54 protein-coding genes, 1 tRNA gene and 4 pseudogenes (1 of these 59 running past the window's edge) are annotated in these 57,671 nt (G+C 45.4%); 22 read left to right on the plus strand and 37 right to left on the minus strand.

The genetic code is table 11. The annotated features are described in order from the left end of the window. Positions 1-196, minus strand: a 196-nt coding sequence (locus tag E8Q33_RS07770) for a YgjP-like metallopeptidase domain-containing protein (protein ID WP_136554148.1), incomplete at its 3' end; no start/stop codon positions are given. A gap of 76 nt (positions 197-272) precedes the next feature. Between E8Q33_RS07770 and dusA the strand changes: the two genes are divergently transcribed. Then, positions 273-1,256 carry a tRNA dihydrouridine(20/20a) synthase DusA gene (gene dusA, locus E8Q33_RS07775; RefSeq protein WP_136553982.1) on the plus strand — a complete coding sequence of 328 codons (984 nt, stop codon included), beginning with the start codon at positions 273-275 and terminating at the stop codon, positions 1,254-1,256. Positions 1,257-1,268: 12 nt separating this feature from the next. On the opposite strand, the pseudogene E8Q33_RS07780 reads toward dusA, so the two are convergent. Then, positions 1,269-2,050, minus strand: a pseudogene (locus E8Q33_RS07780) (ABC transporter permease). After that, positions 2,043-2,966, minus strand: a complete 924-nt coding sequence (locus tag E8Q33_RS07785; protein WP_069296304.1) for an ABC transporter ATP-binding protein — start codon at positions 2,964-2,966, stop codon at positions 2,043-2,045. Before E8Q33_RS07785 ends, E8Q33_RS07780 begins: the two are co-directional and overlap by 8 nt. A 48-nt stretch (positions 2,967-3,014) precedes the next feature. Between E8Q33_RS07785 and mutH the strand changes: the two genes are divergently transcribed. Continuing rightward, positions 3,015-3,707 (plus strand): DNA mismatch repair endonuclease MutH, encoded by a 693-nt coding sequence (gene mutH, locus E8Q33_RS07790; protein ID WP_136553984.1) that lies wholly within the window; start codon positions 3,015-3,017, stop codon positions 3,705-3,707. Between the two features lie 46 nt (positions 3,708-3,753). Beyond that, positions 3,754-5,073 carry a diguanylate cyclase gene (locus tag E8Q33_RS07795; protein WP_069296302.1) on the plus strand — a complete coding sequence of 440 codons (1,320 nt, stop codon included), beginning with the start codon at positions 3,754-3,756 and terminating at the stop codon, positions 5,071-5,073. On the opposite strand, the gene prmB is transcribed toward E8Q33_RS07795, so the two are convergent. The 7 genes from prmB to hxlA (E8Q33_RS07830) all read right to left on the minus strand — a co-directional run bounded on the left by prmB (position 5,064) and on the right by hxlA (E8Q33_RS07830) (position 11,223). Further along, positions 5,064-5,993, minus strand: a complete 930-nt coding sequence (gene prmB / locus E8Q33_RS07800) for a 50S ribosomal protein L3 N(5)-glutamine methyltransferase (RefSeq protein WP_136553986.1) — start codon at positions 5,991-5,993, stop codon at positions 5,064-5,066. The genes E8Q33_RS07795 and prmB overlap by 10 nt on opposite strands. Then, entirely contained in the window at positions 5,993-7,396 is a 1,404-nt protein-coding gene (gene leuC / locus E8Q33_RS07805) for a 3-isopropylmalate dehydratase large subunit (protein WP_069296300.1), read from the minus strand. Before leuC ends, prmB begins: the two co-directional genes overlap by 1 nt. A gap of 126 nt (positions 7,397-7,522) precedes the next feature. Next, complete coding sequence (gene hxlB / locus E8Q33_RS07810; protein ID WP_084003021.1) at positions 7,523-8,062, minus strand: 6-phospho-3-hexuloisomerase; 540 nt, start codon at positions 8,060-8,062, stop codon at positions 7,523-7,525. Between the two features lie 11 nt (positions 8,063-8,073). Continuing rightward, on the minus strand, positions 8,074-8,709 hold the full coding sequence (hxlA, locus tag E8Q33_RS07815; RefSeq protein ID WP_069296299.1) for a 3-hexulose-6-phosphate synthase: 636 nt from the start codon (positions 8,707-8,709) through the stop codon (positions 8,074-8,076). A gap of 158 nt (positions 8,710-8,867) precedes the next feature. Further along, complete coding sequence (locus E8Q33_RS07820) at positions 8,868-9,851, minus strand: transaldolase (RefSeq protein ID WP_069296298.1); 984 nt, start codon at positions 9,849-9,851, stop codon at positions 8,868-8,870. Positions 9,852-9,986: 135 nt separating this feature from the next. Next, entirely contained in the window at positions 9,987-10,307 is a 321-nt protein-coding gene (locus E8Q33_RS07825; protein ID WP_069296297.1) for a hypothetical protein, read from the minus strand. A gap of 274 nt (positions 10,308-10,581) precedes the next feature. After that, entirely contained in the window at positions 10,582-11,223 is a 642-nt protein-coding gene (gene hxlA / locus E8Q33_RS07830) for a 3-hexulose-6-phosphate synthase (RefSeq protein ID WP_069296296.1), read from the minus strand. A 206-nt stretch (positions 11,224-11,429) separates the two neighbouring features. On the opposite strand from hxlA (E8Q33_RS07830), the gene E8Q33_RS07835 reads away from it, so the two are divergent. Both E8Q33_RS07835 and dhaK read left to right on the plus strand, forming a co-directional pair. Beyond that, positions 11,430-12,263, plus strand: coding sequence for an HAD-IIA family hydrolase (locus E8Q33_RS07835; RefSeq protein WP_069296295.1), 834 nt, complete (start codon positions 11,430-11,432; stop codon positions 12,261-12,263). 17 nt (positions 12,264-12,280) lie between these two features. After that, positions 12,281-13,270, plus strand: a complete 990-nt coding sequence (dhaK, locus tag E8Q33_RS07840; RefSeq protein WP_136553988.1) for a dihydroxyacetone kinase subunit DhaK — start codon at positions 12,281-12,283, stop codon at positions 13,268-13,270. On the opposite strand, the gene dhaL is transcribed toward dhaK, so the two are convergent. From dhaL to E8Q33_RS07885, 10 genes are all read right to left on the minus strand, one after another. After that, positions 13,267-13,896 carry a dihydroxyacetone kinase subunit DhaL gene (gene dhaL, locus E8Q33_RS07845; protein WP_136553990.1) on the minus strand — a complete coding sequence of 210 codons (630 nt, stop codon included), beginning with the start codon at positions 13,894-13,896 and terminating at the stop codon, positions 13,267-13,269. The genes dhaK and dhaL overlap by 4 nt on opposite strands. A gap of 126 nt (positions 13,897-14,022) precedes the next feature. After that, positions 14,023-14,472 carry a nickel-responsive transcriptional regulator NikR gene (nikR, locus tag E8Q33_RS07850; protein ID WP_136553992.1) on the minus strand — a complete coding sequence of 150 codons (450 nt, stop codon included), beginning with the start codon at positions 14,470-14,472 and terminating at the stop codon, positions 14,023-14,025. A gap of 111 nt (positions 14,473-14,583) precedes the next feature. Next, complete coding sequence (gene glnT, locus E8Q33_RS07855) at positions 14,584-15,954, minus strand: type III glutamate--ammonia ligase (RefSeq protein WP_136553994.1); 1,371 nt, start codon at positions 15,952-15,954, stop codon at positions 14,584-14,586. A 17-nt stretch (positions 15,955-15,971) separates the two neighbouring features. Next, positions 15,972-16,745 (minus strand): creatininase family protein, encoded by a 774-nt coding sequence (locus E8Q33_RS07860; RefSeq protein WP_136553996.1) that lies wholly within the window; start codon positions 16,743-16,745, stop codon positions 15,972-15,974. After that, complete coding sequence (locus E8Q33_RS07865) at positions 16,746-17,654, minus strand: ABC transporter ATP-binding protein (protein WP_136553997.1); 909 nt, start codon at positions 17,652-17,654, stop codon at positions 16,746-16,748. It abuts the gene before it with no gap. A 9-nt stretch (positions 17,655-17,663) separates the two neighbouring features. Further along, complete coding sequence (locus tag E8Q33_RS07870; protein WP_136553999.1) at positions 17,664-18,611, minus strand: ABC transporter permease; 948 nt, start codon at positions 18,609-18,611, stop codon at positions 17,664-17,666. Positions 18,612-18,729: 118 nt separating this feature from the next. Then, on the minus strand, positions 18,730-19,563 hold the full coding sequence (locus E8Q33_RS07875; RefSeq protein WP_247869974.1) for an ABC transporter substrate-binding protein: 834 nt from the start codon (positions 19,561-19,563) through the stop codon (positions 18,730-18,732). Then, complete coding sequence (locus E8Q33_RS15975; protein ID WP_247869975.1) at positions 19,542-19,694, minus strand: hypothetical protein; 153 nt, start codon at positions 19,692-19,694, stop codon at positions 19,542-19,544. The genes E8Q33_RS07875 and E8Q33_RS15975 overlap by 22 nt, the downstream gene beginning before the upstream one ends. 541 nt (positions 19,695-20,235) lie before the next feature. Further along, the gene (locus E8Q33_RS07880; RefSeq protein ID WP_136554001.1) at positions 20,236-21,432 is read right to left on the minus strand and encodes a porin; all 1,197 of its coding nucleotides are present in this window, start codon (positions 21,430-21,432) and stop codon (positions 20,236-20,238) included. A 647-nt stretch (positions 21,433-22,079) separates the two neighbouring features. Then, positions 22,080-22,155, minus strand: a tRNA-Phe gene (locus E8Q33_RS07885). A gap of 136 nt (positions 22,156-22,291) precedes the next feature. Between E8Q33_RS07885 and E8Q33_RS07890 the strand changes: the two genes are divergently transcribed. Further along, the gene (locus E8Q33_RS07890) at positions 22,292-23,365 is read left to right on the plus strand and encodes a hypothetical protein (protein ID WP_136554003.1); all 1,074 of its coding nucleotides are present in this window, start codon (positions 22,292-22,294) and stop codon (positions 23,363-23,365) included. Positions 23,366-23,477: 112 nt separating this feature from the next. Further along, a pseudogene (locus tag E8Q33_RS07895) lies at positions 23,478-26,536 on the plus strand (efflux RND transporter permease subunit). Between the two features lie 39 nt (positions 26,537-26,575). Here E8Q33_RS07895 and E8Q33_RS07900 read toward each other — a convergent pair. The 5 genes from E8Q33_RS07900 to E8Q33_RS07920 all read right to left on the minus strand — a co-directional run bounded on the left by E8Q33_RS07900 (position 26,576) and on the right by E8Q33_RS07920 (position 32,901). Continuing rightward, entirely contained in the window at positions 26,576-27,694 is a 1,119-nt protein-coding gene (locus E8Q33_RS07900) for a hypothetical protein (protein ID WP_136554005.1), read from the minus strand. A gap of 27 nt (positions 27,695-27,721) precedes the next feature. Further along, positions 27,722-29,395 (minus strand): DNA mismatch repair endonuclease MutL, encoded by a 1,674-nt coding sequence (gene mutL / locus E8Q33_RS07905; RefSeq protein ID WP_136554007.1) that lies wholly within the window; start codon positions 29,393-29,395, stop codon positions 27,722-27,724. A 47-nt stretch (positions 29,396-29,442) separates the two neighbouring features. Further along, positions 29,443-30,855 carry an N-acetylmuramoyl-L-alanine amidase gene (locus tag E8Q33_RS07910; RefSeq protein WP_069296279.1) on the minus strand — a complete coding sequence of 471 codons (1,413 nt, stop codon included), beginning with the start codon at positions 30,853-30,855 and terminating at the stop codon, positions 29,443-29,445. Positions 30,856-30,956: 101 nt separating this feature from the next. After that, a complete protein-coding gene (tsaE, locus tag E8Q33_RS07915; RefSeq protein ID WP_136554009.1) occupies positions 30,957-31,409 on the minus strand; it encodes a tRNA (adenosine(37)-N6)-threonylcarbamoyltransferase complex ATPase subunit type 1 TsaE in 453 nt (150 codons plus the stop codon). A 1-nt stretch (position 31,410) separates the two neighbouring features. Beyond that, positions 31,411-32,901 carry an NAD(P)H-hydrate dehydratase gene (locus tag E8Q33_RS07920; protein WP_136554011.1) on the minus strand — a complete coding sequence of 497 codons (1,491 nt, stop codon included), beginning with the start codon at positions 32,899-32,901 and terminating at the stop codon, positions 31,411-31,413. A 47-nt stretch (positions 32,902-32,948) separates the two neighbouring features. Here E8Q33_RS07920 and queG point away from each other — a divergent pair, with 47 nt between their 5' ends. Continuing rightward, positions 32,949-34,013, plus strand: coding sequence for a tRNA epoxyqueuosine(34) reductase QueG (gene queG / locus E8Q33_RS07925; RefSeq protein WP_136554013.1), 1,065 nt, complete (start codon positions 32,949-32,951; stop codon positions 34,011-34,013). 72 nt (positions 34,014-34,085) lie between these two features. Beyond that, on the plus strand, positions 34,086-35,969 hold the full coding sequence (locus E8Q33_RS07930; RefSeq protein WP_136554015.1) for a PhoX family phosphatase: 1,884 nt from the start codon (positions 34,086-34,088) through the stop codon (positions 35,967-35,969). Positions 35,970-36,272: 303 nt separating this feature from the next. Here the strand turns inward: E8Q33_RS07930 and E8Q33_RS07935 are convergent, their stop codons facing one another. The 6 genes from E8Q33_RS07935 to orn all read right to left on the minus strand — a co-directional run bounded on the left by E8Q33_RS07935 (position 36,273) and on the right by orn (position 41,849). Next, positions 36,273-37,670, minus strand: coding sequence for a deoxyribodipyrimidine photo-lyase (locus E8Q33_RS07935; protein ID WP_136554017.1), 1,398 nt, complete (start codon positions 37,668-37,670; stop codon positions 36,273-36,275). Between the two features lie 9 nt (positions 37,671-37,679). Beyond that, positions 37,680-39,212, minus strand: a complete 1,533-nt coding sequence (locus tag E8Q33_RS07940; RefSeq protein ID WP_136554019.1) for a cryptochrome/photolyase family protein — start codon at positions 39,210-39,212, stop codon at positions 37,680-37,682. Beyond that, complete coding sequence (locus E8Q33_RS07945; RefSeq protein WP_136554021.1) at positions 39,205-39,618, minus strand: DUF3429 domain-containing protein; 414 nt, start codon at positions 39,616-39,618, stop codon at positions 39,205-39,207. The genes E8Q33_RS07940 and E8Q33_RS07945 overlap by 8 nt, the downstream gene beginning before the upstream one ends. Next, a complete protein-coding gene (locus E8Q33_RS07950) occupies positions 39,615-41,063 on the minus strand; it encodes an exonuclease domain-containing protein (RefSeq protein WP_136554023.1) in 1,449 nt (482 codons plus the stop codon). The genes E8Q33_RS07945 and E8Q33_RS07950 overlap by 4 nt, the downstream gene beginning before the upstream one ends. Further along, positions 41,060-41,212, minus strand: a complete 153-nt coding sequence (locus E8Q33_RS07955) for a DUF2256 domain-containing protein (RefSeq protein WP_084003018.1) — start codon at positions 41,210-41,212, stop codon at positions 41,060-41,062. The genes E8Q33_RS07950 and E8Q33_RS07955 overlap by 4 nt, the downstream gene beginning before the upstream one ends. A gap of 85 nt (positions 41,213-41,297) precedes the next feature. Continuing rightward, complete coding sequence (gene orn / locus E8Q33_RS07960; protein ID WP_069296272.1) at positions 41,298-41,849, minus strand: oligoribonuclease; 552 nt, start codon at positions 41,847-41,849, stop codon at positions 41,298-41,300. Between the two features lie 109 nt (positions 41,850-41,958). On the opposite strand from orn, the gene E8Q33_RS07965 reads away from it, so the two are divergent. Together E8Q33_RS07965 and E8Q33_RS07970 are read left to right on the plus strand one after the other, a co-directional pair. Then, a complete protein-coding gene (locus tag E8Q33_RS07965; protein ID WP_136554025.1) occupies positions 41,959-43,206 on the plus strand; it encodes a M48 family metallopeptidase in 1,248 nt (415 codons plus the stop codon). 3 nt (positions 43,207-43,209) lie between these two features. Then, positions 43,210-43,485, plus strand: a complete 276-nt coding sequence (locus E8Q33_RS07970) for a cytochrome c (RefSeq protein ID WP_136554027.1) — start codon at positions 43,210-43,212, stop codon at positions 43,483-43,485. On the opposite strand, the gene E8Q33_RS07975 is transcribed toward E8Q33_RS07970, so the two are convergent. From E8Q33_RS07975 to trxB, 3 genes are all read right to left on the minus strand, one after another. Beyond that, complete coding sequence (locus E8Q33_RS07975; protein WP_136554029.1) at positions 43,486-44,523, minus strand: GGDEF domain-containing protein; 1,038 nt, start codon at positions 44,521-44,523, stop codon at positions 43,486-43,488. It lies immediately after the preceding gene. 107 nt (positions 44,524-44,630) lie between these two features. Next, positions 44,631-45,080, minus strand: coding sequence for a universal stress protein (locus E8Q33_RS07980; RefSeq protein WP_136554030.1), 450 nt, complete (start codon positions 45,078-45,080; stop codon positions 44,631-44,633). 53 nt (positions 45,081-45,133) lie between these two features. Continuing rightward, the gene (gene trxB / locus E8Q33_RS07985; protein ID WP_069296267.1) at positions 45,134-46,072 is read right to left on the minus strand and encodes a thioredoxin-disulfide reductase; all 939 of its coding nucleotides are present in this window, start codon (positions 46,070-46,072) and stop codon (positions 45,134-45,136) included. Between the two features lie 134 nt (positions 46,073-46,206). Here trxB and E8Q33_RS07990 point away from each other — a divergent pair, with 134 nt between their 5' ends. From E8Q33_RS07990 to E8Q33_RS08000, 3 genes and pseudogenes are all read left to right on the plus strand, one after another. After that, positions 46,207-48,507 (plus strand): DNA translocase FtsK, encoded by a 2,301-nt coding sequence (locus E8Q33_RS07990; RefSeq protein WP_136554032.1) that lies wholly within the window; start codon positions 46,207-46,209, stop codon positions 48,505-48,507. A 60-nt stretch (positions 48,508-48,567) separates the two neighbouring features. Continuing rightward, the gene (gene lolA, locus E8Q33_RS07995; protein WP_136554034.1) at positions 48,568-49,200 is read left to right on the plus strand and encodes an outer membrane lipoprotein chaperone LolA; all 633 of its coding nucleotides are present in this window, start codon (positions 48,568-48,570) and stop codon (positions 49,198-49,200) included. Next, positions 49,200-50,523 (plus strand): annotated as a pseudogene (locus E8Q33_RS08000) (replication-associated recombination protein A). Before lolA ends, E8Q33_RS08000 begins: the two are co-directional and overlap by 1 nt. A 5-nt stretch (positions 50,524-50,528) precedes the next feature. Here E8Q33_RS08000 and E8Q33_RS08005 read toward each other — a convergent pair. The 3 genes from E8Q33_RS08005 to E8Q33_RS08015 are packed head-to-tail and all read right to left on the minus strand — an operon-like array spanning position 50,529 to position 52,846. Next, on the minus strand, positions 50,529-51,284 hold the full coding sequence (locus tag E8Q33_RS08005) for a class I SAM-dependent methyltransferase (RefSeq protein WP_136554036.1): 756 nt from the start codon (positions 51,282-51,284) through the stop codon (positions 50,529-50,531). A gap of 6 nt (positions 51,285-51,290) precedes the next feature. Next, the gene (locus E8Q33_RS08010) at positions 51,291-52,283 is read right to left on the minus strand and encodes a cytochrome D1 domain-containing protein (protein ID WP_136554038.1); all 993 of its coding nucleotides are present in this window, start codon (positions 52,281-52,283) and stop codon (positions 51,291-51,293) included. Further along, positions 52,283-52,846, minus strand: coding sequence for an SRPBCC family protein (locus tag E8Q33_RS08015; protein WP_069296263.1), 564 nt, complete (start codon positions 52,844-52,846; stop codon positions 52,283-52,285). Before E8Q33_RS08015 ends, E8Q33_RS08010 begins: the two co-directional genes overlap by 1 nt. A 200-nt stretch (positions 52,847-53,046) precedes the next feature. On the opposite strand from E8Q33_RS08015, the gene E8Q33_RS08020 reads away from it, so the two are divergent. The 8 genes and pseudogenes from E8Q33_RS08020 to hisG form a co-directional block, all read left to right on the plus strand. Then, entirely contained in the window at positions 53,047-53,853 is an 807-nt protein-coding gene (locus E8Q33_RS08020; protein ID WP_136554040.1) for an ABC transporter ATP-binding protein, read from the plus strand. Next, positions 53,850-54,632, plus strand: a complete 783-nt coding sequence (gene mlaE / locus E8Q33_RS08025) for a lipid asymmetry maintenance ABC transporter permease subunit MlaE (RefSeq protein WP_069296261.1) — start codon at positions 53,850-53,852, stop codon at positions 54,630-54,632. The genes E8Q33_RS08020 and mlaE overlap by 4 nt, the downstream gene beginning before the upstream one ends. Next, entirely contained in the window at positions 54,633-55,097 is a 465-nt protein-coding gene (gene mlaD, locus E8Q33_RS08030; protein ID WP_069296260.1) for an outer membrane lipid asymmetry maintenance protein MlaD, read from the plus strand. It begins immediately after the preceding gene. Between the two features lies 1 nt (position 55,098). Next, positions 55,099-55,725 carry a phospholipid-binding protein MlaC gene (locus E8Q33_RS08035; protein ID WP_069296259.1) on the plus strand — a complete coding sequence of 209 codons (627 nt, stop codon included), beginning with the start codon at positions 55,099-55,101 and terminating at the stop codon, positions 55,723-55,725. Beyond that, positions 55,725-56,018: a lipid asymmetry maintenance protein MlaB gene (locus E8Q33_RS08040; RefSeq protein ID WP_247869976.1), complete on the plus strand. Its 294-nt coding sequence runs from the start codon at positions 55,725-55,727 to the stop codon at positions 56,016-56,018. The genes E8Q33_RS08035 and E8Q33_RS08040 overlap by 1 nt, the downstream gene beginning before the upstream one ends. Positions 56,019-56,039: 21 nt before the next feature. Continuing rightward, positions 56,040-56,264 carry a BolA family protein gene (locus E8Q33_RS08045; RefSeq protein WP_069296257.1) on the plus strand — a complete coding sequence of 75 codons (225 nt, stop codon included), beginning with the start codon at positions 56,040-56,042 and terminating at the stop codon, positions 56,262-56,264. A 29-nt stretch (positions 56,265-56,293) separates the two neighbouring features. Beyond that, a pseudogene (gene murA, locus E8Q33_RS08050) lies at positions 56,294-57,579 on the plus strand (UDP-N-acetylglucosamine 1-carboxyvinyltransferase). A gap of 1 nt (position 57,580) precedes the next feature. Continuing rightward, positions 57,581-57,671, plus strand: the start of a protein-coding gene (gene hisG, locus E8Q33_RS08055; protein WP_211116129.1) for an ATP phosphoribosyltransferase. The gene runs 542 nt beyond the window's last position; the window shows 91 of its 633 coding nt (coding positions 1-91); its start codon is at positions 57,581-57,583; its stop codon lies beyond the right edge, outside the window.

Genomic DNA, 57,671 nt, shown 5'->3' on the forward strand with positions numbered 1-57,671 from the left:
GCCGTTTTTGATAGTGCAGTAATTTGTCAGCGATCCATTGCTGTTTGCGCATCACAAATTGTTTTGCCAGCCACAACGGCATCAATTTAGGCAAATGCAAACTGACCTTACCATCTTGGATTTTGATGGCAATCGACTTTCTGCGCGCACTGCGAACAACCTGCAGCGCAATATCGTTGATGTAAATAATGCTCATTGAAGGACTTAAAAACGTATTAGCTGGGCATTTTAGCGACTGATTTGCGAAAATGTCGGATTAAACAGGCTTTATTATGACTTTGACCACAAATATTAAATTCGCCCATCGCCTATCTCTGGCGCCCATGCTGGATTGGACCGATCGGGATTTCCGTTATTTATGCCGACTTATTTCCAAACATACCTTGTTGTATACCGAAATGATCACCACAGGCGCATTGTTGCATGGCGATCATCAACGTTTTCTGGCACATGATGTAATCGAATATCCGATGGCATTACAGTTGGGTGGCAGTGATCCGGCAGAATTAGCAAAATGTGCCAAATTAGGCGCCGAGGCTGGTTATCAGGAAATTAACCTGAATGTCGGTTGCCCCAGTGATCGTGTTCAAAATGGCCGCTTTGGAGCTTGTCTGATGGCCGAGCCCCGGCTGGTTGCAGAATGCGTCACAGCGATGAAACAGGCCGTTGATATCCCAATTACGGTGAAAACCCGTTTAGGTATTGATGAACATGATAACTATGAATTTCTAAGAGAATTTGTCGATGCTGTTTATAAGGCCGAGGTTGATGCAGTGATTCTGCACGCCCGCAAAGCCTGGTTAAAAGGCTTAAGTCCAAAGGAAAACCGTGATATCCCGCCACTTGAATATGAAAAGGTATATCAGATTAGAAGGGCATTTCCAGATTTGCATCTGGATATTAATGGCGGCATTCATACGCTGGATGAAGCCGAAAAACATCTACAACAGGTCGATGGAGTGATGATGGGGCGAGCACTTTATCATCAACCTTATATTCTGGCAGAAGCGGACAAACGAATTTTTAATGATGATCGTGTGATACCGAGCCAGCACGAAATAGTGGAATTAATGTTGCCGTATATCGAGATGCGAATGAAAGAGGGCAGACCCTTGAAATCCATTACCCGGCATATGCTGGGCTTGTTTCAGGGCTTGCCCGGTGCTCGTCGCTGGCGGCGGCACTTAAGTGAAAATGCCCATTTGCCTGGAGTTGGGATTGAAGTCGTTCGTGATGCGCTCAAGTTAATTGGCTAAATTTAATAAAAATCAATTCCTCAAGCCAGTACCTTTATGTAGCAGATACAACGCATAGGCGGTCAGAGCGGTGATAAACAGCAGAATGATGGCAAAGGCAGCAGCCACCGGAATATCCGACACACCTAACAAGCCATAACGAAACGCGTTGACCATATATAAAACCGGATTCAATAACGAAACGTTTTGCAGAATTCCGGCAACAGCGAGATCGAATAAAACACCCCACCCAGATAAGTAAGCGGCGTCAGCACAAAGGTCGGGATAATCGAAATTTCATCAAAGCTACGGGCATACAGCGCATTAATAAAGCCACCAAGCGCAAACATGATGGCACTGAGAATTACCATGCTGATGGTGATGCCAATATGTTGAATTGAGATTTTGGTAAAAATCAACGATACCAGTGTCACAATCAAACCCACACATAAGCCACGGGCGACACCACCAACGACATAACCGGCGAGAATAATATAGTTGGGCACCGGAGAGACCATCAATTCTTCAATATGATTTTGAAACTTGGCACTGAAAAATGACGAGGCAACGTTGGAGTAGGCGTTATTAATAATCGCCATCATAATGATGCCGGGCGCGATATATTCCATATAACTAAAGCCGTCCATCTCACCAATACGGCTGCCAATCAGATTGCCGAAAATAATGAAATAGAGCGTCATAGTGATAGCTGGCGGTAATAGGGTTTGCGCCCAGATTCTCAGGAAACGACGGACCTCCCGCGTAACAATCGTTGAAAAGGCTATCCAACGAAGTTGCGACGATGATTCATTCAACTGTCTCCGGACGTTCAACCAGTGTTAAGAATAATTCTTCTAGACGATTCACCTTGTTTTTCATACTACCCACTTTGATGCCGCGTTTAGTTAACTCACTGAACAAGTCATTCAAACCTTCCTGGCGCTGCAACTCGACTTCGATGGTATGGGCATCAACCTGATGAAAGGCAATCCCGTTTAACAGGCTGCTATCGTTCAATGGCTCCAGTAAATCCAACACAAATGTTTCTTTATCCAGACGGTTTAATAACGATTTCATATCGGTATTTTCCACAATTCGACCTTTGTCGATGATGGCGATATTGCGACACAGGTTTTCTGCTTCTTCTAGATAATGTGTCGTCAGAATAATGGTGGTGCCGCTTTGATTGATTTCGCGTAAAAACACCCACATAGAACGGCGTAACTCGATATCAACGCCAGCGGTAGGTTCATCTAAAATTAGCAGTCGCGGATTGTGCACCAGCGCTCGGGCAATCATCAGTCGTCGTTTCATACCACCGGATAATGAACGAGATGCTGTATGGCGTTTTTCCCATAAGCCCAGTTGTTTCAGCAAAGCATCTGCACGAGGCTCAGCTTGCTTGGCAGGCACACCGTAATAACCAGCTTGGGTCACCAGAATATGTTTGACCTGTTCAAAGCCATTAAAATTGAATTCCTGCGGCACCAGACCGATATAACTTTTTGCCAGTTCGGTTTGGCTATCCAGATCGGCATCGAAGATTTTCACCGAGCCGCTGGATTTTGTCACCAGCGAGGTCAATATGCTGATGGTCGTCGATTTACCGGCACCGTTTGGCCCTAACAAAGCAAAGAAGTCGCCTTCTTCAACTGTCAGATTAATATCTTTCAGTGCTTCAAAACCATTACGATAGGTTTTATTCAGATGTTCGATGGTCAGCGCTTTCACCGATACCGCCTCAAGCAGATTTAAACGTACTAGATTATCATGCCACCCATGTCTGATGATATTTACCCCAACTTAAACCCTGTTTCGCCACCGGCCTCTGAAGCTGAGTTGATGCTGCGTTGTCAGCAAATAGCGGGCAAAACGGTAGGACAATTGGCTCAACAATGCCAGCTCACTGTTCCTGCAGATTTGCGCCGACACAAAGGCTGGCTGGGAAATTTGTTAGAACGCGTATTGGGTGCCGATGCGGGTAATCAGGCTGAACCAGATTTTATTGCGTTAGGGATTGAGCTCAAAACCATTCCTTTGAACAATCGAGGCGAGCCTAAAGAATCAACCTATGTTTGTACCGTTTCACCTCGAGGCGCAGCAGAAACCCATTGGCAGAACTGTTGGTTGCGTCGTAAACTGAGCAAGGTTTTATGGTTGCCCATTGAGGCTGACAACTCTATTCCACTTGAGGAGCGCTATGTTGGACAGGCAATATTGTGGCAACCTTCAGAGCAACAGGAAACGGTTCTGCGGCAGGATTGGGAAGAATTGATGGAAATTATGATTGCAGAAGGCGCGGTTACCGCCAAATTAGGACGCTATCTGCAAATTCGTCCCAAGGCCGCACATAGCCGCATCACCAATCGTCAAATTGGTCATGATGGGGAGGTAGAATTGCATCATCCATGCGGTTTTTACCTTCGTACCAGCTTTACACAACAAATTCTGTCAGGGAAAGCTTGCTGTTAATGTTCAGCAACAGGCAGAATGCACATTAGTAAAAAGGATTGGTTTAGTGCAAAAACTCAATGCATTAGTTGTAGACGCTTCTTCAGAATTCAGAAATAAAGCCCGCGCACTACTATCAGCCGCAGGGTTTGAAGCAGACATCGCCGAAACCGGCTACCAAGGGCTGGAATATGCTCAACAAACTCGCTATCGCTTAGTCTGTTGCAGTGATGATCTGCCAGATATCGCTGGCAGTGAATTTTGTGGCCAATTACGCGCTATCAATGGTTATGATTATGCTGCGGTGCTAGTCATGACCGAAAGCGATAATGCGCGAGTTCTTAAACAGGCATTACTGGCTGGCGCCACCGATATTTTTAGTAAGCATGATGAGTCTGAGTTGGGTATTTATGTACAACGTCTTGCCCAACGTGAAACCCGCCAATTATCCGGTAGGGTGTTATTCATCGAAGACTCCCGCGTATTACAAACCATTATTATCGATTTACTGACTGATATGGGGCTCGATGTTGACGCCTACACCTTTGCAGAAGAGGCATGGGAAGCTTTCAGTGGTGGGGATTATGATTTGGTGATTACCGATATCATGCTGGAAGGCAGCATGAGTGGTATCACTTTAGTCAGGAAGATCCGTCGTTTGCGAGAAGACTATGGCAATGTGCCAATTATCGCGACTTCCGGGTTTGATAATGTGTCGCGTAAGATTGAGTTGTTCCATCTTGGCGTTAATGATTTTGTTTCTAAACCAATTGTCCGTGAAGAGCTTCGCCAACGAGTTTTTAACCACATTACCAGCTACCAGAATTTCCGTGAATTGAGAGCACAGCAAAATTCCTTGTGCAGTCTGGCGATGCTTGATGAATTGACACAGCTCTTCAACCGCCATGCATTGCGAGAGTTCGCTGGTAAATATCTAAGCGAAGCCTATCGTTTTAAACGTGATTTAGCGATGGCGGTTATCGATCTGGATCATTTCCGGGCTATTAATGAACAGTATGGCTTTGTTCGTGGTGATAATTTGCTGGCGGAATTGGGTAACTGGTTGAAACGTCATGTGCGTGATGTCGACATGATCGCGCGTTGGTCGGGCGAGGAATTTGTTTTGTTATTACCGGGATGTGATGAGCAGATGGCATCACTACTAATGCAACGCATGCAGAAGCGCCTGACACGATTCAATCCGGCAAGCATCAGCATCACTATAAGTGTTGGTGTTGCAACATTGCGCCATGACAAGCAGGACACACTCAATAGCTTATTTGAGATGGCGGATCGTGCTATGTATCAAGCGAAAATGGCCGGGCGAAACTGTGTCAGGATCTATCAGGCTGAATCGGAACTGCCTATCCGTGAAACTCAGGAATAATTGTTAGCAAATTCAGCGCATTGTGGCTGAGTTAACATAAAGATCCCATGACCGCCTTGTTCCATATCAAGCCATAAAAAATGGGTTTCCGGCCATCTCTCATCAACTGCCAGATCGCTATTGCCCACTTCAACAAACAGTAATCCCTGCGGTGTCAGAAACTGGGCTGCGCCGATAATTATCTGTTCAACTAACGCTAACCCATTATCATCGGCCTGCAACGCATGCACCGGCTCATGATGATATTCAGCAGGCAGGCTGGCCATTTCCAAGTCACCTACATACGGCGGATTACTGATAATCAGATCATATTGCCGTGAGCTGTTCAATTCCGTCCATAAATCCGATTTGATAAGCTTAAGTTCATCGCCTAGCAGATGTTTGTTTTTATTGATCTGGGCAACTTTCAGTGCTTCCTCGCTGATATCGACGGCATCGACTTCTGCATGTTCAAATGTCATTGCCAGGGCTATGGCAATGCACGCACTGCCGGTGCACATATCCAGAATGCGCTTAACCGAATCGGCATTTTGCAACCATGGGGCAAATTGACTATCAATCAATTCGGCAAAAGGCGAGCGGGGGATCAGTACTCGCTCATCCACATAAAACGGTAGACCAGCAAACCAGGCTTCATGTGTCAGGTAGGGGACTGGAACACGTTGCTCGATCCGACGTTTGACCAATTGTAATAAAGCGTGTTTTTCAGCACTACACAAACGGGCATCAAGAAATATTTCCGGTAACTCGGTTACCGGAAGTTTCAGGCTATGCAGGATAAGCTGGGTCGCTTCATTAAACGCATCATTATTGCCATGACCAAAGAAGAGCCGGGCTTCTTCAAAGCGGGATGTCGTCCAACGTAAAAAATCACGCAAGGTGCTGAGTTCAGCCTCAGCGGCCTGATAATCTGTTGCCATTAATGTGCAGTGATATCAACGAAATGACCAGCAATTGCCGCGGCAGCAGCCATTGCAGGGCTGACTAGGTGCGTACGACCACCTTGCCCTTGTCTGCCTTCAAAATTACGGTTTGATGTTGAGGCACAATGCTCACCAGCTTCCAGACGATCAGCATTCATTGCCAAGCACATGGAACAGCCTGGATCGCGCCATTCAAAGCCAGCTTCAACAAAGATTTTATCCAGACCTTCTTGTTCTGCCTGTTGTTTGACTAAACCAGAACCAGGAACGACCATCGCTTGTTTGACCGTTGCAGCGACTTTGCCACCCTTAATTGCAGCTGCAGCTTCTCGCAAATCTTCAATTCGTGAGTTGGTGCAAGATCCGATAAATACTCTGTCCAAGCGGATATCTTGAACTGGCTGGTTTGCATTTAAACCCATGTATTTCAAGGCTTTTAACATACCGTTACGTTTTACAGCATCATTCTCTGCATCGGGATCTGGAATATTGGAATCTACCGAAACCACCATTTCAGGTGATGTTCCCCAGGTAACCTGAGGTTTGATTTGGCTGGCATCCAAAGTAACCACATTATCAAAATGCGCGTCGACATCACTGTGCAACTCGCGCCATAGTTCGACAGCTTTGTCCCAATTTTCACCTTTCGGTGCAAATGGACGACCTTTCAAGTAATTGATAGTGGTGTCATCGACAGCGATCATGCCGGCACGGGCACCCGCTTCAATGGTCATATTACAAACCGTCATGCGGCCTTCCATTGATAGCGCCTGAATAGCTTCCCCGGCAAATTCGATTGCGTAGCCTGTGCCACCGGCGGTGCCGATTTTTCCAATGATTGCCAGCACGATATCTTTAGCTGTAATGCCTGGATTAACATGGCCTTCAACTTTGACCAGCATGTTTTTGGATTTACGTTGAATCAGACATTGCGTTGCCATGACGTGCTCAACTTCGGATGTACCGATACCAAATGCCAAAGCACCAAAAGCACCATGCGTTGAAGTATGAGAATCGCCACAGACTACAGTCATTCCGGGAAGAGTTGCCCCTTGTTCAGGACCGACGACATGCACAATGCCTTGACGTAAATCATTAAGGCCAAATTCAGTAATGCCGAATTGTGCGCAATTTTGATCCAGCGTTTCGACCTGCAATCGTGAAATAGGATCAGCAATACCCTGTTCGCGATGAGAAGTTGGCACGTTATGATCGGGGGTCGCCAGAATAGAATTTAAACGATAGGGTATACGACCCGCCAGACGTAAGCCTTCAAAGGCCTGTGGAGAGGTGACTTCATGGACCAGGTGGCGATCGATATAAATCAGCGCTGTGCCATCTTGTTCACTGCGAACAACATGTTGATCCCATAATTTATCGTAAAGCGTTTTGGCAGACATATCATCTCAAACCGGATTAATTTTAATAGCAGAGTATTATACCGTTTTGAGACACGAGAACGACAGACATAAAAAAACGGGCAACCCGAAGATTGCCCGTTCTTATTTTATTGCTAAGGAAAGTGGTTATTCCATATTAGCGTGTCTATATCTCATCTCTTCTTCCGGAATACCTTTCTCATGAATTAAATGAGAAACGATAGCTTCCAGGAAAATCAATGTAGACAATTCAAACATGGTTCCCATCGGCATGCCCTTTGTAGGAGCAAAGCTGTCATCGGTACCAATTTGAATTGTTTTATCTGCAAGATCACCAATCGTTGAACTGGATTTTGAACAAATCAAAACCACTTTTGCTTTCTCAGATTTAGCTTTATTTGCAAATGAAACCAGCTGTGTTGTTTCACCAGAACCAGAGATAACGATTAACAAATCGCCTTCGCGGATGCTTGGTGTACTGATTTCACCTTGAACATAGACAGTGTAACCACTATGCATCAGCCTCATACCCAGGAAGTTTCCTACCAGTCTTGAACGACCTGCACCAGTGATGAAGATACGCTTGGCATCATCACACATAGCAACAAATTCAGCTTCAAGCGAACTGTCAGTGGCTTTCAGGATATCAGTGATTTTGTTTACAACTAGATCACGATGCATTGTCATTTTACTAATCCTTATGCTGCGTCAACCAATGCACGCAGTTCTTTAGCAGATTCAGCTGGAGAAGGAGCACCGTAGATAGCTGCACCAACAACAACGATATCAGCGCCAGCACGAACAGTGCTTTGGATAGTATCTTTGTTGATACCACCAGCAACAGAAACTTTAACATTCAGACCCAAACCAGCGATGGTTTTCAGATCTTCGAATGGAGTTTGACCAGCAGCTTGTGCGTCCAGACCAGTGTGAACACCGATGATGTGCGCGCCGTTAGCAGCAGCTTCTTTAGCAACAGCAGCTTTATCTTCAACACCGATCAAATCGATTTGAGCTTCAGCATTGTTAGCGTTTGCAGCTTTGATAACGCCTTTCATGGTAGCCATATCAGAAGCGCCTAAAACAGTAGTGATATCACCACCAGCTTCAAAGAAAGGAGTTGCTTCGTATTCACCAGCATCCATAGTTTTCAGGTCAACCAGAATTTTTTTGTCTGGGTGAGCAGCTTTCAGAGCTTTAACTAATTTCAGACCGTTGTATTTGATGCAAGGTGTACCGATTTCCAGAATATCGACGTAAGGAGCGACTTGTTCAGCCAGCGCCATAGTTGCGTCAAAATCCAATGAATCCAGAGCCATTTGAATTTCAGCCATGTTATTTTACTCCTAAGATTTAAAAAAATTATTGTCACGCTGCAATAGTGCGAGCGGGACTATAGTTCAGAATTTGGCGGCAAGTCAATTGAGCCAAAAACTGTTGAGTCAGGTTGCAGGGTTAGCCGCAACCTGACTGCAGATTGCTAATCAAGAAATTAGCTTTCCAGATTTGCCAGACGTGTAGCCAGCAGTTCTTCCAATGTTTCCAATGCTTTGGCAAAACCATCAATACCTTCAGACAGTTTTTCTGCCGCCATGCGGTTTTCAGCATGCATCGCATCAAAAGTAGCTTTGTCCAAATTCAGTTTTGCAACATCTGCTTTTGCAGCAACTTCAGGCGACAATTTACGTTCCAGAGTACCTTCAGTTTTTTGCAATTCATCTAACAGGCCTGGAGAAATAGTTAATAAATCAACGCCTGCCAATTCAGTGATTTCACCAACGTTACGGAAGCTTGCACCCATAACTTCAGTGTTGTAACCAAATTTTTTGTAGTAGCTGTAGATTTCAGTGACAGACAATACACCTGGATCTTCATGTGCTTCGTATGAATCACGACCACTGTCTTTTTTGTACCAATCCAGAATACGGCCAACAAATGGTGAAATCAGGGTAATGCCGTTCTCAGCACAAGCAACAGCTTGGTGCAGACCGAACAATAATGTCAGGTTAGTGTGGATACCTTCTTTTTCAAGCACAGCAGCTGCTTGAATACCTTCCCAAGTCGCCGCAATTTTGATCAGAATACGATCGCGTGAAACACCAGCTGCTTCATATTGAGCAATCAGGTCACGACCTTTGGCAATAGTTGCTTCAGTGTCATAAGAGAGACGTGCGTCTACTTCAGTTGAAACACGACCTGGAATGATTTCCAGAATTTTCAGACCAAAAGAAACGGCCAAACGGTCAAACGCTAAAGAGACTACTTCTGATGCAGGTGCATCGGCACCCAAAGATTGACGAGCTGCTTTCAAAGTATCGTCAACGATACCTTGATATTGTGGCATTTGTGCCGCTGCAGTAATCAATGATGGGTTAGTTGTTGCATCACGAGGAGTGTACTTTTCAATTGCTTGAATATCACCGGTATCAGCAACAACGACGGTCATTTGCTTTAATTGATCAAGTAAATTCGCCATTTTCTTACCTTTATGAGTTAGTTTGTGGAGCTATTGAGCTTAATTAAAATTCGTATGCGAAATACACGGCCAGATGTTAATCCGGTCGCTATCATCCCTGATTTTAAAACAGGGGCCCGCTAGTAGAGGGTTGTATTAAGCTTTACTGCGAATATAACGTTCAACGCCAGTCAACGGTGCTGCATTAGCTTTGCTGCGAATATATTTTTCAACACCTGTCATCGTTTTATTTGAAGACAACTGACTGCGAATATATTTTTCGACGCCCGTTAATTTTGAGCCACTGTTTGATTGGGCACGGATATAACGTTCTACACCAGTTAAACCATCATTCGCTTTTTTCGAAGCTGGTGCAGCTGCTGCTTTGGATTCTGGTTTGCAGCAACTATCACTGTCAGATGAAAACAAACCTTTAAAAAAGCTGCAGATTGAAGCAAAAAAACCTTTATCACTCATGAGTATACCCCTGTTACATTTTTTAACCCCATCTGCCCAACATGATGAGGTTGGTGCAACGGGTAAATTACTATTTTAGATTCTTTGTGGCAAGCCAGCAGGCTCAGACGTAGGATTATAATCACGCTCTGGTGTTTTTGACCAATTTATCTGCATGGTCAATAACTTACTGCTGGTACAACTAACACACTAAAAAATCGGATGAGTCAGTAAAGCTTAAAAAAAACGAGTGGCACTGGGCCACTCGTTTTATTTGCGCTACTGTTTATTCTGCTTATGCAGCATCAACTAATGCACGCAGTTCTTTAGCAGATTCTGCTGGAGAAGGTGCGCCGTAGATAGCGGCACCAACAACAACGATTGTTGCGCCAGCTTGAATTGTTTTTTGGATAGTGTCTTTGTTCAGACCACCAGCAACAGAAATGCGAACACCCAAATTCAAAGATGCAATTGCTTGTAAATCAGCAAAAGGTGTTTGACCAGCTGCTTGTGCGTCCAGACCAGTGTGAACACCGATGATTTGTGCGCCATTTTTTGCAGCTTCAGTTGCAACAGCTTTTTTATCTCTAACGCTGATCAAGTCAATTTGAGCTTCTGCATTGTTTGCGTTGGCTGCTTTAATAACGCCGCCCATTGTGGCTTTATCAGAAACACCCAAAACGGTACAAATATCAGCACCAGCTTCATAGAAAGGGGTTGCTTCGTATTCACCAGCATCCATAGTTTTCAGGTCAACCAGAATCAGGTTGTTAGGGAACTTGGTTTTCAGGGCAGTAACGATTTCCAAGCCATTGTATTTGATGCAAGGAGTACCGACTTCCAGAATGTCGACATAAGGGGCAACTTGTTCTGCCAATGCGAGAGTTTGATCGAAGTCCAGAGAATCCAGAGCCATTTGGATAAGTGCTTTTGCCATGCTGACATGCTCCTAATAATTGATTTAATTTGTAGTTTTACGTTGAAAATACGCTCGCAGACTATAAAGCACTATGTTCATTTCTGTCAATTTTTCCGGTTTTTTAACGATTTTCGCGTTCATTCATTACTGGACAGTCTATTTTGTTCTGTGCGAGGCTTCTGACACATTCTCATAATATAAATTTATTTAATAAGCAGGTAATCATGCTGACAATCAATAACCTGGGTGGCTTTATCATCGATATGGATGGAGTTTTGTGGCACGGTAATAAACCGCTGCCGGGGTTAACAGAATTTTTTTCGATTTTGCGCAAGGTCAATATTCCATTTGTTCTTGCGACAAATAACGCCAGTCTCACGCAACAACAATATATTGATAAATTAGCCAATATGGAGGTTGAGGTTCACCCGAATGAGATTCTAACTTCCAGTATGGCAACTGCACGATACCTCAAAGACACATTATCCCCAGCTAAACGACGTGTGTTTGTAATAGGAGAGTCGGGCCTGATTGAGCCATTACAGCAACAAGGTTTTGAGGTGACATCTACTTATTATCCGACTGAGCCACAAGCTACTACCGATAATATTTGGGCAGATCTTGTCGTTTCAGGTTTAGATAGAAAGTTGAGTTGGGATAAGTTAGCGACGGCAACCTTGAATATTCGTGCTGGTGCGGAGTTTTATGCGACCAATGCGGATACCACGCTACCCACAGAACTTGGTGAAGTAATGGGTAATGGTGGGGTATTAGCGGCACTTACTGCAGCAACCGGGGTAAAACCCATTGTAATTGGTAAACCGGAGCCTATTTTGTATCAACAGGCTTTTGAAATTCTTGGTACCGATAAACACAATACTATTGCCATTGGCGACAGACTGGATACCGATATTCTTGGGGCTGTTAATGCTGGTATGCGCAGTATGATGGTATTAACAGGTGTTTCTTCAGAAGTTGATCTGGCAGAAATTGATTATCGTCCTGACTGGATTTTCCAGGATATTCAGGAAATAACGACATTATTAAAACAGCTCTGAAAAAGGGAGTGAGAGTAATGAAAAAAATAATTAACCACGTCGATAATGTGCTTGATGAAAGCCTTAATGGCTTTGCCAAAGCACATCAGGATATTGTTGCGCTAAATCAACAACCAACCTTTGTTCGTCGTCTTACGGCTTCATCAACCCCCAAAGTCGCTTTAATTTCTGGCGGTGGCGCAGGACATGAGCCACTCCACACCGGTTTAGTTGGTAAAGGTATGTTGGACGCCGCTTGTCCCGGTCAAATCTTCACTTCACCGACTCCCGATCAAATGCTGGCTGCTGCAGAATCGGTTGAAAATGGTGCAGGGGTTTTATTTATTGTCAAAAACTATGCGGGCGATGTTATGAACTTCGAGATCGCGGCTGAAATGCTCGACTGTCAGCATGACACTGTATTGGTCAAAGATGATGTGTCACTACCCGAAAACCATAGTACTGGTCGTCGCGGTGTTGCAGGAACATTGATAGTTGAAAAAATTGTCGGTGCTGCAGCTGAGCAAGGTCAGGATCTGAGTCAATGCAAAGCCCTGGGTGATCACGTTGCCAAAAACACTGCTTCGATGGGATTTGCCTTAAGCAGTTGCACTGTGCCAGCTGCTGGTCGACCAACTTTTGATATCAGTGATAACGAGATCGAAATGGGCGTAGGTATCCATGGTGAAAGAGGCCGTGAACCGATGACTATGGCTTCTGCGGAGGAGCTGGTTCAGCATATTACTGCAGCGATTGATAAAGAACTAAATCCTCAATCAGGCCAACAGATTTTGCTGCATGTAAATGGTTTTGGTGCCACACCGTTAATGGAACTCTATCTGGTTTATGATCTGGCGGCTAAATTCTGGGAAGACAAGGGCGTTGAAATCAAACGCTCTTTAGTAGGTAACTTTACCACTTCACTGGATATGGCCGGCTGTTCAGTCACATTGACCCTGCTCGATGATGAAATGATTGCATTATGGGATGCTCCAGTGAATACCGCAGCGCTTCGTTGGGGGTGTTAATTTTTACCGAGCTCATCAGCGATAACACATAAGATTAATTGACTAGTTCGGGCACCAGCATCAATGTGCCCCCTGGCGCGTTCGCCTAAAAATGAGGCACGTCCCTTAGTCGCCAGCATTTCTTTGGTGGACAGCATTCCATCAATTGCCGCGGTTTTGATATTTTCCAATACGCTGGATTTATCTTGCGACTCTAAAACGGCGGTTTGTAAACTGCTCATTACTGGAATCAGAGTATCGAGCATAGTTTTTTCACCAATGTCAGATTTCCCTCTGGCCTTTATGGATTCGACACCAGCCGTATAAATAGCCGTTACACTGGCAAGATCCAGCTGATGATCTTTGGCTGTTTTACCCATACTGACAAACATGGAGCCAAGTAATGATCCAGAGGCGCCGCCCATAGTTGACATCAACGTCATGCCAATTTTCATAAGCGCTGCAGACCAATCAAGCTGAATCAATTCATTATTGAGCTTGGCTACTGCATCCAATCCTCGTAAAAGATTGGTGAGATGATCACCATCACCTATTGCTCGGTCCAGAGCAGAGATTTCTTCTTCGTTATTGAGCATTTCAGATTGAATTGCCTGAATCAAATGGGGCAAGATGTTGGTATCAGTCATTAGTATTGCCAGTAGTTTTGTTATTGAGAGCCAAATTACTGAATCAGTATCATCAGGTCAACTCGCTAGGCAACGCTTAGAATGCTTCAGCGGAATAAATTGTCTCAATAAATGCTAAAAAGATTACTATTTTTGTTTGGGAGGCAATGGATGAATAGGCGGAATAATTTCAGCGTTAAGTAATAAACGACCACAGACGACACCACGAAGCGTAATCATTTGATCGGCAATCATATTTAATCGATTGGCAGGGCCCTGCACCAGAATGACCGATAAAGTATTGGTATGTGTCAAATTGACATTCAGGCTACTAATGACCTCATCAATATATTCGAATTGAAGATCATGAAGCCGCTTTTGCAGGCCTGGAATGGAATGGTTATAAACCAGATTAACGGTACCAGTCATTACCGTGTCACCTTGCTGGGTCCGGTGTTCATTGATTTGTAAATTAATCATATCGCAGATTGCCTGAGATCGACTGTCAAAGCCCCGTTTGCTAACCATTTCGTCCAGTTCATCCAAGAGGGCTTCTGGCAGCGAAATGCTAATACGACAGACTTTTTCCTTACTCATCATTACTCCTAGAGCCTTGGTATCAATTTTGAAGGCTGATTTATTTTAGTTGATACGCTGCGAGGAGAAAACCATCACCCCAGTTTTCTGCTGAGGTGATGTGAATTGCGCCTAAAACAAGTGGCTATAGCGTTCTAATTCCCATGCACTAACCACGGTATGGTATTCATTCCACTCAGCTTGTTTGTAACGAATAAATTCGTTTCTTAACTCACTACCCAAGACTTTTTCGACAAATGGATCGGCAGCGAAGGCTTGAATGGCTTCATCCAACGTTCTGGGTAAAAACTGAATACCTAATTTTTCGCGTTCAACTTCGCTTAATTCGTATAAATTACCTTCTTGCGGTTTACCCGGATCCAGACCTTCTTTTATACCTTCCAACCCGGCGGCCAAAGCTAATGCTGCAGCCAGATATGGATTAACAGCACCATCGGCGTTTCGAGATTCACAACGACCACCGCCCATAGGCACTCGAACAGAGTTGGTGCGGTTGTTTGAACCAAATGAGTTAAAAACTGGCGCCCAGGTGAAATAAGGCATATCGCCCTGACGAACCAGACGTTTGTATGAGTTTACTGTTGGTGCAAACACGGCACATAAAGCGGGACCATGTTTGAGAATACCTGCAATGAACTGGTATCCCAATTTAGTAAGTCCTAAACCATGCTCATCTTCTTCCGGTTTACATTGAAATAAGTTTGCGCCTGTCTCCAAATCATATAACGACATATTAAAGTGAGCACCCGTCCCGGTTTTGTTGGAAAACGGTTTAGGCATAAAGGTCGCTAACAAGTCTTCTTGTTTGGCATATTCTTTTGCCATCATTTTCAAAAAGGTGAAACGGTCACAACTGGTCACGGCATCAGCATAATTAAAGTCAAATTCAAACTGGCCATTGGCATCTTCATGGTCAAATGAATAGAGTCCCCAGCCGAGATCATCAATACTGGTTGCCATTTTGTCCAACCAGGTGAAATTACTTAAAAATGCTCGAGTGTCATAACAGGGTTTTTTCAACTTATCATCTGGATCGGGAACCGATAGCGTGCCATCGGCATTTTTCTTAACCAGATATACCTCAGCTTCAATGCCCAGGTTCATGCCATAACCCAAGGTTTTTGCCTGCTCCAACACGGATTTGAGCAAAACCCGGGTATTGAGCATATAAGGTTGTTTATACAAGGTATTATCTGCCGGCATCCAAGCTATTTCTGGCTGCCAGGGCATTTGAATAATATGGTCCAGGTCTGGAACGGATGCTATCTCATCGTCATTGGGTTGTTGGCCCAAACCATCAACGGCATACCCTGTATAAAGCTCTGAACCGTGAGCCATATGATGCAAATGTGACAGTGGAACGACTTTGCCTTTGGGAATACCATGAATATCAACATAGGTGCCCATGCAATATTTCACCCCTTTGCTTTTCAGATCTTCTTGAATTTTTTTGATTTCGTCATCTGATTTGATGTTAATCATGTTTATACCTTTGTAGATTAATTATTTAATACGAGAGACTGGTGATAGCTGTGATCCAGCGGTGGATGTTCATTAATCGCTTTCATCACCAACTGCGTTAAGTCTTCACGCATCCAGTTGAACAATTTTTCACCGTCGGCTTTGGTTGCTGCAGAGGGTTTTCCGGTTACGCCATTCAGGCTTGTACGATTAACCGGATGGCTGAACACACAACCATCTGTTCGATCTGGATCATCAGCGTCAGCTAATTTATCTTCACGAACCAACCCGGGATGTAAGGCCATCATCAGGGCAGTCTCAGCCTGATTTGCGTGCCAGTCTTCAGCATCATCGTGATGCGCTTTTTTTACACGATCAGAGATTTGTGCAGTGTTGATGAGTCCGATCATCAAGTCGTCATGACGAGCTCGGAGCATTTCTAATGCACAACGAAGTGGCGCAGCATTGGTGACATGGCCATTAATCAATAGCAGTCGTTTGATTCCTGAAGACACGACCCAATCGCCGATATCAGAAATCACATCAATCAGTGTTTTAGGATTGAGCGCCATGGTTCCAGGCCAGCGTTTCGAATGGCCGATTGAACAACCATAAGGTAAGGTGGGTAATAAAAAAACAGGCGTATTTTTTGCCACTTCACGGCATAAGGTATCCGCGATAGCTGAATCCATACCGCAGCCCATATGCGGACCGTGTTGTTCTGTCGCCCCAACAGGAAGCAAAGCTGTGTCAACGCCATTTTTGACAGCATCTGCAACTTCTTCCCACGTCATTTGATTCAATTCATACATTTAAAAAATACTCCCAACTTCATCATTTACCGGCACCATTCGGATGAGGTTAAGGTGATCTTCGTCATCGTCCTGATTTGCCGGATGAATAAGTTCTTCCAAATGTTTTTTGGTGGCTAAAAACTCAGCGGTTAAAAACTGATCTGGATGACGCGGCTGTGGAATTGGGACTTCGATAATTTCTTGTACTTCGCCAGGGTTGGATTTCAGTACCAGAATACGGTCAGCCAGATAGATGGCTTCATCCAAATCATGGGTAATAAAGAACACGGTGACATCAATGTTTTTCCAGATTTCCATCAAATGCGATTGCATCTTGCTGCGAGTTTGAGCATCCAATGCACCAAAAGGCTCGTCCATCAACAAGACTTTGGGTTTATTCGCCAGAGCTCTGGCAATGGCGACCCGTTGTTTCATTCCACCAGATAATTGATGTGGATAACTGTTTTCAAACCGCGATAAACCAATCAATTCAATCCACTGTCGAGCTTCTGCTTCAGCGCTTCCTTTGTTATAACCCGACTCACGTAAACCAAACATGATGTTCTGTTTGACCGAAAGCCAGGGAAATAAGGTATAGCCCTGAAATACCATGCCGCGTTCTGGTCCTGGTTTATCAACGGATTTTCCATCCAGTCTGACTTCACCTTCGGAAGCTTGCTCCAGGCCGGCCATGATTCTAATCAAGGTTGATTTACCACAGCCTGATGGGCCAATCACACAAACAAATTCACGCTTATGTATTGTCAGGTTGATATCTTTTAATGCCGTTATCGTGCCGTGCTTGCTGCTGAAATATTTGCTTACTCCCTTTACTTCCATGGTGACAGGACGTTTTTTAATGCGAGCAAAACGATCTCGAACGGCATCTGTCTGCACACGATAGTCGGGTAATATTAAGTCGCTCATATCGTGCTCCTAATTTGTGTTTTGCCAAGGGAAAAAACGTCGACCCAGCCAGGCCAATAACAGATCAATGGTTAACCCTAAAATGCCGATAATGATGATCGCGGCAAACACATTGTCGAAATTTTTATAACGGGCTTGTTGAGTGATAAACCAGGTTATCCCCGAGCTGGTGCCAATTAGTTCCGCCACAATTAAGTATGTCCAAGCCCAGCCCAGCAGAATTCGGGTATCGCGATACAGATCAGGAAGAATGCCGGGTAAAACAATGCGAAACAGCATCGAACGATTGCCGGCACCTAAGGTTTGCCCTGCTTCCAGCAAAGCGGGATCAAGTTTTCTGGTGGTGTTTGCCACAATTAAAACTTGCTGAAAAAACGTCCCAATAAAGATAATGGCTATTTTGGGGGCTTGGTAAATACCTAATATGGCGACAGCCAATGCACCGAAAGCCGGTGCAGGTAAATACCGGAAAAACTCAATAAAGGGTTCAAATAAACGCGAAAAAAAGTCATAGGTTCCGGCGAGAATACCTAGCGGAATACCGATAATTGATGAAAGTAAAAAGCCATAAAAGATAACTTGGAGACTGCTCCACAGACTTTCGTGCAGCCACAGTTCGCTACTTCGCGTTGGCGGCGTAGTAAACGAAGCGTAAAACGCTTTTACTACCTCATGCGGTGCTGGGAGATAAACAGGGTTAGCTGGAATGCCTGCAGGAAGTTCATTACCTTTTTCTGCTGCATTGATTGATTCTGTTTTAAAAAGCGCTTTATCAACCAGCATGTTTTCACGGAAATAACTCACCGATCCCGGCTGGGTGATTTCCACCATGGGATGCCAGACAAAAGGCACATAACTCACCACGCACCATAGTAATATCGGCAATATAAAACTACAGATAGTCACTGTTTTACGACTATTGGGATTAAGTGGTTTGTTCACTGAAAAAAGTGACATAGTCAGTACCTTTACAATTTCCAGACAAAACGATCTGCTGCCAGTTAACGACCAAAAAATACCTTGAGAGAAATCAGGTACCGATACACAGCGGTACCTGATTACAGATTTATTCGCTTTATTCGTCTAACAGAAGTGAGGGATCGATATAGTTATCAACAGGCTGTTTATCGGCATAGACTTTATTGTCGACATTAAACTGATCCGCAATGGCTGTTGAACCATATAAAGAGCCAAACCCGTCTGCTTTTTTCATAAAAGACTGGGCCTCTTGTTTGGTCAGGATTTTGGTGCCATCGATAAAGGCTTCATACTCTGCCGGCTCAATACCGACTCTGGCAGCCATAATGCTGATAGCATCATCACGTGTTTCTGGATCGTTCAAGTAATCCACTGCCATGTACCAGGCATCAATGACTTTTTTCCATTCATCTCTACGCGCTGCAAGGCTGGAAGGGGATACTGCTAAAACATCATAGATAAGACCAGGTTCATCAGCACTGGTATAGATTGGTTTAGAATCCGGGACCAATTGCAGAGCTTGTCCTGAGTTAGGCTGCCATGCTCCGATAGCATCAACCTGACGAGATGCTAAAACTTGTGGGGTTTCATTAGTGGGGACATTTACCAGGTTGACATCACTTTCTTTCATTCCCGCTTTTTCCAGGCCATTCATTAATAACAAATGAACAACAAAACCTAACTCAACACCAACCTTTTTGCCTTTTAAATCGCTGATTGAATTAATGCCTGGGCCACCGACGATCATGTCATTGCCATTGCTATAGTCATTAATCAGAATCATCACATTTTGAGCACCTGTCGCCCCGGTGACCAACGCGTCACCATTAGTCATGGTTACAGCATCTAACTGACCTGCAGCAAAAGCGTCCATACTGGCGACATAGTCAAACCATTCAAACTGAACATCTACACCGACTTCTGCAAACATGTTTTTTCAATTGCTATTTCCCACGCTACCCATCCTGGCCAGTCGCTGTAACCAATTTTTAATGGTTGTGCATAGGCATTGCCAGCAAGTAATAGACCCGCGATAAGTGAAATAAAAACGCTTTTTTTCATTTGGGATTCCTCGTCATTATTACGATTTACAAATTTGGTAATACTGTTATAGCAGTATGTATGCCATGACGAGAAAAAAAGATAGCTGCTTATTTGTTGAAGTTAAGTGACGATATTGAATGTTTGTAAATGACCATATAGCGTGAGTTGCGGAATAATGGCCTGGTATTTCTTATGTCAAAAACAATCATTTTTGAGAATATTGGACGAGTTTGAAGGACAGCATAAAAGGAAGCTATGCACTAAAAAAGTATTTCTTTTGATAAGAAAGCCCCAAAAGTGGGCATGCGCCGAGCTTCTTAAAGGTTCAGAACGAGTTGGGCTTGGGGAGGGCAAACCTAAGTTTTAGGTCTTTCATTTGGCAAAAAAAGGCAACGTATAAGTGAGTTGGCTTTGCTTTTGCTGGCAAGTTTATAAGTAAGTCTTAACATGTCGACTAAATTAATACGAGCGCGGCTGGAAACCAAAAAAAAGCCCCAACCCGAAGGTTGAGGCTTTTTATAAGCTTTAAACTAAATCTTGCGATTCAGTATGAAACTTATTACCAGCTAATGAAACCACCGACAGCGATAACATCAACTTTGTCATCACCTGAGCGCACATGGTATTCAGTTTCCATTTTTGAGTATTCAGCAACCAGTTTCAGATTAGCTGTCACATCATGATAAACACCAATGGTAGTCATGCTGTTTTTATCAAGGTCAGAGAATGTACCAACGTTGGCGGCATCTAAAAGGCTGTCGCGCTTCAGCGTTGATTCACCGTATGAAGCGGCTACAAATGTTTGACCACCAAAACGGTAACCTAACTGTGCATAGTAACCATCACCATCACGAGCATTGCCATCAGTAGTGAATGCGCCGAAACCACCTAAACCACCAATACCTTGACCTTTGTTGTCATAGTATGCAGCAACGACTTCAAAACCGCCCATTACTAATTGACCACCCAAGGTCCAAGCATTTGAACGCTCACTACCTGCGCCTTCAAATTCAACGCTTGAAGTCATACCATCCAGCCATAACTTGACTGAGCCACCGTCAAATGCTGTTGCATAGGTTAAAGATGCTTCATAACGCGGGTCTTTTTCTGCAACATCCACCGTGTATGCTGGGTTGCTACTATCGAAAAATCCAGTATCGTTATCAACGATAGCTGCTGCAAACTGGAAACCGTTCATATCAACTGATGTCCAACGGATTTGTGAACGCCAGTAAGCGTAATCGTAACCGTAACCAATACGACCTAATGATGTTTGTCCAGTGTTTTGGCTATCAGCTGCAGAGAATGCCGTTGCACCCACACCAAACAATGTTTGATCTAACAAGATATTGTTAGCAGAGTACAGACCTAAGCCTTTACCCAACATGATTTGACCGAAACCACCGTCAACTGTCGCAAACGCTTCACGTTGCTCCATTGCACTACTATTGTTTACGTAACTGCCGTTGTTAGTAGATGGAGAGATAGAAACACGTGCACCAACAGTCAGGCCATTGATTTCAGGTGCTTTAACGTTGAAACCCAGGAATGTAGGTAACAGACCGTTAGCAACTTGTGAGTTGTCTTGGCCGCCGCCGTTACTGTTTTGATCAGTGTAGATGTAGAATTGGTTGATGTTACCGTCAACGCTGAATTCATATCCGTTTTCGCCGCCAACAACGATTGTCGCGTTAGCTGCGCCGGCTGCTGCAAATGCTGCTGCGCCGACTAATGAAGCTAGTGTAGTTTTTTTCATGTCTGTCCACCTTATAATTGTTAACAGATTACTTTAAGTTTCTCTCGTAACCAGAGTCGTGCTCGGTTAAGGGTGTATTTTCCACATCTGAGAATTCATTGCAACACTTTTACAACAAAAAAATGTGAATCAGGTCATTTTGCTACTAATTTGTGTTTTTTTTACAACAGCCAAGATTTCTATATCAATATATATGGATTAGTTACGTAATAAACCACAATGACACAAAGGGCAAAGAGATTAAGTATCCAAATCTTTAGCCGGAGAAATCTGCGTATCTTTTGGATGAGCTGCCACCCGCAGATTATTCTTTAAACCATCATTAAATTTGTGAAACCCAGCTCTACATTACTTAGTTAGTTCTATACAAAGAAGAGATGCATACTAGGCTAGACTCTCTGTGCCCTTTGTGTCTTTGTGGTTCACATTTATATCGATAAAGGGTGGAGCCAGAGACAAGTTCTCAATCTTAAGCATATTTAGCTCTGCGCTCATCTGCGTAATCTGCGGATAGATTTTTGTTAAATCTCAGTGTCTCTGTGGTTAATTTGATAGCAAGAGTTTTTATATTGGTAAATTGTAACGAGGTCGGAATAACAGGCAATAAAAAAGCCCGGATTGCTATGCAAACCGGGCTTTGAATTCGATGGTGGCTCGACCTGGAATCGAACCAGGGACACAGGGATTTTCAATCCCTTGCTCTACCAACTGAGCTATCGAGCCAACAAGGTGCGGTATTAAACCCGTCCCTTAACTAGCTGTCAAGTCCTGTGAGTGGATGTAGGAAGTTCTCCTTGTGACAATTATGCAGTCATGCTGTAATGCCGTGTGATTTTTGCAGTGGGGCAGCAAATAGATAATGAAGTCCAATAGACGTGTTTTGTTGTGGGTCATCAGTGTTTTAGCGGTAATTGTAGCGCTATATTTTGTTTTGCCTTTCATTGTTGAGCGAAACCAGACTGCTTTCGACGCTGCTGAAAATTCTGAGGGCGATGATGATGAAGATAATACTTTAACGCATCATTCTGCGCTGTCGGTTGAGCTGTCTGAAGCGGCGCAGGAAATGGCCGCGATTAAAAGCCAAAAACTGATGGTGAGTTTCTTTACTCCTGAGATGCGGGCGGTTGCTGTGGTGTTGCCCACTCAAGATATGAGATTGGCTCGTTCCCGTTGTACAGAGCTTGAAATGACCCAGCGCCTCGCTCAGGTGAACGAACAGAGTATGAATAAAGAATTAGCGCGACTGAAAACCCTGCAACAAGCCACCGGCAGCGTGGCATCAAAAGAAGTTCACTTCGCCCAAACCAATCTGACTCAAGCTCAAGCGGAAAAAGAATCAAAACAACAACTGGTCAAAAATTGTCACGCTGAAATACGCCATCAATGGCCGCAGCCTATCGCTGATTGGGTGATCAAAGGCAGTGATGAATTTAATCTTTTGATGGCTCGGGAACATACTTTATTAAAACTTACGCTTCCAGTGAATCAAAGTCTGAACCAAAAGGTAAGCACCATCCGTTGGCAGCAAAATAATCAACCCGACACGGTTGGCCAGGCTCAGTTAGTCGCTGCAGCATTTGCCGCTGATCCGGTGTTAAGTGGCGAAACATGGTATTTCCTGAACAAAACAGCGCATTTAAGAGAGAGGAGCCAGTTACAAGTCTGGGTGCCAAATTCTGACACAGCATTGTCAGGCGTTATCATCCCGTATCAATCGGTTATTTGGTATGCGGGCCAACCTTGGGCTTATTTGCAACTCGACAAAGAGCGTTTTCAGCGGATTTCATTGATCAATGGCATTGAATCAGTTGCAGGGGTTTTTCTGCAACATGGCATTTATCCGGGAGATGAAATCGTAACTACCGGCGCTCAGACGTTGTTATCGGAAGAATTCAAATGGCAAATTCATGATGAAGACGATGATGATGACTAGTCGCCATACTTGTAAGCCCATATACGCTAACTAAACAGGAACACGGATGCTCTCTCATTTGGTTGCTTTTTCGGTTCGGGCACGAGGAGTGGTGCTGGCATTAGCTTTGTTGATGCTGGGTTATGGCTGTTATCAGATTTATAAAGCCAGTCTGGATGTATTTCCTGAGTTCGCGCCTAAACAAGTGATTATTCAAACGGAAGCGTCGGGCTTTACCGCCGAACAGGTGGAAACACTGGTTACCCAGCCTATTGAGAATGCGCTGGGAGGCTTACCGGATGTGATGTTTGTCCGCTCCTCATCAACGCCCGGTTTATCAGTGGTCATTATTACCTTTGAAGATCGCACTGATATTTATCTTAACCGTCAACTAGTCTCTGAACGCTTAATGCCAGCGCAAGGCCAGTTGCCGCAAGGCGTCGGACCAGCCTTGATGGTGCCGCTTGAGTCCTCTTCCGGCACCATCATGACCATCGGTTTGACATCTGATCAGCAAAGTTTGATGCGGCTACGCGAAATGGTGGATTGGACTTTAACACCGAGATTGCTTGCGGTAGATGGTGTGGCCGATATCAATGTGTTTGGCGGCGCTGAACGACAAATGCAAATTCAGCTCGATCCGCAAAAGCTGGCGATGTATCAATTATCCGCATTAGACATTATTGCCGCTGCGCGTGAAGCCACAGCATTGCAGGGCAGCGGTTTTATTGAAAATGCCAACCAACGCATGATGCTTCAAGTGATAGGTCAACCCGTCACTGCTAAAGCGATGGAAAAAGTGGTGATTCGTCAGCAAGGCCAGTCGGTTTTATATCTGGGGGATGTCGCTACGATTGAATATGGCGCTGCCCCTGCAATTGGCGGTGCAGCCATTGGCGGTAAGCCAGGCATTGTGTTGATGGTTATCGGTCAATATAAGGCCAATACACTTGCGGTAACCCAAGGTATTGAAACCGCATTGAATGAGTTTCGCGATGGCTTTGAGGTTGATGGTATTGAGTTGCATGCGGATCTATTTCGCCCGGCCAACTACATTCAAACTTCACTGGCTAATATTCGTCACCACTTGCTGGTCGGGGGCGCTTTGGTGTTATTGGTGCTGTTTTTATTTCTGTTTAATTTACGTACCGCCATTATTTCGATGACGGCGATTCCGTTGTCGTTGTTTGCTGCATTGATCGTGCTGCTCGAATTTGGCGTCAATATTAATATTATGGTGCTGGGCGGTTTGGCGATTGCCTTGGTGAAGTGGTCGATGATGCCATTATTGATACCGAAAATATCTTTCGTCGATTGCGGGAAAACGCCGCATTAAAAGAACCACGGCCAGTTATCCAAATCGTTTATGAAGCCTCCATGGAGGTGCGTGGTTCGGTGGTCTATGCCAGTTTGATTGTAATGCTGGTGTTCGTGCCGTTATTAACGCTTGGCGGCGTGGCGGGACGAATGTTCGAGCCATTAGGCCAGGCTTATATTCTGGCGATTCTGGCATCACTACTCGTAGCGTTAACTGTTACCCCGGCGCTTTGTCACACCTTGTTAAGCCGAATTGGTGTTACACGCACTACCGAGCCGCCATTAATTCACTGGTTACAAATCGGTTATAGCCGGATATTACGAGTGACTTGTCAGTTTCCTAAACTGATGATGTTGGCGGTGCTGATATTTTGTGTGGCCGGTGCCAGCTTGCTGCCGTTTTTTGGTGGTCGGTTTCTACCAGAACTGCGTGAAGGTCATTACATTATCCATACCGCCAGTGTGCCCGGAACGTCATTACAGGAATCATTGCGGATTGGTGGTTTGATTGAGCAACAGGTTGCTGCTATTCCTGGGGTGCGAGCAACATCCCAATGGGCGGGGCGGGCAGAGCGTGGTGCTGACACGTTTGGCACTCACTACAGCGAATACGAAGTGGATCTGGAACCGCTTTCAGGCCCGGAGCAGCAAGCGATTCTGGATGAAATTCGCGAGATATTGGAAACCTTTCCCGGCATTAGTTCAGAGGTTAATACCTTCCTGACCGAGCGTATCGACGAGACCATATCCGGCTACACTTCGCCAGTAGTTGTGAATATTTATGGTAATGATCTCGATGCGCTGGATTACAAGGCGCGTGAAGTCGCTGCAGTGATGGCCGATATTGAGGGCGCAACCGATATTCAATTACGTGCACCTCCAGGTGAGCCACAATTGCAGGTGCGTATAAAGCTCGAAGAGTTACCGAAATGGGGCCTGCAACCTGCCACGGTGATGCAAAACATTAAAGCCGCTTTTGATGGCATCAAGGTTGGGCAAATTGCTGAGGGTAATCGGTTATTCGATATTTTTGTGGTATTGCCACCGCAATTACGTGAGCAGCCACATCATTTATTAGATCTGCCATTACGAACTATGGATGGGCGCATGCTGACGTTAGGTGATGTTGCCGACATACAGCAAGTTTCCGGCCGTCATGCGATTTTGCATCATGGTGCACAACGCTTGCAAACCATCACCTGTAATGTCAGTGGTCGTGATTTACGATCGTTTTTTAACGAATTACAGCAGCGAGTGCATCAGGAAGTACAGTTTGATGCAGACACTACCTATCCTGAGTTTACTGGTACGGCTGTGGCGGAAGCGGAATCACGTAAGGATTTGTTAGTGCATTCCATTCTGGTGGGACTAGTGGTGTTGATTTTATTGTATATGGCACTTAAAAGTGTGCGAAATACCTGGCTGGTTTTACTTAACCTACCGTTCTCATTATTGGGTGGTGTAGTAGCTGCATGGTTAACCGGAGGCGTGTTATCCATCGGTTCGCTGGTGGGGTTTGTGACGCTGTTCGGTATTACGTTACGTAATGCCATTATGCTGGTGTCACACTATCAACATCTGATTGAAGTCGAAGGTAAATCCTGGGTTCTGGAAACCGCTATTCAAGGTGCGCTTGAGCGTCTGCCATCCATTTTGATCACTGCGCTGGTTACAGCATTGGCCATGCTTCCGATAGCCATAAACGCGGACAGCCCGGGACGCGAAATTATGGGGCCGATGGCCGCCATTATTATCGGGGGGTTGATTTCGTCTACTTTGCTGACCTTATTAGTGTTACCCAGTGTGATGTTACGTTACGGCAAGTTCAACAAACGCCGTATCACTCAAATGGAAACCACCATGCAAAGGCAATAATGCCCAGCACAAACACAATCAAGATGATCTCAACTATCATCAACGACCAATAGCAAAGGTTTGCGAATCGTTACTGCGTTGCTCGGCAAAGAACTGGTAAATATCTTTTAATTCTTCAGCGGAAAAGCGGATTAGAATCAATTCCTGACCGGGATGAATTAGGTTGGGGTCATGGCCCATGGTATGGGTATTGAAGTTATACACATAACTGGTTGAGACTTTCTTATGCAGGATTAATCCTAAAAATGAACTTAGGCCATCGGGTAAGGGCTCATCGGCATCCGCTGGAATAAGCACACTGACTTTCTGCTCAGCACCATTACGTTGCAATCTGATCCCTTGACGGAAATTACGAATCAAGCCCGTTTGAATGATTCCCCAAAGGCCTTGAATATCTTCTTCGGTTACCCGATGCAAATAAAACAGGCTGTCTTGCATTTCTGCACTATCACTATTAATTAAATCAGCGATATCCAGTTTTTGTACACCACGACTGATAGTGACAGACATTTGCTGATCTTCTGCGATATCGGCATCCGCTAACTCACTGGCTTTGATTTGTTTGATTTGTTGTTGCTGACGAATTTGAGTAACAGGAGCAGAGTGATCGATATCTTCACGTTGCAGCAATTCAACCAATGGTGCCGTAATGCTCTCACCTTGTTCGGTCACAATAGTGATTGGCGCAATGTGATCCTCTTCATCGGTTTCCAATTGTTGCAGGGTGGTTTGCTCTCTGATTTCTTCGGTATAACGCAAAGTCAGCGGCGTATCGGCGCTAAGGGATTTATCATCCATCAGGCTTTTTAAAGTAGTAGTGCGTTGCTCGAGTTCAGGCAGGGCAATAATGCTATCCGGGCGGACAAACATATCCTGATATTCATTAACAATAATGGTGCTGTCATCAGCGCCGGCCAATTGATCCACAAATTCTGCGGCTTCCCGTTCACGGATGGTTTCACTGTCAGGTAATTCTTGTTCGGCTGAGCGGATAATTTCCAGTGGTAAATCCGGCTCGATAACTTCAATTGGAGGATCAACTGTGAGTTCACTGCGATTGGGCGGCGCGTCACTCCATAACAAATAACCAAACAGTAATATCACGATAACAGCCAAAATCGCTGCAACTATTGTGGAACCTGTACGGGCTCGATCCATTTGAAAACCGCCTCAGTGCATGTTTAATCAGTCTGAGAATAAGCTACCAAGTGTCAGCAAATCAAGTTCCCGACACCACGGTTGTTCAATACATTTTTGTGGCGAGGCATTTTGCAGCCATTGTTCAGCTTGTTGGAGTTGAAGTTGGTCAGTCGTATGTAACAAGTTCAACAGATGTTGGCCAAGCGAGATGGCGTCGATATTTTTTTGGTTAAGCGCATCAATCACGCTGCTCAACATAGTATTCAAATCTAATTGTGCCAACACAATCGGTATTTTTTTAATGGTCAGGGACATGTCTTGGGGTTGTAACTCAAAGCCAAATTCATTGAGCAAACTTTGATGTTCAGTAACAGCTTTTTGCTGAGCAGCAGTACAAGCGATATTCAGTGGTACCAATATCGGTCTGCTTTTTAATGGCAGTTGTTGCAACTCACTGGCAAATTGCTGTTGACGCGAATCTGCTAGGGCCTTGGGTAAATCAATCAGATAATTCTGCTGCCGAAAACGCACCCAGGCGAAGCGTTGATGTAGCAGCTGAACTAACTGAAATGCATCTGTGGGAGCAGCGTGATTTACTGGAAACAAGGTCTGAATGGGGGATGCAGCGTTTACGCTTGATAAATTATGTCGCTGATAGCTGGAAGAAGATTCTGCAATCTGCTGCTCAACTGGTGATGATGTTGGAGACAACTTGGTGTTGATTTGCTGATGTAATTCATCACTCACAGCACGATGAATTAATCCATGAATCAGTCGGGTCTCCCGAAAACGCACTTCGTGTTTGGTTGGATGAACATTCACGTCAACCCGATCCAGTGGAATAGTCATGTATAAAACATAGACCGGATGCCGACCCGGTGGAATCAACTCTGCATAGGCTTGGCGAATTACCTGACTGATCAGGCGATCACGAATAACACGACCGTTAATAAAGAAGTATTGCTGATCGGCCTGTGGTCGGTGCGTTTCGGTATGCCCCAACCAGCCTTTGATGTCGATAAAATCAAACTGTTGATCAATGACCAATGCCTGTTTGACAAAAGCTTGACCGCAGATCTTGCCGACTCGGGCCAATTGTTGTGCCTGCGTTCCAGCAATCGGCAGATTTAATTTTTGTTGGCCATTTAAATCACATTGAAAACGTACATCAAACCGACTTAATGCCAGACGTTGCAATGTAGTTAGGATTTGTTGCTGTTCGGTACGAGCACTACGAAGAAAGCGGCGTCGAGCCGGTAGATTAAAAAACAAATCACGCACGGCAACCGTCGTTCCGTGAGGATGTGCCACCGGTGCTGCACTATCTTCTTCATGATGAATTAGCCAGCCACAGTCACTGTAATGCTGTCTGGAAACCAGACTTAAATTGGAAACTGAGCTAATACTTGGCAAGGCTTCGCCACGAAACCCCAAACTGGCAATCTGACTCAACTGGTCACTAGATGAAATTTTGCTGGTGGCATGACGGCTTAACGCTAAACCGAGATCATCAGGATGAATGCCGAAACCGTTATCCCGAACCTGGATTAACTGGCTGCCGGAACCTTCAATGGTGACTTCGATTTCGGTGGCAGCAGCATCAAGGCTGTTTTCTACCAGTTCCTTGATGACCGATGCTGGACGTTCAATAACTTCGCCAGCCGCAATCTGGTTGGCAAGTTGTAAGGGCAGGGCATGGATTCGTTTCGGTGTCAGCATCGACACAGTTTAACAGTTGCGAACAGGAAATCCGCAGTCGGAAATGATCAAGGGATCTTTAATATGTCACCGACATGCAAGGTGCTGGTTTGCAGATTATTGGTGGATTTAAGCTCCATCATATTCACCCGGTAACGCTGTGCAATGGTGCTTAACGTATCGCCGCGGCTGACAATATGCTGCTGCGGTTTGACTTGCTGAGTAATTGGATTACGTTGGAAATAGCTGCGGATCCCGGTCAACATGGCTTGAGCAAGTTTGTTTTGATGATTCACATCATTCAGTTTGCGTTCTTCTTCCGGGTTGGAAATAAAGGCTGTTTCCACCAGAACCGAAGGAATATCTGGAGATTTAAGTACCACGAACGCGGCTGACTCAACCTGTTTTTTATGGACTGGACCAACACGTTTCAACCCGCTTAAAACACTGTTTCCGACCTCCAAACTGGCTTCCAGACTGGCGGTTTGCGATAAATCAAGTAACACCGAGGCCAGCAAATCATCTTTATCTTCAAGGCTTATACCACCCGCCAGATCGGCCGCATTTTCACGATCAGCTAAGATCTGCGCGGCCTCACTACTGGCTCCGCGAGGCGATAACACATAGACCGATGAACCTCTGGCACTAGTACGTTGAAATGCATCTGCATGGATGGAAATAAACATATCCGCACCGTTTTGTTTGGCGCGCTGAATACGTTGTCTCAAGGTGATAAATTCATCGCGATCACGTGTCATATAGGCGCGCATGCCGGGTTCATCATTGACCAGTTTTGCCAGTCTTCGTGAAATCGCCAATACCACATCTTTTTCTCGGGTGCCGTTGCGGCCAATAGCACCGGGATCTCGACCACCATGACCTGGATCAATTGCGATAACGATATCCCGACGAGGCAAGACCGGTCGGCTTCTTACAACGGATGAATCCATTTGTGTTTGTTGAGGTGCGGTAGCCGTTTGAACTAACTGTGGAGGTTCTTCTGCAGCTGCTTGTTGAGTTGGTGCAGGAGTCTGGGCTTTTTCAGCAGGTTTATCTGCTGTCTGCTGCACAGGTTTATTGCTGGCTACGGCAGTTGCCGGTCCGTGTTTTAAATCAACCAGTAGTCGATGGGAATATTGACCTTCCGGTGCCAGCGCCTGGATTTCATAATCTGTGGCTTGTTTTAGATCAAAAACCAGCCGATAAGTAGTTTGATCATGTTGGGCATGGCGGATTTTATCGACGACAGCGCTATTGAAAGTAGGAGCGATTAGGGCCTTATTAACTTTGGCAGCTTTGATATCAACCACTAAACGATGCGGATTGGTGAGAGTAAAGCTTTGATATTCCAGAGCTTGGTCCAGATCCAGCACGACTCTTGTCATGTTGTCATTTTGGGACACACGGATATTTTCTACCGATGCGCTATGCGCAGTGGCAGTTAACATCAGCATAATCAATCCCAAAAATACACGAGACATAGTCGGTTCCTGCAATTTACACAGCCCTAGTTTGTGTTTGACGGAATAAAAAATCAAGACTTTTTTCTATATTTTTAAATGAGATACAGAGTAAAGCTGAATTAATTGTTAAGTTTTTCGCAGATCTGCACAGCCATTGCCGAATAAGCGGTAAAAGTCACTTGTCGTCCAGAAGTGTGATAATTCAATGAGATAAGCAGATCCGGTTCCGGCAACACACCTTTGCCTTGTTCAGGCCATTCGATTAATGACAGGGCGTTTGTGGAAAAATAATCTTCAATGCCGAGATAAAGCAGTTCTTCCGGATCAGCGAGGCGATAAAGATCAAAATGATAAACATCCCGCTTATTGAGTTGATAATGTTCGACCAGTGTATAGGTAGGACTTTTGACTTTGCCAGAGTGGCCTAAAGCCTGAAGCAGGCCTCGAACAAAGGTAGTTTTTCCGGCACCCAGATCTCCTTTCAAATGAATTGAAAAGGCCGATACAGGTAATAAAACCGCCAGTTTAGCGGCCAAATCCAGAGTTGCTTGTTCGTCAGCGAGAAAAATCATATTAGTAATTCAGGTTAGCTAATTTACGAAGATGCGGCATTAAATCCATTGCCAGAGTACCACGCTCGCCATCCTGTTCAGCGGTTTTATCAGCAGCCATGCCGTGCATTGTCACACCAACACAAGCCGCATCCATTACTGTGAAATGTTGAGCCAGTAAACCGCCAATTACCCCGGCCAATACATCTCCCATACCACCACTTCCCATACCCGGATTTCCATATGTTGAAAGACGGATAGGTGTTTCGCCATTGGAAATTAATGTACCGGAACCTTTTAAAACCACTACACCGCCATAACGTTTTTGTAATTCACCAATTGCAGCAAAACGATCTGACTGGACTTCTTTAGAGCTACAACCTAATAAACGCGCTGCTTCACCAGGATGCGGAGTGAGTACCCAGTTATTATAGTGTTGCGGATTTTTACTCAATAGATTCAGTGCATCAGCATCGACAACCATGGGTAATTTTGCTTCGAATGCTTTCTGAAATAATGCCGCTCCCCATTCACCTTGTCCTAAACCCGGTCCAACAGTTAATGCATTGGCCGAGTTTAATAATGCTTCCAGATCTCCGGCATCTTCCACGCCATGGCACATAAGTTCCGGACGAGTCAGATTGAAAAATGGGCTATGGGCGTTGCGTGTAGCAACACTAATTAAACCTGCACCAACACGGCCACCTGCTTCCGCAGCAAGTCGGGCTGCACCTGACATACCGTGATCACCGCCAATAATTAACAAATGACCATACAAACCTTTATGGCCTGTACGCTCACGAGGCTTCAGTCCTGCTGCATCTTTTTCCAGACTGACTCGACGGGCAGTGGGGGGGAAAACGTTATAAATGGAGGGCGGTACTTTTAATGAATCAAAAATGACTTTGCCACAAAAGCTCGGGCCATCACCGGTAAATAAGCCTGTATTCAATCCCAGAAAACTTAGTGTGATAGAGGCCCGAACAGGCTTGCCCAACGCCCGACCGCTATCGGCATGAATGCCTGAAGGAATATCCAATGCCAAAACGGGAGTGCTTTTAGATTGTTGATTGATGGCATCAATAGCTGCAGCGTAGTCACCACTTACTTCACGGTTAAGGCCAGTACCAAAAAGCGCATCAACGATAACGTCCGCGGTGGGTAATTTGTCTGCAAAACGTTGAATTTCTGTACCGGTGGCAAGTAAGGCTTTGCGAGCCGCAGTGGTTTCTTCACTCATTCCACGCTCATCGCCAAGCTGAAAGATGCTGACGCGATACTCTTTAGCTAAAGCCTGTGTTGCCAACTCGAAGCCGTCGCCGCCATTATTGCCGGTACCGCAAACGATAAGAATATGTCTGGCTAAAGGGAAGTGATTTCTGATGGCGTCCAGTGCCGCCGTGCCGGCACAAGACATTAATTTTGCTGAGGAAATATTGTGCTGCTGCGTGACGATTCGTTCCAGTTCACGGGTCTGTACTGCTGTATAGAGCTCGTGCGGCAAGTTCGACATAAAATAATAGTCCGGAGGAATTAATTCAGTTCACTATAATAGCCTGCATGGCCGATCCAAATACAGTGCAGTCCTCCCGTGCGCTCCTTGCAGATATGCAAGTCTGGGCCCGTTCGCTGGGTTTTCAGCAGCTCGGCGTCAGTGATATTGACTTGTCTGCAGCAGAAGAGCAATTACAGCAATGGCTGGCGAAGGGCTTTCATGGCGAGATGGGTTTTATGGAGCGCCATGGTAGTTTGCGGTCTCATCCCGAACAACTGGTGCCGGGCACTATCCGTGTTATCACTGCCCGAATGGACTACTGGCCGGAAACCGCAGCCGATGCCTGGCAGGTGATGGGTGATAGTGAGCTTGGTTTTGTTTCTCGATATGCACTTGGACGTGATTATCATAAGTTGATGCGTAAGCGTTTACTTCGCCTATCACAAAGAATTGAAGAGGCAGTTGGTGCAATGGGCTATCGTGTATTCACCGATAGTGCTCCTGTGTTGGAGAAAGCCTTGGCACAGAAATCCGGCCTGGGCTGGATTGGCAAGCACACCAACGTACTGAATCGAGACAACGGCTCTTATTTTTTTCTTGGCGAAATTTATACCGATTTGCCCCTGCCATTGACCGAGCCAGTTACCGAGCATTGCGGCAGTTGCACCGCCTGTATTAATATCTGTCCGACGCAGGCAATCGTTGCACCTTATGAGCTCGATGCTAGGCGTTGTATTTCTTATCTTACTATCGAACTTCGCGGTAGTATCCCTGTGGAATTCCGCCCAATGATGGGCAACCGTATCTATGGCTGCGATGATTGCCAGCTGGTATGTCCATGGAACAAATTCGCCCAGATGACTACTGAATCAGCCTATTTGCCACGCGAAGGGCTGGACGCACCAAAGCTGGTAGATTTATTTAGCTGGACCGAATCAGAGTTTCTCCAACGACTTGAAGGCAGCCCGATCCGACGCATTGGTTATGAATGCTGGTTGAGAAATATTGCGATCGCTTTAGGTAATGCCGAAACCTCAGATGAGGTACTTTCGGCATTGAACGCCCGGCTTGAGTATCATTCGGAATTAGTTCGCGAGCATGTTTTGTGGGCATTAGAACAGCATTGCTAACTGTCATCGTCTGGTCATGGAATCCGCTGAAAATAGCCAAATAGCGAAGTACCCAAACTCTCAGGAACCAACATGTCAGGAAATCACTTCGATCACCTTCTGCAAAAGCAACTGAGTAGACGTTCAGTATTGCAATTCAGTCTTGGCGCGATGCTCGCATCCGCTATGCCATTGTCTTCTGCTACCACGATGCTTCGCAATCACACTGAACTGCTTGGCTTTAAGCCGATTCCAGCTGCTGATTTACTGGATGAAGTCGTAGTACCCGAAGGTTATCGGGCGGAAGTGTTTTACCGCTGGGGTGATCCGATTTCAGATGGTCCGGCATTTAACATGGATGCCAGCAACAGTGCTGCCGATCAATTGCAACAAGCCGGCATGCACCATGATGCTTTGCAGTATTTTCCGCTACCCAAAGGCTCAAACAGTAATGATCATGGCCTGTTGGTGATGAATCATGAATATCTGGATCTCGACCTAATTCATACTGATGGCAGCCATGACCATTCACCGGAAACCTACAACGCCGACAAAGTCGCCAAAGAGCAAAATGCGCACGGCGTATCGCTAATCGAGGTCAAGCATGTTGATGGTCAATGGCAAATCATCCGTCCATCAAGTTATGCAAGACGGCTGACTGCAAATACCGAAATGACCGTTAGTGGTCCGGCAGCAGGACATGAATTGATGAAAACTCAAGCCGATCCTCAAGGCAAAAAAGTATTGGGTACATTTAATAATTGTGCGAATGGCAAAACCCCGTGGGGCACTTATCTGACCTGCGAAGAGAATTTTCATTACTACTTTGTTTATGATCCAAAACAGCCTAGAGACGCCGATACCGAACGCCGTTGGCAGCGTTACAAATTAGGCTTCAGTTATTACGGTTGGCAGCAGTTTGACCCGCGGTTTGATCTGGATAAAGAACCCAATGAAGCCAATCGCTTTGGCTGGGTGGTGGAGTTTGATCCTTATGATCCGCAAAGCATGCCGGTAAAACGCACCGCGCTGGGCCGTTTCGCTCATGAAAATGTGGCTCACAAAATCGGTAAAGATGGTCGCCTGGCATTCTATTCGGGTGATGATTCCAGGTTTGAATACATCTATAAATTCATTACCCGCGATGCCTGGGATGGCACCTTAGGGGCACGTCATGGTCGTCTGCTGGATGACGGAATTCTCTATGCTGCCCGCTTTGAAGAAGATGGCAGTGCTCGTTGGTTACCACTGGTATTTGGTGAAAATGGCTTAACTGCTGAAAATGGTTTTGTCGATCAGGCTGATGTGTTGATTCATGCCCGTGCAGCAGCAGACATCGTTGGCGCTACCAAAATGGATCGGCCGGAATGGATTACAGTTCATCCCCACACCGATGATGTGTTTGTTTCGCTAACCAATAACAGCGAGCGGGGTAGTGAAGGCAATCCTGGCAAAGATGCAGCTAATCCGCGTAATCAGAATCTATTCGGTCATATCATTAAATTCAGTGAAACCGATGCCACAGCAACGGAGTTCAACTGGCAGGTGTTTGTACTTGGTGGTGAAGGTGGGGGAGAACAGTTCGCTAATCCAGATGGCTTATATGTCGATGATCGTGGCGTGTTATGGATTCAGACTGATGTCAGTCCCAGTATGATGAATGATGGGCCGTTCAAAGATTTTGGTAATAACCAAATGCTGGCGGCTGATCCCGAGACCGGCGAAATTCGTCGTTTTCTGACGGGACCTGTTGGGTGTGAAGTCACTGGCGTAATCATGACGCCGGATATGAAAACCATGTGGGTCAATATTCAACATCCTGGCGAAATGCCTGAGGTTTTGGAAAACCGTGGCATCGTGAAATCTCCTCAAAATCCTACTGCTGCAAGCAACTGGCCTGATCATCAACCTAATGGCCGTCCACGTTCTGCCACAGTGCTTATCACCAAAGAGGATGGTGGGGTGATTGGGACGTGATTTTTGGTAATTAACCACAGAGACACAGAGTGCACAGAGGTTAAAAGATATTTATCCGCAGATTTCGCAGATTAATTTAGAAGCAATGGTGATTTAACCATGCCTTCCTAAACACCAGTATTGGTAATATTAAAACTTCGTAGGTTGGCGCTGAGGTACGAAGCCCAACAATCACGTATGCATTGTCGGGTTACGCTGTGCTAACCCGACCTAGCTTATTTATTAATATTTGCGCCCATCTGCGTAATCTGCGGATTAAAGCTTTAGAGTGCTGGCACCAAAAGCTCTGGATACAATTGAAAGTTAATCTTTCGGCAAATCCTTAAACGCCGCAATCGCATCTTTTCTGGCTTGTTTATAATCCACAACCGGTTGCGGGTAGCCGCATTGTTCACGGAGTTCTGCTGGTGGATTATGCAGTTGCTTGATCGGTACGTCTTTTAACTCCGGGACAAAGCGTTTGATAAATAACCCTTGTGGATCGTAACGTTCGGATTGCAGGGTGGGATTGAATACCCGAAAGTAGGGCGCGGCGTCGACACCCGTTGAAGCACTCCATTGCCAACCCCCATTGTTGGCAGCGAATTCACCATCAATCAATGTCTGCATAAAATACTGTTCACCACGACGCCAGTCGAGCAGTAGCAGTTTGCTGAGGAAGCTGGCGGTGATCATTCTGAGACGATTATGCATCCAGCCGGTTTGGTTGAGTTGACGCATGGCGGCATCAACAATCGGAAACCCGGTTTTGCCTTCGCACCAGGCTTTGAAACCAGCTTCATCATCGCGCCAGATAACTTTTTCGGTTTCTGGTTTGAATGCCTTACCCATGCTGAGGCGCGGAAAATACAGCAATAATTGTTTGTAAAAATCCCGCCAAGCGAGTTCGCGAAGCCAGTCATCATGACGCCAGTCACGGTTGGCTTCATCGCAATAAAACTGAATGGTGGCCAGTAATCTTCTGGGGCCTAACTGGCCGTTGGCCAGATAAGGTGACAAAGTGCTGGTGGCCGGTTTACTGGGAAAATCACGTTGGCTTTTGTAATCATCCAGTTTGATTTCACAAAATGCCGAAAGCCGTTCCAACGCTTTTTGTTCGTTGCCTGGCCATAAATCATCACGAAACTCACCGGCCCAATCGCATTTTAATAAGTCTGGTTTTAAGGCTTTACCCTGTGATTTTGGCTCGGCATACGGGGCTTGCTGAATATCTTCGATCATTTGCAGCCAGCGGCGGTAATAGGGCGTGAATACTTTAAAAGGATCATCCTGCTGAGTTTTTACCGGTAAGGCGACCAGCAAATCTTCGGCGAGCAAATGTACGTTTATATCGGCTTTAGTTAATGCATCATTAACGGCCTTATCGCGACGTTGTTCATCAAGCGGCGTTTCGGCCTGAAACCAAATATCACTGATATTTTGTTGCTGGCAGAATTTGAGTAATTCATCGGGCACATCGGTAAAAAAATCGACTTCGAGTAAATGAAACGGTATGCCAAGCTGGGCAAGTCGATCAGCGATATTCTGTAATACCGCTGCACGAAGCCCTAACCTTGCCGGCGATTCATCATGTTGTTGCCATTGTTCAGGTGTGGCGCAGAACACTACTTGGATTGGACCTTGTTCGGCTGCGAGTGCCAATGCCGGATGATCATCGAGGCGTAAATCATTGCGTAACCAGACCAGTTGCGTTGCTTGCATGGTGTTTCCTTACGGTAAATTTATGAACAGGTATTCAGCACGCTGGCTGATGGCCTGTTGTTCATCTTGAGATTTGTTGTGCCAGTTTTTGACCTGCATACCGAGACGGGGATTTTTACTCAGCAAATCCTGATGCCGGTCGACAAAGTGCCAGTACAGCGTGGTAAATGGACAGGCGTTATCGCCACTGGCCTGTTTTGGATTAAATCGGCAGGACTTACAATAGTTGGACATGCGATCAATGTAAGCACCACTGGCAATATAGGGTTTGGAACCGACAATGCCGCCATCGGCGTATTGGCTCATACCCAATGTATTCGGGATCTCCACCCAGGCAACGGCATCGACATACATCGCCAGATACCACTCGTGAATGGCCTTGGGTTTAACCCCCCATAACAAAGCAAACAAACCTGTGACCATCAGCCGTTGAATATGATGCCCGTATCCATGATTCAACACCTGTTTGACGCTGTGATGCAGGCAGGTCATTTCGGTTTCAGCATTCCAATATAATGCTGGCAGATTGCGACTGGCATTGAGTGCATTCATCTGCAGCCAGTCTTCGCGATAGCTCCAATACAAACCACGCACATATTCACGCCAGCCGAGGATTTGCCGGATAAAACCCTCCACTGCATTTAACGGCGCGTCATTATCGATATAGGCTTTTTCAGCCGCTTCAATAACTTCTGCGGGGGAAAGTAGTTTGAGATTCAGACAGGTCGATAAGCGTGAATGATAAAGCCACGGTTCATCAGTCCACATCGCATCCTGATAATCGCCAAAATGTGGCAGCCGATGCTGAATAAAATCCTTTAATGCTGCCCATGCTTGTTCACGGCTGACCGGCCAGTTAAAGGTTTCAATATTGCCGTAGAGATCCGGCAGAAAATTTTCAACATCCGTTATGACTTGTTTGGTGATTTCATCCGCTTCAAACAATAAAGGCTCAAGCAATTTGGATGGACCTTTTTTGCCAAAGCTTTTGCGGTTGTCCTTATCAAAATTCCATTGGCCGCCGATGGGCTGATCATCTTGCATCAGAATTTGCCGGCTTTTACGCAATTGGCGATACCAGAATTCCATTCGCGGCTGTTTGCGATCGGCAAGCCAGGCTTTGAATTCCCCTTTTTCACTGATGAAATGCTGATCGGCCAGCCATTCAATCTCAATATCAAAATCATTGGCGCATTGCTGTATTTCGTTCATAACCCGGACATCACCAGGCAATACGCAGCGGATTTTTTCAAATGAATCTTGTTTTAAAGTGGCAGCTAAAGCGTCATGAAAACTGGATTTTTTGTCACTCAAAGTCCAATAAATCAGCGAATAGTTATCGCTTTTGAGTTTTTCAGCAAAGTGCCGCATCGCCGATAAAAATAAAACCGTGCGCTGTTTACTTGATAAATACTCTGTGGACTCAGCAGTGACCTCAGCCATCCACAGTCGATCATGCTTATGATCAAAGTCATCGAACAATAGACTCTCGGCATCAAGTTGATCACCGAGAATAAGATTGAGATAACGCAGCTTAGGCATTTAATGTCGATAGCGCGGCCAGCCACAAAAAAAACGCAGCGCCATAAGATAGATGACCACGAAGTCGCATCAACTCGGCAGAGTAGATTTCGCTGAGTTGCTGCCGTTCATATAAGTGCAAGCCAATAAATGATAATGCAGTCAGCCATAGCCAGTAATGTGTCGGGGATAATAACCAGCACCAGGCCCATAACATGGTGGAGACACTGACAATCACTACATGTCGTGGAAGCTTTTCAACGCTACTGACATACCAGAGCAGACCACCCAGAAAGCTGAAAATTAATGCCGCATAACTGAGCAACCAGTCGATAGCATACAAATAACCCAGCCAGCTCATAATCGCTAATCCTAAAAAAGGCAGCAGTCCGGCATAACCTAAAACTCGGTGACTATTGGAGATCATGAAGCCTCCTCTGCAGGTAAACGTAAGCTTTCAATCAATAACTGTTTAGGGCGAAGTTTTAACAAAAAGCGTAGCTGGATTTTGTAGGCATCCAGATCAAAATATTGTGGTTCAGCATATTGCTGCTGTAATCGTTCAAAGGCATCGTGTTGGTTTTTTACGATGCCGAGATAAAGCCATTGATCGACCAGATGAAAATGCGCTGCCTCATAATCGCCATCTGCCGGTAGTTCAGTAATGACTATCGGGCCTGGCCAAGGCCACGCCTGATTTTTAATACCCGATAACGCAGTTTGCAATCGCAGGTTGTAGCGTATTGACGGTTCTTCACCACAGCAGGCACCCAGACATTTTTTTAATTGATAACCAAAACAGCCGTTTTTAGTTTTTTCCAGGCCACAAAGTTTCTGACACAGCTGATGTTCATTAATTAGATCGAGCAGTTTTTTTTCCGCCTGTTTTTGGCTACGGAATAATCCATAACGCTGACTGATATCCGGCGGCTGATGCAAGTCGGCCATTTCAATCGTGGTGCGGTGGTAACCCTTATCATCAACCGTTAAAGCGATTTGATACAGGCGTTTGGCTTTGGTCTGACGCCGGTTGTAGCGTGGCGTTTTACTTTTGATTAACTGGTTTTCCAGTAGCTGGGCACCAAAATCCGAAGGGGTTTCGATAAAATCAATATGCTGCAGTTGTTGCTGCATTTCGGTGTTACGTAGCTTGCCATTCTGCACAAAATGACTGAGCACACGTTGTTTGATATTGACGGATTTACCGATATATAACAGCGCGCCTTGTTCATCAAAAAACTGATAGATGCCGGGACGTTCGGGCAATTTGTTGATTTCAGCAATATCCAGATGACTGGGCACTCGGGTTTGTTGTGATAATTGCTTACAGGCTTGCTGGATAGTGGATTCATCAAAATCGTGTTGGGTCTGCTGGAATAATTCAAGAATAACCTGAGCATCATCCATTGCTCGGTGCCGTTGATTAATAGTCAGGCCCAGCCGGGCAACAATCGCATCAATACCGTGACGACGTTGCTCAGGGTATAACAACCGACTGATTTTGACTGAACATAGCGTTTTGGCAGAAAAGGTTATACCAATGCGACGAAACGATTCGCGGATGAAACCATAATCAAAGCGCACATGATGGGCAACAAAGACTTTATCAGCTAGACGTTGCTGCAATTCTTCAGCAATATCGGCAAACGACGGTTGGTTTGCCACCATTGAATCGGTAATACCGGTTAATTTGCTGATCCATGGTGGAATACTGATGCCCGGATTAATCAATGTCTGCCAGCGGTCAGTTTCAACCCCATCAGTGATTTCGATCAGAGCAATTTCGGTGAGACGATCACGAATGGCATTACCACCCGTGGTCTCACAATCGAGCAATATCATTTTTTCCGGGAACCCAGATAAGGGTTTCATATGCGATTGACCTGCTTACGCTGACGACGGCATCTCTCGGAACAATATAAAACCTGCTCCCAACACTCACGCCATTTTTTTCGCCAGCTAAACGGACGGTTGCAGATAAGGCACTGCTTTGACGGTAAGTGTGGTTTGAGATGCGCCATTACAATCACAATTTAATTGAGTGTAATGATCATCCTGCGGTTGTCGTGAAATTACCGTGAATTGAATTTGTTATAAATCGTGACTTTACTCAGGCACTTTAATCATATGCTCGCGATAGTGCTGCAGTTCGCGAATAGAGTCTTTGATATCATCCATCGCCAGATGTGACGATTTTTTCTTGAAGGATTTTTCGACTTTGGGTGCCCAGCGCCGCGCGATTTCCTTGAAGCTGCTGACGTCAAGATTACGGTAATGGAAATAGGCTTCCAGTTCCGGCATCAACCGCGCCATAAAGCGGCGATCCTGACAAATACTGTTGCCACACATGGGGGATATGCCGGCAGGTACGTATTTTTTTAGAAATTCCAACGTTTCTTGTTCAGCCTGTTCAACTGTAACTAAACTGTTGCGAACCCGCTCAGCTAGTCCAGAGCCACCGTGTTGTTTGGTATTCCATTCATCCATACCGGCCAGAATGCTGTCAGGTTGATGAATTGCGATAATTGGGCCTTCTGCCAAAATGTTCAGTTCGCTGTCAGTGACAATGGTGGCGATTTCGATAATATAGTCGTTGTTGGTATCGAGACCGGTCATTTCCAGGTCAATCCAGATCAGGTTATGTTTGCTTTTGGCCATGGGCTCCGTCTTTTTATTACTACAGATTTAGGTGAACTATGTTGCCATTGATTGTATCAAAGGCTAATGTACACGACACCTTATACGATTCTAACTGGTTTAAAAAATTATGAACGAATTTAGCTGGATATTTTTAATTGCGTTGGCCCTGATGACGGGGATTGAGATCTGGTTGTCATTGCGTCAACGTCGCCATGTACTGGCGAATCGCGATGAAGTGCCTGCCGCATTTCGTGAGCAGATTGGTTTAGCCGCACACCAAAAGGCTGCTGATTATACGGTGGCCAAAGGCGTTCAAATGCGTCGCGAAAGCTGGTTTGGTGCAATTGTCTTAATCCTTTGGACATTGGGCGGTGGTTTGGCGCTTTTGTCTGGTGCATGGGAAAGTCTGGGCTGGTCAGCCATGACAACCGGAGTGGTTTTGATTCTGAGTTTTCTGGTGATTGGTTCTTTACTCGAATTGCCATTGTCCTGGTATCGCACCTTTGTGATGGAAGAAAAATTCGGTTTTAACCGTAATACACCAGCTTTGTTTATGGGCGATTTTGCCAAGCAGTTACTTTTGATGCTGGTGTTGGGCGCGCCGATTGCTTGGGTAACCTTATGGCTGATGAATAGTACTGGAGAATTCTGGTGGTTATACCTGTGGGCAGCCTGGATGGGCTTTGCCGTCGTTATGATGTGGGCATATCCGGCCTTTATTGCGCCACTGTTTAACAAATTCACCCCATTAGATGATGCCGATCTGAAACAAAAAGTGGAAAACCTGTTGCAACGTTGTGGTTTCAAAAGCCAGGGCATTTATGTAATGGATGGTTCTCGTCGCAGTGGCCACGGTAATGCCTATTTCACTGGCTTGGGTAACAACAAACGCATTGTATTTTTTGATACGTTGCTCAATACCTTGAATGAAGATCAGATTGAAGCGGTATTGGCTCATGAACTGGGGCATTTCCGTCGTAAACATGTTGTTAAAAATATGATGATGATGGCTGTATTGAGTTTAATTGGGCTGGCACTGCTTGGTTGGGCATCAACACAAACCTGGTTCTATACTGGCCTTGGCGTGGACACACAAAACAATGCTATTGCACTGATTCTGTTTATGCTGGTTATTCCGGTATTCAGTTTCTTTCTGCATCCATTGATGACTTCCATGTCACGCAAATATGAATTTGAAGCAGATGCTTATGCGGCGTCGGTTTCCAATGCGGATGATTTGATTACTGCGCTGGTGGCTTTATATAAAGAAAATGCCAGCACGCTGACACCGGATCCACTGGTTTCAGCTATTTATGATTCACATCCACCGGCATCGCTACGAATTGCAGCGCTGCAAACACGAGCGGTTGTCTGATTGATGCGTTATTTATTGGCCATGCTTTTCCTTAGTGTCAGCGCTACGTCGCTGGCACAGGGAAAACAATTGCATGATGCCAATTGTATGCAATGTCACGCTTCTTTAACCGGTGGTCAGCCGAATTCGATTTATTCCCGTGCGGATCGGGGGGTAAAAACGTTGGATGTCTTGGAAAAACGCGTGGCGAATTGTGCGATTGCTGCTGATGTCAATTGGACACCGGCACAGCAAAAACAAGTAGTAGATTATCTTAACAGTCAGTTTTATAAGTTCTGATTAACGTAGCGTAATGCAATTTCTGCCTGCAGCTTTTGATTCATACAAAGCAACATCGGCACGTTCAATAATATTCAATGTGGTGTCACCAGGCTGGTATTGGCTTAGACCAACAGAAACCGTAACTGTACCTATTGGTTCATCGCTGTCTTTTTTCTTTAGATTACTGCTGGCAAGCTGTTGGCGAATTATGTCTGCAATTTCTAATGCTAGGTGGGCTGGGGTGTGGATAAAGATGACTGCCATCTCCTCGCCACCAAAACGCGCTGCTATATGCGATTGGTTGTGACAGTGTTTTTTCAACAGGCTGGCAAAATATTGCAAGACTCGATCACCAAGCAAATGACCGAATTTATCGTTGACCTGCTTAAAGTGATCAATATCAAATAAGCCTAGCGTGAAAGTCTTTTCGCCCTCATGACAAAGCTCAGTTAATTTTTTATTCAGGCAGCTACGATTTAATAACCCGGTTAAACCGTCGGTTTTTGCCTGTTGTTTAACGATCTCTAATTCAGCTCTCAATCGAAGTATTTCTTGAGTGGTTGCTGCTAATTCCTGCTTCAAATCACTGCTGGATTGACCTAGTTTACGAGTGTTTTGCAGAATTTCTGACAAAACGCTTTTAATTTCTGAAATGTCTTCGGTTTGTTCCAGTTTGGTTTGCTGAATAGCCAGATCTTCAGAAAAATCGCCAGCGGCCAATTCAACCTTATTGATCTGATTCATTGTGTTGTCGACCACCAGTCTAAGCCCGTTATTAGTGGCTTCAAGCTTTTCCGGCAAGCCCATTAATACGTATTTTTCATACAGCTTTTGGGTCAGTTCAGGTGTGATTTTCTGTTGTTTTTGCAGACGAGTGTCAATGGCTTTTTTTAATTGTTGATTACTACCCGCCACATATTCATACCAGACGGCATAATTGACCGGGTTGACGGGAGTTTGGTGCTGATTGATAAACGGTAATGTGCGACGCAGGTTTTCAGATGCCTGATGAAATGCTTCAGTATAGACGGGAGGAAATGAAGAGGACGTTGACACAAAATATCCTTAGTTTATGAAATATTTCTATCAGATATGGCAGATATGAAATGAATCAATAATCTTAGCTACCACTATTACCAGAGCAAATAGATATCATCTGCAGCTTAACTTTCGTCCTGTAACCTTACAGCTAATACATCACAACTGGCATGATGCAATATGGCATTAGCTGTCGAACCAAGTAACATTTTGATGCCCTTGCGACCATGCGAACCAACGACGATTAGATCGACGTTATTTTCTTCGGCGATGCGCACGATATCACGACCCGGGCTACCAAACTCTATCCATTGGCTATCTGTATCGATACCGAATTTTTCTCCCAATAGAGATAGTTGTTTTTCACCGGCATTGAGTAGCGCATCACGCATATCGGCATCAACACTGATCATCGGTTCATAGGCAAAATCAGTCAGTGGGAAATCCTCTACGATATGACACAAGCTCAGCCTTGTATTGTTGTTGGCGGCTGCCAACGCTTTGGCACGATGAATCACCATATCCGTATGGTTGGAAAAATCCGCTGCAATCAGAATATGTTGATAAAGGGCCATTAAAGTCTCTCCTTGGAATAAATAAGGCAGGGGAGCCCCTGCCTTAAGAGTTATTATTTTTCACTTTCCAGAAAACGTTCAGCATCCAGTGCTGCCATACAGCCAGCTCCAGCTGAAGTGATTGCCTGACGATAAATAGGATCGGACACATCACCTGCTGCAAACACGCCAGGAATACTGGTTTGTGTGCCTTTTTTCAGAATGATGTAATCGTGTTGCATTTCCAGCTGGCCCTTAAACATAGATGTGTTTGGCTGATGACCGATGGCAATAAACACGCCTTGTACAGGGACTTCCTGGGTATCACCTGTTTCGGTATTTTTAACTCGAATACCAGTCACACCAGCGTTATCACCAAGTACTTCGTCTAGCGTGTGATTCCACAAAATTTCAACATTGCCGGTTTCAGCTTTTTTCAATAAATGATTACTGAGAATTTTTTCACTGCGGAAGCTATCACGACGGTGAATGACGGTGACCTTTGAAGCGATGTTGGATAAATACAAGGCTTCTTCCACTGCCGTGTTGCCACCACCGATAACGGCGACAGGCTGATTTTTATAGAAGAAACCATCACAGGTTGCACAAGCAGATACACCACGGCCTTTAAAAGCTTCTTCAGAGTCCATACCCAAATATTTAGCTGAAGCGCCAGTGGCAATGATTAATGCATCAGCTGTGTATTCACCGGCATCACCGATTAATCTAAATGGACGCTGGCTTAAATCAGCAGTGTGAATATGATCAAAGATGATGTCAGTACCGAAACGCTCTGCATGTTTTTGCATACGTTGCATTAATTCAGGACCTTGCACACCCTCGGCATCCCCCGGCCAGTTATCGACATCGGTGGTGGTAGTCAATTGGCCACCTTGTTCAATACCGGTTATTAACACAGGCTCCAAAGCAGCTCGAGCAGCATAAACCGCGGCGGTATAACCCGCAGGGCCTGAACCCAAAATCAGTAGTCGGCAGTGTTTGCTGTCCGCCATAAGTGTGTCTCCCAGTATCGAATAAAAATCTAATAGATTAGAGTACCCATTGCTTTGCCTTTGGACAAGCATCAGCTGCTAAAACCTGTGTTAGAATCTGCGTTTAATCAATTGGCTTCATTGGAAATATCACATTGGCACAAGCGACACGGGCAAACGACAAAAATAAACCAGATGTCTCCGCTGGCGCAGTCGGGTTCAGACTTCGTGAAGCAGCACTGATCCTGGCGCTGGCATTAGCGGCATATCTATTGTTGTCTTTAATCACTTACGAACCTACTGATCCTGGCTGGTCAACCACCGGAACGGATGATCTCATCGCTAACCGGGGTGGTATTGTCGGCGCATGGCTTGCAGATACTTTGCTGTTTGCTTTTGGTTTACCTGCTTATCTGGCACCACTCATGTTGGGATTCAGTGGCTGGCTGTTATTCAGCTGGGGCAAGCGGGCCGATGGCGATGATGAGTTGCATTTCTGGGTATTAAAATCTGTCGGGCTGATTATGGCTTTGGCTGCTGCCAGTGGCTTGTCATCCCTCAGTTTAGTTGAATATGCAAAATATTTACCTGAAGGTGCTGGTGGTGTTCTTGGGCAATCAGTTGGTCAGGGATTTGAATCAGTCTTTGGTGCTTCAGGCACCAGTTTGTTGTTGTTAGCGTTATTGCTGACCGGGGTAACATTATTTACCGGTTTATCCTGGTTAATGGTGATTGACCGGTTGGGTGCTATGGCGATGGTGGTGTTAATCCATGTTTCCCGCTGGAGCCGTGAATTGCAGGGTAATTTGCAAATTAGACGCACCCGTCAGCAACGCGAAGAAAGCTTTATCGCACAGAAAGAAAAAATGCAAAGTAAGCCTAAAGTCCGCGTTGAACCCCAGATAGTGGTGAAAGAACCTAGCAAGCGTGAAGAAAAAGAACGCCAGCAACCCTTGTTTGAAACACCTGATGCACCAGGAATGCCAACCTTGTCTTTACTGGACATGCCAAAAGCCGTCACCACGGGATATAGCGAAGAAGTGTTAGAAGCATTATCGCGTCTGGTGGAATTAAAACTAAAAGATTTCGGTGTGGAAGTTCAGGTAGTTGAGGTTCAGCCTGGTCCGGTGGTCACCCGTTTTGAATTACAACCAGCAGCGGGCATTAAAGTCAGTCGCATCAGTGGTCTAGCCAAAGATCTGGCTCGAGCCTTATCGATTACCAGTGTACGTATTGTTGAAATTATTCCGGGCAAGCCGTTTGTGGGCCTGGAAATCCCCAATGAAATTCGTGAAGTGGTTCGATTACGCGAAATTCTCGCTTGCAGTGATTACGAAAACAGCAAATCACCTTTGGTTATGGCTTTGGGTAAAGATATTGCTGGCAGACCTGTGGTTGCTAACCTCGAAAAAATGCCGCATTTATTAGTGGCGGGTACTACCGGTTCTGGGAAATCCGTTGCCGTTAACGCAATGATTTTGAGTTTGTTATACAAAGCCACACCTAAAGATGTTCGCCTGATCATGGTGGATCCGAAAATGTTGGAATTATCGATTTACGAAGATATTCCGCATTTGTTGACGCCTGTGGTGACCGATATGAAAGAGGCCGCTAATGCATTGCGTTGGTGTGTTGCAGAAATGGAAAGACGTTATCCATTGATGGCCGCATTGGGCGTGCGCAATATTGCTGGTTATAACAAGAAAGTGCAGGATGCCATCGATAGCGGTGAACCGATTCCAGACCCCATGGCAGAAGTGTTGCCTGGTGAGCCGATCCCGACTTTGGAAACCTTGCCGTTTATCGTGGTCATCATCGACGAATTAGCCGATATGATGATGGTCGTTGGCAAGCAAGTTGAAGAGCTGATTGCTCGTTTGGCACAAAAGGCTCGTGCTGCCGGTATTCATTTAATTCTGGCAACCCAAAGACCTTCGGTGGATGTTATTACTGGCTTGATTAAAGCGAATATCCCGACCCGTATGGCGTTTCAGGTCTCTTCAAGAATTGATTCGAGAACTATTCTAGATCAGATGGGTGCCGAGCAATTGTTAGGGCAGGGCGACATGTTGTATCTACCTCCTGGCAGCGGCTTGCCTGAGCGTGTGCATGGTGCCTTTGTGGATGATCATGAAGTGCATGCAGTAGTGAACTTCCTGAAATCGCAAGGCGGCCCCAATTATCTGGAAGAAATTACCCAGGATAATAACGATGATGATGGTGAAAGCGCCGGGGTTGGTGATGCCAGTGATGGTGAGACCGATCCGCTTTACGATCAAGCAGTGCAAATTGTCACCGAAAGTCGCCGTGCGTCTGTCTCCGGAGTGCAGCGCCGGTTGAAAATCGGTTATAACCGTGCAGCTCGAATTGTTGAGGCAATGGAGGCTGCTGGTGTGGTATCCGCGATGCAAACTAATGGTAGTCGCGAAGTATTGGCTCCACCGCCACGCAACTAATGCAATTAGTTGACTGCAATTGCTGTCTTAGTTGTTCTGAAACGATTTGGAGTAGAAATAATGATAAAACGCTGTGCAACACAGTGGTTGCTGTTAGGTAGCTTGATCCTGCCTTCATTGGCTTTTGCCGAATCAGCTGTAGATAGGCTCAACACTTTTGTAAAGCAGGTTTCACAGCTTGAAGCCGACTTTCAGCAAACTGTCATTGATACCGATGGACAGGTGGTAGAAGAAGCCACTGGACAGTTTTTATTATCCAGACCTGGTAAATTTCGCTGGGATTACGACACACCTTTTCCACAACAAATCGTTGCTGATGGTGAGCGGATCTGGTTTTACGATGTCGATTTAGAACAAATTACCGTCAAACTGCAAGATGAAGCCTTAGCTGAAACCCCTGCTGGATTGCTATCGGGAAATACCTTGCCGGAGGCGGAATACACTATCATTGAACTGGAATCAGAAGATGAACTGCAATGGGTTCGGTTGATGCCAAAAGAAAATGACAATACCTATCAAACCGTTGCCTTGGCATTCGATGCAAATGGTATCCGGGAAATGTTGATGGTAGATAGTTTTGATCAGCGTACACGACTGGTATTCAGCAATGTCCAAATCAATCACAATTTACCTGATTCAAGATTTCAATTTACTGCACCTGAAGGTGTTGATGTGGTGGGCGATATTCCCTGATGAGCCTGTTTGATAATCTGCATCCACAGGTTGGCCGTCCATTGGCTGACCGGATGCGGCCGCAGACATTGGATGACTATATCGGTCAGCAACATCTATTAGCTGAAGGTAAACCATTAAGACAGGCGATAGCCACCGGCCAGCCTCATTCGATGATCTTCTGGGGGCCTCCCGGAACAGGTAAGACCACGTTGGCCCGCTTAATTGCCGGATATTGTGATGCAGAATTTATCAGTATTTCTGCCGTATTAGCGGGTGTTAAAGAAGTTCGTGAGGCTGTTACCCGAGCCAAGCAACTGCAACAGGAACGTGGTCGACGTACCATGTTATTTGTTGATGAAGTGCATCGTTTTAACAAGTCTCAGCAAGATGCTTTTTTGCCTTACGTTGAAGACGGCACCTTTACTTTTATTGGCGCTACCACCGAAAACCCCTCATTTGAATTAAACAACGCGTTGTTATCACGGGCGCGGGTGTATGTGCTCAAATCCCTGGAAGTGAATGATTTAAAGCTGATCATTGATCGTGCAATGCAGGATGGCATTCGAGGTTTGGCGGGGCGTGATATCAAACTGGATGACCGGTTACGTGAACAACTGGCACAAGCTGCTGATGGTGATGGACGGCGGGTATTGAATCTGCTGGAAATCGCCATTGATCTGGCTGATAGCAAACAGCAAACCGAAGTTGATGAAACTGATCTGGCGGAAGTTCTTTCGGGCACGTTAAGGCGTTTTGACAAGGGGGGGGGAAGCGTTTTACGACCAGATATCGGCATTACATAAATCGGTTCGTGGTTCTTCACCGGACGGAGCCTTGTATTGGCTGTGCCGAATGCTGGATGGTGGCTGTGATCCGGTTTATCTGATGCGCCGCATTGTTCGTATGGCAGTTGAAGATATCGGTAATGCTGATCCACGGGGATTGCGTATCGCTTTGGATGCGTGGGAGAGTTTTGATAAATTGGGCCGCCCAGAAGGCGAGCTGGCGATTGCTCAAGCGGTGGTTTATCTGGCTAGCGCACCTAAAAGCAATGCGGTTTATACCGCATTTAAAGCAGCAATGCAGGATGCCAAAAACTTTGGTTCAGCCGAGGTACCATTACATCTGCGTAATGCACCGACCAAACTGATGAAAGAACTCGATTACGGTAAGGAATACCGTTACGCTCATGATGAGCCGGATGCCTATGCGGCAGGGGAAAATTATTTCCCGGAAACCATGCCGCAGCGGCAATATTATCAGCCGGTTAATCGCGGTCTGGAAATCAAGATTGCCGAAAAGCTGGCACACCTTAGAGAGCTGGATAAACAACGCCGTTAGCGAATTTAACGGGTGTAAATATCGTAACGGGTATTTTTGCTTTCGATACTGACATGCGGTTGTTGATTGGCAAAAAACTCAGCACCTTTTGGTCGTTTGACAGCAACTCGTTTCAAAGCAACTTCTCGCGACACATTAAGTAAATCAGAGCTATTGCTGTCAGGTCCTACCAGCCGATGTAAAAGCTGCATTTCTTTTTTGACGAGAGCGGATTTATCCCTTGAGGGATACATTGGGTCCAGGTAAACCACATCTGGTCTATCGGTTTCGAGAAGACCAGCTAGGTAGTCGACGGCATTTCCTTGATGTAATTGCATCCGTGAAATGATGTCTGTGACCTCATTATCATCCACAGCCCGATGTAGTGCATCAGCCAATAAGGCAGCCATTAAAGGGTTCTGTTCAATCAATGTGACCCGACAGCCTAAACTGGCAAATACAAAAGCATCTCTGCCAAAACCTGCTGTTGCATCAATAATATAAGGGGTAGCCCCTTTTTTAAGCCCAACAGCTTTGGCCAGTGGTTGGCCACGCCCGCCACCGAACTGTCGGCGATGTTGGTATTTACCAGTAGTGAAATCGATAAATACCGGCCCGCCAAGTCCTGGGACGCGGATTTCTAACCTTGAAAGTGTAAGCACCAGCTGAGCAATATTCGAGTCGAGCGCTGCGGCTTGCAAACCGCAGCGTTCAGCAATCAGTACCGCTTTATCGTTAAGCTCTGCGTCGGTTACTGCTAAAGAATGGATCTGTACGGTCACAGAATATTATTGGCTGATAATAAAATCGCCAAAGGCGCGGCTACCATCTCCGGTTTTAATATCTTCAATGCGTTTACCGGTTTCAGTATCAATGATGGAAACACTGCCGCTTCCCCAGTTTGAAACATAAAGATGTTTGCCATTGGCCGTAATATCAATACCTTCAGGACTGTCATCCACCTCAATGGTGTTAATGGTCTCTGCAGCTGCAATATCAATTACAGAAACGGTATTTTCATCCTGATTGGTTACATAAAGAAATTTGCCATCAGGGCTGCTTACAGCGCAGTAAGGCCATTCTCCGACTTCAATAGTCGCGATTACCGTAAGACTATCGGTGTCGAGCATGCTGACACTGTTGTCCTGCACATTGACGCTGAAAAGTCGTTTGCCATCAGCCGTTAATGCCAGGCCAAACGGGGCTTGACCGACTTCGACAGTATCAACAACTTGCTCAGTGACAGTATCAATAATGCTCACCGAATTATCATCACGATTAGCGACATATAAACGGTTTTGTGATTCGTTAAGGATCACGCCAGCGGGGGAATTACCCACATCAATACGTTTACGGATAAGTTGTTTATCCACTTCAACAACGCTGATTTTATGCTCATACCAGTCAGCAACGTATGCCAGACTGCCATCATGGTTAGTGGCAATACCGACCGGACCTTGGCCCACTGGAATCTGGCTGATCTCAGTTAATTGGCGAGCATCTAATACGGAAATATTCTGGCTGTCGGGGTTGGTTATCAATACACGTTGACCATTCTGGCTTAATGCCACACCAGCAGGGGCTGTTCCCACGGTAATAGTGCTGACAACCGCTTTTTTATTGATATCAATCACGCTGATGTCATTACTTAGCTGATTACTTATAAATGCATAGTTGGCAGGTTCTGCACATGCCGACAAACTAAAACTTGCAAACACAAAAAAAGCGACCCGGTTAAGGGTCGCTTTAAAAAATGCATTTTCGTTAATAGAAAAAAGCATTATTTCTCCATGATGTTTTTCAGATTTTCCAGACCGGCTTTATAAACTTCGGTCACAGCCGCAACTGCATCCGCATCAGCCTGACCTTCTGGTACAGGAGGATTGTCCATGAATGAACGGTAGAATTTTGCACGCCACATAACTTCTGTACCGCCATCAACTTCTTTTACAAACATCCATGATTTATAAGTTGAAACAGGTAAGGTGTAGTAAGGCGTATCTTTGCTGTTAAAAGTAATTGTTTTAACAACACTCATACCAGTGATTTTATAGATAAGAGACATTCTCTCATCATCAACTTTTTCAAGCTCTTCAGTGATAGTTGGGTTGCCTTCACTTTTAAGCGTCAGAACGCGAACATTGTCAGCTTCCATTTCCACGCTTTCAACAGCAGGATGCCATTGATCAATAGCACTAAAGTCTTTCAACATTTCCCAGACTTTTTCTGGGGCAGCATTGATAACAACCTTTTCTTCAACTTGTTGGCGAGTAGGGCCATGTGCGGTTGCCACTAAGGGTAGAGCAATAACTGATGCAGCAACTATTTGTAAAAATTTCTTCATTAAGATTCTCCGTTTGATCGGTAGTTTTACCACAATATCTGCAGGAACTTTGAGTCAGCATTAACAGAACAAGTTCCCGATACTTGAAATGGCGACAACACTTTAGCCGATAAACACTGGTTTTTCCACACAGCGATTTGACTTAACATCAGCGATTCAAGAAAATTAGCGGTCTTTATATTTGATATCGGCAAAAAATAATGGCACCACTGATCAAAATCAGGGATTTGCATTTTAACCGTGGCGACAAAGTTATCTTTAATGGCATAGATATTGATATCTATCAAGGTAAGGTAACCGCAATCATGGGGCCGAGCGGCACCGGCAAAACGACTTTGTTGAAACTGATCGGCGGTCAGCTGAAACCGGATAGTGGCACTGTTGAAGTTGATGGGCAGAATGTTCATAAACTGTCGCACTCAAAACTTTATGAGTTGCGCAAGCGAATGGGAATGCTGTTTCAAAGTGGTGCTTTGCTGACCGATATAAATGTTTTTGAAAATGTCGCTTTTCCTCTGCGAGAACACACAAAATTTCCGGAGTCGATGATCCGTGATTTGGTGTTGATGAAATTACAAGCCGTTGGACTGCGAAATGCGCGGGATATGATGCCCGCAGAATTGTCAGGTGGTATGGCTCGAAGGGTAGCTTTGGCGCGGGCGGTGACGCTGGACCCGATGATGATTATGTATGATGAGCCATTCACTGGTCAGGATCCGATTTCAATGGGTACGCTAGTCAATCTGATTCGACGTCTAAATGATGCGATGGGCCTGACCAGTATTATCGTTTCACATGATGTGGCTGAGACAACGCAGATTGCAGATGAAATATATCTGTTATCGGGCGGCAAAGTAATCGAAAAAGGAACACCAGAAACCCTTAAAACCTCTGGTTCAGAGTGGGTGAAACAGTTTTTACAAGGTTTACCAGATGGACCGGTTCCATTTCATTATCCCGGTAATGACTTTAGTAAAGACCTGTTGAATGCAGAGGAAAAACGATGATTGAGTTTTTACGCAGCCTTGGCCGTTGGGGGTTGAATACCTTTCAGCGACTTGGTCGGGGCCATATGTTCCTGGTGCAGATGATGGCAGGCATGCCCAGCCTGACATTTCGTTTCTCGCTGGTCATTCAGCAACTGTTTTATGTTGGTGTTTTATCGGTTCTGATAATACTCATATCCGGTCTGTTTGTCGGCATGGTCTTGGGACTTCAAGGTTATAATACGCTGGTTGACTTTGGGGCCGAAGAATCACTGGGTGTACTGGTCTCATTATCGCTGGTAAGAGAGTTGGGTCCTGTTGTCACCGCCTTATTATTCGCCGGGCGGGCTGGTTCTGCCTTAACTGCTGAAATTGGTTTGATGAAAAGCACGGAACAGTTGTCAGGTATGGAAATGATGGCTGTTGATCCGATGAAACGTATCATTGCTCCAAGATTTTTGGCAGGCCTGATTTCCATGCCTTTGTTGGCAGCCATTTTCAGTGCTGTTGGCATTTTCGGTGCTTTTCTTATAGGTCATGGCTTGTTAGGTGTTGATGATGGCGCTTTCTGGTCTCAAATGCAGGCAAAAACGGATTGGTACGAAGACATACTGAACGGTGTGATTAAAAGTATTGTGTTTGGTTTTGTAGTGACCTGGATCGCTTTATTTGAAGGTTATGACGCAACACCTACTTCGGAAGGTGTGGGGCGTGCCACAACGCGGACAGTTGTCCATTCCGCTTTTGCAATTCTCGGCCTGGACTTTGTTCTGACTGCGTTGATGTTTGGAGATATTTAAATGAATTCAAAAAGAAGTACCGAAATCCTGGTTGGCTTGTTTGTTGCTGCCGGTATTGCTGCCTTATTCGTCCTGGCAATGAAGGTAAGCAACTTAGGTGATTTTACCGATGATAAAGGCTATGAGGTTGTCGCAAACTTTCAGAATATTGGTGGTCTAAAACCGCGTTCGCCAGTAACAATGGCCGGAGTCAGAGTTGGACGGGTTACCTCTATCTCTCTTGATCCAGACACTTACGATGCCAAGGTCACGATTAATATTTACCGTCAATATGACAATATTCCGGTAGACACCTCAGCCAGTATTTTTACGGCTGGCTTATTAGGTGAGCAATACATAAGTTTGTCTCCAGGTGCGGATGATTTTTACCTGGAAGATGGCGACGTCATTGATTTGACTCAACCCGCAGTTGTATTGGAACAGGTGATTGGCCAATTCTTATACAGCACCGCAGAAGGTGATTAAGATGATTAATATCAAACAATTTTCAATACAGTTGGTGGCGGCAGGCTTTTTGGCGTTAATGGCTTTCAGCGCTTCAGCCCAAGCTATGCCAGAGCCACAAGCTTTAGTGAAAGAAGCATCAGACAATATGCTGAAAGCACTTAAGGATCACGAAGCTGAACTGGACCAGGATCCTCAGAAGATTTTTTCGCTGGTTCAGGAAATTCTAATTCCACATTTTGACTTTGAACGTATGGCAAGATTGGCTCTGGGTCGCAGCTGGCGTGATGCTTCAGCGGAACAACAGACAAAGTTTGTTGAGGAGTTCCGCCTGTTGCTGGTTAGAACCTATGCTACGGCTATGCTGGAATACACCAATGAAGAAATCCGCTTTTTACCATTCCGTGATGATGTTGAAAAAGGCCGGGTAAATGTGCCGATGGAAGTTGTTCAGCCAAATGGCCCCTCAATTCCGATGGCGTTATCGCTGTATAAAAACAACAAGGATGAGTGGAAAGTTTACGACGTTAGAATTGAAGGTATCAGTCTGGTCACCAACTACCGTTCATCATTTAATCGTGATATTCGCACCAGCGGCATGGATGCACTGATTGAAAACCTTTCCAAACGTAATGATCGAGCCAGATAATGAAGCTGATTTTTGATGAAACGTCAAAACGCATTCTGGTTGCCGGTGAGCTGTCTTTTGATACAGCAGTGAGCGGCATTGATATGACAAAAGAGCTGTTTGCGGAAACAGCTCTTCTTGATGTAGACCTCAGTGAGGTTACTCATAGCGATAGTGCTGGCCTGGCTTTACTGATTGAATGGATGCGTCAGGCACAGCAACTCAATAAACCGATTCGTTTTTTTAATATGCCTGCACAGATGCTAGCGATGGCTGAAGCAAGCGGCTTGGAAGAACTTCTTCCCCTGCAATAAATTTACTAAAAGTGGTGATACATGAAAGCAGCAGATATCAAAGCAATGATTGAAGCAGGCTTACCTGATGCTGATGTCGAAGTGTTTGGTGAAGATGGCCAGCATTTTGATGCACGGGTTTTTAGTCCGTCATTCTCTGGAAAAAGCTTGATAGAACAACATCGCGCTGTCAAAGCCACATTAGGTGACAGTTTTACCAGTGGCGCTGTACATGCATTGTCACTGAAAACCGGTGTCTCTCGCTAAACCAATCCTTTTTCTTCCAGAGCAAACTCATGGACAAATTAATTATTAGAGGTGGTGTCGCGCTTGATGGCGAGATCCGGATTTCAGGTGCCAAGAATGCGGCCCTGCCAATACTGATGGGGGCTTTATTAGCCGATTCGCCAGTGCGTATTGGCAATGTCCCGCACTTGCATGACATAACCACCACTTTGGAGCTGTTAGGCCGGATGGGAGTCACCCTTACGGTTGATGAACGTTCCGGTGTGTTAATTGATCCATCAACATTAACCATCACTGAAGCCGCTTATGATTTGGTGAAAACCATGCGGGCCTCCATTTTGGTGCTAGGACCTCTGTTAGCCAAATTTGGCAAAGCCGATGTCTCATTACCTGGTGGTTGTGCCATCGGCTCACGTCCTGTGGATTTACATTTGCGTGGTCTGGAGCAGATGGGCGCTGAAATCAAAGTTGAAAATGGTTATATCCGCGCAACCAGTGGTGAAGGTCTTAAAGGTGCTCACATCTTTATGGACCAAGTCACCGTAACCGGAACAGAAAACCTGATGATGGCTGCGACACTGGCTTCAGGTACCACCATTATTGAAAATGCTGCCCGTGAGCCCGAGGTGGTGGATTTAGCTAAATATCTAAATCAAATGGGCGCAAAAATTACCGGCGCCGCTCGACAACGATTCATATTGAAGGCGTTGAAAAGCTTAATGGCACGCATTATGCGATTTTGCCAGATCGTATTGAAACCGGTACCTATCTGGTCGCTGCAGCGATAACCCGTGGTCGAGTCAAACTCAAAGACACCGATGCCAATCAGTTAGAAGCAGTACTGCTCAAGCTGGAAGAAGCCGGTGCTAAAATCGAAGTAGGAGAGGATTGGATTACTTTGGATATGGAAGGCAGAAGGCCTAAGGCGGTTAATATCCGTACAGCGCCATATCCTGCATTCCCGACCGATATGCAGGCCCAGTTTACTGCGCTGAACAGTATTGCCGAAGGTCAGGCAACTATCGTTGAAACGGTATTTGAAAACCGCTTTATGCATGTGCAGGAAATGCAACGGATGGGCGCTAATCTTCAAATCGAAGGTAATACGGTGGTTTGTAAAGGCCAGGATAAACTGACTGCAGCGCCAGTAATGGCTACAGATCTACGTGCATCAGCCTGTCTGGTTTTGGCAGCTTTGGTTGCTGAAGGGGAAACCCAGGTAGAACGTATTTATCATATCGACCGTGGTTACGAATGTATTGAAGAAAAACTGCAGCAACTGGGAGCGCGGATTCGCCGTATACCGACGCAGGCAAGGACGGCGTCCAATGGCTGAAATGTTAACGCTGGCGCTTTCTAAAGGACGAATCTTTGAGGAAACCTTACCGCTATTAAAGGCGGCTGGTATTGAACCGCTTGATGACCCGG

Origin of the sequence: Methylophaga sp. SB9B (genome assembly GCF_004832235.1) — a bacterium.
Taxonomy (GTDB): domain Bacteria; phylum Pseudomonadota; class Gammaproteobacteria; order Nitrosococcales; family Methylophagaceae; genus Methylophaga; species Methylophaga muralis.

Bases quoted from the DNA above. Each gene is read 5' to 3' on its own strand.
- E8Q33_RS07965 (WP_136554025.1), top strand. From the start codon at position 41,959: ATGAACGAATTTAGCTGGATATTTTTAATTGCGTTGGCCCTGATGACG.
- E8Q33_RS08035 (WP_069296259.1), top strand. From the start codon at position 55,099: ATGATTAATATCAAACAATTTTCAATACAGTTGGTGGCGGCAGGCTTT.
- E8Q33_RS07980 (WP_136554030.1), bottom strand. From the start codon at position 45,080: ATGGCCCTTTATCAACATATTCTGATTGCAGCGGATTTTTCCAACCAT.
- dhaL (WP_136553990.1), bottom strand. From the start codon at position 13,896: ATGACTGATACCAACATCTTGCCCCATTTGATTCAGGCAATTCAATCT.
- E8Q33_RS07935 (WP_136554017.1), bottom strand. From the start codon at position 37,670: ATGCAAGCAACGCAACTGGTCTGGTTACGCAATGATTTACGCCTCGAT.
- E8Q33_RS07890 (WP_136554003.1), top strand. From the start codon at position 22,292: ATGAAGTCCAATAGACGTGTTTTGTTGTGGGTCATCAGTGTTTTAGCG.
- dusA (WP_136553982.1), top strand. From the start codon at position 273: ATGACTTTGACCACAAATATTAAATTCGCCCATCGCCTATCTCTGGCG.
- hxlB (WP_084003021.1), bottom strand. From the start codon at position 8,062: ATGACAATGCATCGTGATCTAGTTGTAAACAAAATCACTGATATCCTG.
- E8Q33_RS07945 (WP_136554021.1), bottom strand. From the start codon at position 39,618: ATGATCTCCAATAGTCACCGAGTTTTAGGTTATGCCGGACTGCTGCCT.
- E8Q33_RS07920 (WP_136554011.1), bottom strand. From the start codon at position 32,901: ATGTCGAACTTGCCGCACGAGCTCTATACAGCAGTACAGACCCGTGAA.
- E8Q33_RS07910 (WP_069296279.1), bottom strand. From the start codon at position 30,855: ATGTCTCGTGTATTTTTGGGATTGATTATGCTGATGTTAACTGCCACT.
- nikR (WP_136553992.1), bottom strand. From the start codon at position 14,472: ATGAGTAAGGAAAAAGTCTGTCGTATTAGCATTTCGCTGCCAGAAGCC.
- hxlA (WP_069296296.1), bottom strand. From the start codon at position 11,223: ATGGCAAAAGCACTTATCCAAATGGCTCTGGATTCTCTGGACTTCGAT.
- E8Q33_RS07870 (WP_136553999.1), bottom strand. From the start codon at position 18,611: ATGTCACTTTTTTCAGTGAACAAACCACTTAATCCCAATAGTCGTAAA.
- trxB (WP_069296267.1), bottom strand. From the start codon at position 46,072: ATGGCGGACAGCAAACACTGCCGACTACTGATTTTGGGTTCAGGCCCT.
- mlaE (WP_069296261.1), top strand. From the start codon at position 53,850: ATGATTGAGTTTTTACGCAGCCTTGGCCGTTGGGGGTTGAATACCTTT.
- lolA (WP_136554034.1), top strand. From the start codon at position 48,568: ATGATAAAACGCTGTGCAACACAGTGGTTGCTGTTAGGTAGCTTGATC.
- prmB (WP_136553986.1), bottom strand. From the start codon at position 5,993: ATGGCAACAGATTATCAGGCCGCTGAGGCTGAACTCAGCACCTTGCGT.
- E8Q33_RS07970 (WP_136554027.1), top strand. From the start codon at position 43,210: ATGCGTTATTTATTGGCCATGCTTTTCCTTAGTGTCAGCGCTACGTCG.
- E8Q33_RS07900 (WP_136554005.1), bottom strand. From the start codon at position 27,694: ATGGATCGAGCCCGTACAGGTTCCACAATAGTTGCAGCGATTTTGGCT.
- queG (WP_136554013.1), top strand. From the start codon at position 32,949: ATGGCCGATCCAAATACAGTGCAGTCCTCCCGTGCGCTCCTTGCAGAT.
- orn (WP_069296272.1), bottom strand. From the start codon at position 41,849: ATGGCCAAAAGCAAACATAACCTGATCTGGATTGACCTGGAAATGACC.
- tsaE (WP_136554009.1), bottom strand. From the start codon at position 31,409: ATGATTTTTCTCGCTGACGAACAAGCAACTCTGGATTTGGCCGCTAAA.
- E8Q33_RS08010 (WP_136554038.1), bottom strand. From the start codon at position 52,283: ATGCTTTTTTCTATTAACGAAAATGCATTTTTTAAAGCGACCCTTAAC.
- E8Q33_RS08015 (WP_069296263.1), bottom strand. From the start codon at position 52,846: ATGAAGAAATTTTTACAAATAGTTGCTGCATCAGTTATTGCTCTACCC.
- E8Q33_RS08040 (WP_247869976.1), top strand. From the start codon at position 55,725: ATGAAGCTGATTTTTGATGAAACGTCAAAACGCATTCTGGTTGCCGGT.
- glnT (WP_136553994.1), bottom strand. From the start codon at position 15,954: ATGATTAACATCAAATCAGATGACGAAATCAAAAAAATTCAAGAAGAT.
- E8Q33_RS07930 (WP_136554015.1), top strand. From the start codon at position 34,086: ATGTCAGGAAATCACTTCGATCACCTTCTGCAAAAGCAACTGAGTAGA.
- E8Q33_RS08020 (WP_136554040.1), top strand. From the start codon at position 53,047: ATGGCACCACTGATCAAAATCAGGGATTTGCATTTTAACCGTGGCGAC.
- E8Q33_RS07950 (WP_136554023.1), bottom strand. From the start codon at position 41,063: ATGAAACCCTTATCTGGGTTCCCGGAAAAAATGATATTGCTCGATTGT.
- E8Q33_RS07955 (WP_084003018.1), bottom strand. From the start codon at position 41,212: ATGGCGCATCTCAAACCACACTTACCGTCAAAGCAGTGCCTTATCTGC.
- leuC (WP_069296300.1), bottom strand. From the start codon at position 7,396: ATGTCTGCCAAAACGCTTTACGATAAATTATGGGATCAACATGTTGTT.
- E8Q33_RS07940 (WP_136554019.1), bottom strand. From the start codon at position 39,212: ATGCCTAAGCTGCGTTATCTCAATCTTATTCTCGGTGATCAACTTGAT.
- mutL (WP_136554007.1), bottom strand. From the start codon at position 29,395: ATGCTGACACCGAAACGAATCCATGCCCTGCCCTTACAACTTGCCAAC.
- hxlA (WP_069296299.1), bottom strand. From the start codon at position 8,709: ATGGCTGAAATTCAAATGGCTCTGGATTCATTGGATTTTGACGCAACT.
- E8Q33_RS07860 (WP_136553996.1), bottom strand. From the start codon at position 16,745: ATGTATGAATTGAATCAAATGACGTGGGAAGAAGTTGCAGATGCTGTC.
- dhaK (WP_136553988.1), top strand. From the start codon at position 12,281: ATGAAAAAAATAATTAACCACGTCGATAATGTGCTTGATGAAAGCCTT.
- E8Q33_RS07820 (WP_069296298.1), bottom strand. From the start codon at position 9,851: ATGGCGAATTTACTTGATCAATTAAAGCAAATGACCGTCGTTGTTGCT.
- E8Q33_RS08045 (WP_069296257.1), top strand. From the start codon at position 56,040: ATGAAAGCAGCAGATATCAAAGCAATGATTGAAGCAGGCTTACCTGAT.
- mlaD (WP_069296260.1), top strand. From the start codon at position 54,633: ATGAATTCAAAAAGAAGTACCGAAATCCTGGTTGGCTTGTTTGTTGCT.
- E8Q33_RS07835 (WP_069296295.1), top strand. From the start codon at position 11,430: ATGCTGACAATCAATAACCTGGGTGGCTTTATCATCGATATGGATGGA.
- E8Q33_RS07825 (WP_069296297.1), bottom strand. From the start codon at position 10,307: ATGAGTGATAAAGGTTTTTTTGCTTCAATCTGCAGCTTTTTTAAAGGT.
- E8Q33_RS07875 (WP_247869974.1), bottom strand. From the start codon at position 19,563: ATGTTTGCAGAAGTCGGTGTAGATGTTCAGTTTGAATGGTTTGACTAT.
- E8Q33_RS07865 (WP_136553997.1), bottom strand. From the start codon at position 17,654: ATGAGCGACTTAATATTACCCGACTATCGTGTGCAGACAGATGCCGTT.
- mutH (WP_136553984.1), top strand. From the start codon at position 3,015: ATGTCTGATGATATTTACCCCAACTTAAACCCTGTTTCGCCACCGGCC.
- E8Q33_RS15975 (WP_247869975.1), bottom strand. From the start codon at position 19,694: ATGAAAAAAAGCGTTTTTATTTCACTTATCGCGGGTCTATTACTTGCT.
- E8Q33_RS07880 (WP_136554001.1), bottom strand. From the start codon at position 21,432: ATGAAAAAAACTACACTAGCTTCATTAGTCGGCGCAGCAGCATTTGCA.